Source organism: Halococcus salsus (assembly GCF_009900715.1).
GTDB classification, from domain to species: Archaea; Halobacteriota; Halobacteria; order Halobacteriales; family Halococcaceae; genus Halococcus; species Halococcus salsus.
In genome coordinates, this window is sequence record NZ_JAAAJC010000001.1 from 279466 (window position 1) to 333032 (window position 53567).

Below are 53567 nucleotides of genomic sequence, written 5' to 3' on the forward strand. Positions count from 1 at the left end.
ATGTAAAGCTGGTCGATGCTGAAGGGATCTATCGATTACTGAAAGAAGTCGATCGTTTCGATCTTGTAGCAGAGTACTCACCGGTCCAGATCGAATCCGTATCGGGGCCAGCGATCGGGCAAGAACAACAGACGTTCCAAGGAGAGAGGGATATAGAACGGAACATAACCGATGCGGAACCGTCTTCTGTTATTGTTGATTCGCATTCCGAAGCGGATTCCTTCTTAAAAGAATATACTGAATGTCCTAACTGTGGAGAATTTGTGCCCATGAAGCGAATTTGGCGTAAAGATTTGATTTTTCCGAAGCTGCAATGCACTCAGTGCCAGACCGTGTTCGCCGAGGATGATGATGTACTCATTCTGCTGAAGAATATCCGAACAGAGAGGACACAGAGCGCGAGTAAGTACGGTTACTACGGCGTTGCAGTTGGTGTCGTACTGGCAACTATTGGTGTCGTCACACCGACTCTTGCCATTCTGACATGGCTCGCTCTCCCGATCGCGATCAGCAGAGACACACGCTATGTTCGCGCTAACAGCAGCAGAAATCCCTCAACTGGATATTGGGTGTGGGGAGCTGTGGCTCTCCCACTCATTTCTGCAGTTGTTATCGGAGGTATCGGTATCGGGGCTGCATCACTCATTACGGGCGGGGCTTATCTCGTTCAGAGGCATCGAAACGATACTACGGAATCTGGAATTCATCAAAAAGGAATCAGATCCTATATCACTCAGAAGCGTAGTTAACTGTAGCCCCGCCAGCGATGCCCGCACTCGGTGCACTTGAAAAATCGCGTCGGAGGTTCGTCGGCCGATCCGGTTTGCTTGATGGTGTACCACGCCATGTCGTTGCCGCACTCCTCGCACTCGATCTCGACTGTCGGTTTCCCCTCGTCGGCGGCGTCCTCGGTGGTCTCGATCACGTCGTCGAAGGTCTGGTCCTCGGTGCTCACGAACGCCGCCGCGCGCTCCTCGTCTTTGGCCACTCGCGCGCCACAGCCCGCACACACCATCTCGTCGCCGTCGGCGTGCATCATCGACCCGCACTCGTCGCAGAATTGCATACTGGAACTCGTCCCTCCGGCGGCAAAAGCACCCGGTCGGCGGTCGAGCTATCGCGACTCGGCCTCGAACTCGTCGAATAGACTCGCCACGCGCTCGCGGACCTCCTCTCGGATCGATCGGACGGTCTCGACGTCTGCGCCGTGCGGGTCCGGCAGGTCCCAGTCGCGAACGTCGATCCCCGCGTCGAGGTCGAGCGTCGAACAGCCCATCGTCGCCACGTAGTCCGCCGAGTCGAGTTCCTCGTCGGTGATCTCGCGGGGGGTGCGGCCCGAGAGGTCGATCCCCGCCTCGTGCATGACCTCGACGACCTCGTCGTGGACGCCGTCGGCGGGGTGTGTGCCGCCGGTGAGGATAGTTATCTCGTCGAGCCCTCGCTGGTCGCGCTCGCGTTCGGCGAACGCGCTCGCCATCTGGGACCGCCCGGCGTTCTGGACACAGACGAACGCGACTCGGGGCCCGTCGCTTCTGTTGGACACGGCTGCTCGTCACGGGGTTGGGTCGCAGCGAGAATGAACGTTTGGGCCTTTGGCCCCTCCGGCTATCGCTCGCCGTACCACTCCGCCTCGAAACGTTCGACGAAGCGCTCGGTGAACGCGTGGCGTTCCTCGGCGAGCGCCCGCGCCGCCTCGGTGTTCATCTCGCCTGGGAGGTGCTGGAGTTTGTCGTAGTAGTGTTCGATCCCCGAGTACCCACCGTCGGGGTCCCAGAGCGGCGTGCCGTGGACCCCGCCGTAGGCGAAGTTCCGCGCGACCCCGACCGCGCCGATGGCGTCGAGGTTGTCGGCGTCCCGGAGGACCTCGGCCTCGACCGTCTCGGCGGATCGTTCGATCCCTCGAAATTCGTACTCGTCGTGGACCGCGACACAGTGACAGACCGCGGGGACCTTGCTCGGCGGGAACTCGGTCGCGCCGAGCACTTCCCGTACGTCCGGGAGGGTCTCCTCGGGATGGACGTCCTCGCCGTCGGTGCCTACCGTCCGGTGGATGTCGTGGGTCAGCGCGGCCGCGCCCACCACTTCGACGTCGGCCCCCTCCGCGTCCGCGAGGCGGGTCCCCAATCGAAACACCCGCCACGCGTGGTCGAGGTCGTGGCCCGATGAGTCCCCGTCGTACCACGCCACCATCTCGTCGGCGATGGCCCGAAACAGCGCCCGCTCCTCGTAGTTCTCGTCCGATTCGTCCCTCGAAAAGGCGTCGAGATTCGTCACGAAAGTTCCTCGGTCGGGACGAGGTAGCTACAACTCAAGTGGGTTTCGGCGGTCGGTCCCGCTCGACGTGTGCGCCCTCGTTGCGCGGCGCACACACGAGCACGTCGCCGTCGACGCCCGCCGCCGACAGCACCTCGTGGGCGACCGTCCGTGCTTCGTCGGCACGCGCCTCATCGGTGAGACCGTAGACGGCGGGGCCCCAGGACGACTGGCCCGCACCCGCGACCGCGGGCGAGGCCGACAGCGAGTCCACGATGTCGCCGAGCGGCGGCCGGTAGACCCCGCCCTGTTCGTCGGCGTACCAGGTGCCGTTGAGCCGGCTCACCGCGGCGACCGCCCCACCGAAACCCGCCCAGTCACCTTCGGCCGCGGCCGGAAGCAACCGCTGGGCGACGAGTCGGGCCACCTCGTCGGCGATGGCGGGGTCGGCGCGCTCGACCACCCGACCGATGCTCTCGGTCTCCTCGTCCCCGCATCGGCCCGACTCGATGTCGGGGATGACGACCACGAACCGCCACGAGCCGGGGAGCGCGTGACGTGCGACCGGTACGGGGACCGCCCACTCGCCCTCCGCCGGTGGCTCCGTGGTGAAGCGCTCGGCGTGGTGGCCGGCGTCGGCGACGAATCCCCCTTCCCGAAACGTCGCACAGCCGACCCCGCTCCGGCCGCCGCGGCCGAGCGCCGGCGCACGCTCCCTGACCCGTGGTTCGCGGTCGTGGGCGCGCGCGACGGCCGTCAGGACGGCGAGCGCGAACTGCGTGCCGCTCCCGAGCCCAACGTGGTGGGGGATGCGTTCCTCGACCGTGAGTTCGACCCCGGGAACGTTGAGGAGGTCGACGACGCGCTCGGCATACGTCGCTGCTCGCGCGTCGTCACAGCGGACCGTGTCGGCGGGTTCGGCCACGAGCACGACGCGCGGCGCGTCGAGCGCGACTCCGAGCCCGCCGTAGAGCCGCTCGCGAGCGAGCGAGAGGTTCTGGAACCCGAAGTGAACCCGCCCGCCGGCCGCGACCCTGACTCGCGTCATGTCGGGGACTCCGTGGGAAAGAGGGAAAGGTCGTCGTTACTCGATGCCGTCGAGGACCGCCGCCGCGGTTCGTGCTGCACCGTTCTCGTACTCGGGGGCGTCGAGCGGCTGGCCGACCGCGCGGACCACGTGGCGGATGGAGTGTTCGACCTGGAAGCCGTCCAGCCCCGTGCGCTCGATCACGCGCGAGACGCCGTGTTGTTCGTCCGTGAACGGGTAGACGACACAGGGCGTGCCCGCGACGGCGGCCTCCATCACGGTCGAGTAACCCGAACACACTACCTTGTCGGCGGCCCGGAGGTAGGGGAGGAGCGCCGGCACGCACTCCCAGTCGGGACCGCCGACGAGGGTGACGTCGTGCCCCGCCTCCCGAAGGCGTTCGGCGAGCTCGCCGAATCCGGTCGAGTAGGCGCTCGGGACCACCAGCACCTCGGACGGCTCCGGCGTGCCGGCGTCGTTCGGTACGGCGGCCGACCCGTCGGCGAGCACGCGCGTCGGCTCCCCCGTCGGCGACCGCACCCGGTCGTCAGACGAGAGGTCGAGCGCGATGGGCGGGACGTGGGTGATGCCGGGCGGGTCGCCGTGGTCGGGCGGCCAGATCGCGGGATAGAGGAACGCCTCGGCGGCGTGGATCTGGTGGCGGTGTAACAGCCAGGTGAACCCCTGTTCGATGACCGCGTCGTAGTACGACGAGGCGTTGTGCGAGCAGATGTAGAGCGGGATGTCGACGAACTCGCTGGCCATCGCGGCGAACATGTCGTCGGTGATCAGCGCGTCGGGGGACTCACGCCGGAGCCAGCCGACGTAGTCGGCGACGCGGCGGGCGCTGTTCGGGAGGCTGTGAACGAGGACATCGAGCAACGACCCGCCCTGGTAGTCGCCGATGAAGTCGACGCCCGCCGGCTCGAACTGGTCGTAGTCGTTGTGCTCGACGAAGCGTGCGCCCGGCCCGCCGCCGGCGAGCGTCACCTGCGCGCCGCGGGCTTCGAGCGCCGCTGCGACCGCCAGCATCCGGGTCGCGTGACCCGCCCCCTCGGGGTAGTATGCGACGGCCACCGTCGGAATCATCGTCCCTTTCTGTCACCGGAGGCCTCAAAACCTATTCGAATCGGCGGGAGAACCGCTTTCGGTCGGTCGCTCACACCTCGACGTACTGGGTCTCCCACTCGCGACGCGCCTCGATCTCGCGCTGGCCCCGCCGCGTGATGTTGTAGTAGTTGGTCCGTCGGTCGATCTGTCCCTTCTCGACCAGCCCCTTCTCGACCAGCGTGTCGAGGTTGGGATACAGCCGACCGTGATGGATCTCGGTCTCGTAGTAGTCCTCGAGCTCCTCCTTGATCGCCAACCCGTGTGGTTCGTCCTGACCCGCTATCGCGTACAACAAATCGCGCTGAAATCCCGTGAGGTCGTACATCGTCGTCCAACCCACGTATGTGTTTGAATATCATAAACATAACGGAGCTGTCGCTGTCGGATACTCGACTGGTTTCGGCGTCGTCCCGACGACGGTTCGTCTCACGGTGTCGCGCCCTCGAGATCGGGAGTTGGGATACTCACGTCTCGTTGAGATGTCGTGTTCGAAGGATGGAAAACGCCCGCGCGGGAGAAAAGCCCGCGGCGAGCGTTTGCCGCCCTGAATTGGTCCCCGCTGACGCTTCGGCCCTCCAAGCGAAGCGTCACTCGTATGCAACGGACAGTCACACTTAACCCTATCGACTGTGGGTTACATGTGCTCCTCTTCGAGCACCCAGCCGAGCGCCCGCCGGTAGTAGGTGAACATCCGCCGGACGCCCTCGTGGTTCATCGCCTCGTCGTCGAGCTCTTCGGCGAGGAACTCGTACTGCTCGCGGATCTCGGACTCGTCGCGCATACACTCGTTTCGTCGTCGGACGGGTATCAAACCGGCGGCCCACGACCCATCGCTCGGTAGGTCGTCGCCTAATGGCCCAGAGGTGGAGCTAAGCTCACTCGACGCGAACGAACGGTATGACCGACAGCGACCTACAGCGCGGTCTCGAGGGCGTCGCGGTCGCGGAGACGCGACTGAGCCGGGTCGACGGCGCGGCGGGGGAACTGGTGATCGGCGGTTTCCCGGTGGCGGAGCTGGCGACGCGCGCGACGTTCGAGGAGACGCTTCACCTCCTCTGGACCGGTGACCTCCCGGACGCGGACGAGCTCGACTCGGTGCGCTCGGCGCTCGCGGCCCACCGCGACCTCCCCGAGGAGACGTACGCGCTCCTCCGGGCCGCCGCCGAGGGTGGATCGACGGCGATGGACGCCGCCCGCATCGGAGCCGCCGCCGCCAGCGTCGCACGGACGGACGCGGCCGACCCCGAGCGTGACGCCCGGCTCGTCGTCGCGCAGCTCCCGACGGCGGTGGCCGCGTACTGGCGATACTGGAACGGCGAGGAACCGATCGCGCCCGATCCGAGCCTCGGTCACGCCGCCAACTATCTCTCCATGCTGACCGGCGAGGAGCCCGCCCCGGAGACGGTGCGGGGGCTGGAGACGTACCTCAACGCCGTCGTCGACCACGGATTAAACGCATCGACGTTCGCCGCGCGGGTCGTCGTCTCCACCGAATCGGACGTCGTCTCGGCGGTCACCGCCGCCGTGGGTGCGCTGAAGGGGCCGCTCCACGGCGGCGCGCCGGGGCCGGTGCTCGACATGCTCCGAGAGGTCGGCGAGTCGGGCGACCCGGCGGGATACGTCCGTGCGAAACTGGACGATGGCGAGCGGCTGATGGGGTTCGGTCACCGCGTCTACCGGGTTCGGGACCCGCGGGCGGCGGTGCTCCAGTCGGCGGCCGAGCGATTCTACCGCGACCGCGGCGACGAGGCGTTCCTCGACCGGGCGCAGGAGCTGGAGTCCGTCGCCGTCGACGCCCTCGCGGCACACAGGCCCGACCGCCGACTGGAGACGAACGTCGAGTTCTACACGGCCGTGCTCCTCAACGGACTCGGCGTCCCACAGGAGCTGTTCACCGCGACCTTCGGGGTCGCTCGCGTCGGCGGCTGGACGGCACACTGTCTCGAACAGTACGCCGACAACCGAATCGTCCGCCCACGGGCGGTCTACGTCGGCGACGAGGGACGGACGTGGACGCCGATCGAGCAACGCTGAGACGCACCCGCTCGATCGGCTGACGGTGCTCGCGAGCTCACTTCCGATCGAGTCGGGACAGCCCGTGCCAGACCGCGTTCACTAGACGGTCCTCACTGGTTCCGTCGGCATCGTCCCAGCCGCGCGCGAGCGCGTCCTCCAGCGCCCGAATCTCGTGGTTCTCGAAGTTGTTCGCGCCGCTGAAGGCCGCGAGCGCCGTGTCGCCCTCGCCGAGCGCTGTCGACGTACCCTCGCAGAAACCGGCCTCGTCGAGCGCCGCGGTGACTGCTTCGGCGGTCTCGTCGTCGAGTTCGTGGTACTCGTCGGGTGGTTCGCGTTCGAGCAGCGTGACGTCGTAGATCCGGAAGACGCGTTCGAGTTCGTCGATGGGGTGTTCGTGGTCGTCGACGCGGACGTCGATCCAGCGGTCGTTGCCGCCGTCGTAGCCGCCCTCGGGTTTGACGACGTAGAGCGCCGCGGCCTGCTCGCCACGCGCGTCGCCACCCGCCTCGTTACCGGCGTGGAGCGCCGCGAGGAGGCGGTCGGGGAGACCGCCGTCGGCCGATTCGTAGGTCTCGGCCATCGCCTCGATGGTCGCGCGGTTCTCGAGAATGTTGCCCTGCACGGTATAATTCTCGCCCTGAATGTCGCCCGCGAACTCGAAGCAGCCCGCGCCGGTGAAGCCCGCGACGGAGCCGTCCTGGCCGACGACCCCGACCTGGCGCTCGTCCGAGTCGTCGTCCGACTCGGTGAGTTCGGCGACGACCTCGTCGGCCGAGCGCCCCGCTCGGAGCAGGTCGAGACCGTCGGGGCCGTAGGCGACGTTCGCGAAGCTCTGGGTGGCGACCGCGCCCGCGTCGGCGCTCGCGAACGGGACGACCGAGCCGACGCTGACGAACTTCGACTGGACGGCGACCCCCACCGCGTCGGTCGCGGGGTCGCGCGCGACGATGGAGAACGTGCTCGTACGTGGTGGCCGGGCTGGCATACCGCCCGCTCCGCTCTCCCGACAAAAACCTGCTTCGCACGGCCGCGCACCGGGATCCTTTCGGGAAATCGCTTCGATGGCGTCTTCGGGGCGGTGCGGTTGCGGTGGGAGTGGTTGGCGCGCGCTCGCGGTCGTGCGCGAGTGAGACGAGCGCCGACCGCGGAAATTGTGCGAGGGATGAGCACCGCAGGGTGTGAGCGAACGCGAACGACCGAGGAGCGCAGTCGGCTGGGGAGGCGTGTGGCGCGTTGCGGGAGCGGGGCGGTGGCGGTCGCGGTGCGGTGGCGGTCTCTCGTTTGCACCGGGCTACTGGTGGTCATCGCTCGCTACAGCTACCCCCATTCCACCCGTTGTACCCCACATTCCAACACTCGTATCCGAAACGAAAGTCGAACTCGGACGCGAACCGGTCGGTCACTCACTACCCAACGAACCGACATCCCCAGCGTTATGGTCGTACCCCGCCACCACCGACCAATGGGCGTCCTCGAAAACAAGGCTCGGGCGCGGGTGTTCTACAAGTACCTCTCGCGGGTCTACGACGAGATCAACCCGTTCGTCTGGAACGAGGCGATGCGCGACGAGGCCCTCGATTGGTTCGACGTGCACGAGGACGACCGCGTGCTCGACGTGGGCTGTGGCACCGGCTTCGCCACCGAGGGGCTCCTCGAACACACCGACGACGTCCACGGGCTCGACCAGAGCCCCCACCAGCTCGAACGCGCCTTCGCGAAGTTCGGGAAGAACGACCGAGTCAAATTCTACCGCGGCGACGCCGAGCGGCTCCCGTTCGACGACGACGCCTTCGACGCCGTCTGGTCCTCGGGTTCGATCGAGTACTGGCCCGACCCCGTCGAAACGCTTCGGGAGTTCCGGCGCGTGGTGAAACCCGGTGGCCCAGTACTCGTCGTGGGTCCCGACGCACCCCACACCTCGGTGTTCGGCGCGCTGGCCGATTCGATCATGCTGTTCTACGACGAGGACGAGGCCGACCGGATGTTCGACGCCGCGGGCTACGAGACCTTCGAACACCGCATCCAGCAAGCCAAGCCGGGGAGCCCGCGCGCCATCACGACGCTCGCCCGCGCGCCGGAGTGAATCGCGACGAGTGTTCCTGATCCCGAGTTCGTGAGGTCTTCCGTCGTGCAGAGGACAGCGACCGTAGTGGTTCGTCACCGCCAAAAAATTCCGCCGAGAGGGTGGACGACCGCTGGAAGGGCGTGGTGACCGCCGAAGGGCATGGTGACCGCCGAAAGACTCCGAAGGCCATCTTGACCGCCAGTAGCCCGGTGCAAACGAGAGACCGCCACCGCCACCGCTCCCGCAACGCGCCACACACCTCCCCAACCGACTGCGCTCCTCGGTCGTTCGCGTTCGCTCACTCCCTGCGGTGCTCATCCCTCGCACGGTGTCCGCCGTCGGCGACTCGCGGTCGCTCGTCACCGACGACGAGCGCGCGCCACGGTGGATGGTTCGGATTCGTCGAGCGCGCTCGTCAGGTCCGTGCCGTCGCGACCGCCTCGCCGTCGACGGAGATCCGGACGGTCACCGTCGACCCGGCGGTGGGCTGTGGCGCGTTCGTGGTCGTCGCGATCGTCACCGACGCGACCTCGCCGGCGCTCCAGATGTCGTCGCTCCTGCTGTTGAACGGGCCGCTCGGCGCGCCCCTGAAACCCACCATCCCCGCCGCCGGAACCCGCGGCTGGTGGTCGAGCGCCCGTCCGTCGACGAAGAGTCGAACGGTGAGGTCGTTCACGTCGAGGCTGTCGCCGCCTACGTGGGTGAGGATGACCTCGTTGCCGTTCCGGTCGGCGGTGATGGCGGCCGTCGGTGTGTGGTCCGCGCCCCCGAGACCGATGACGAAGGCTCCGACGACCGCCGCGAGCACGAGGGTGACGACCACCAGTACTGCGACACCGACGACCGGGGCGACGCCACGCCGGGACACGCGACGGCATGGCTTCGTGTCCCTACTTCAACCTTCGGCGGGGCGGACGGCGGTGCTGGCGACCGCGGCCGTGGCCGTTCGCTCGGTCGTGCTGTTCCCACCGGTCGCGTTCGTCTCGGCGCTGGTGTCGGATCCGGCGGTTGCGTCGGTCCCGATGGTGCTGTCGGTCCCGACGGCGATGTCCCGTCCGACGGTCGCGTTGGTGGTCACGGTGACGGCTCCCTCGCCCGTTCTCGCGGTCACCGAGAGGTTCCCGTGGGGCGCGACCGTCCAGAGCCGGCCGTCGTCGCCGGTGGCACCGACCGACTGGTTGTCGATCGCTATTCGGCCGTCGGCTGGCTCACCGTCCGCGGTCGAGAGCGAGAGTTCGAGCGGGCCGGTGGGGTAGGTCCGGTTCACCTGCAACCGAAGGTCGTCGGTTCGGTTTCGCACCGGGCTCGCGGTCGGGACGCTCGATACGTCGATCCGCTGGTCCTCGGCGAACACCCGCCCGGAGGTTCGGTTGAGATAGGTCGTCAGCACGCCCTGGTCGTGATAGAGCGTGAACGCGTAGATCCCCGCGCGGCGGTCCCCAGTGGAGGTCGTCGAGGAGGAGTGGTTCCAGGCCCACGGGTAGCTCGCCTGGACCCGATCCAGCGCGTCCTGGATCCCGGTGAGTTCGCCGGCCGTGGTGTTGTTCCGCTCGCCGGGGAGGGAGGCCTCCCGGAGGTAGGTACCGTCGTCGACCGTCGCCAGCACGACCCCGACGTCGGTGGTCTCGACGTAGACCTGGAGGGGTTCGAGCCGCGTGGCGCGGGTCGCGTTGACGCCGTCGATCCCCACCGGCGCGTTCTCGATCCGGATCGTGTTCTCGCCGCGGAGCGCGCTCGCGATCCGCTCGCGGACGGGTCCTTCGAGCGCGCCGAGCTGGACCTGACGGTTCTGCGCCCAGTTGTCGACGGGTTGGCCGTCGATCTGGGCCCCGGCGAGCGAGTCCGCCCGGTCGGCCACCCGGTCCGCCGCGGTTCCGAGCCGTCCCGCCGCGGTGTCGATGTACGCGAGCTCGACGACGAACTCACGGTCGGTGAGCGTGCCGTTGTTGTAGCCACGAACCGCCGCGGCCTGGCGGGCTCGGAGCCGGGCGATGCCGGTCTCGACCCGGGCGGCGCTGCGGTCGAGCTGCGTGCGGCGGGCGCTCGCGGCGTCGAGTTCGTTGGCCCGTTCGTCGAGCACGCGCTGTTCGAACCGGCCGTCGAGGCTGCGTGTGGCGAGGGTGAGTGTGGCCGAGACGTCGAGGGTCGCCCGTCGGTACGACGCGGTTTCGAGCGCGTCGGGATTCACGGTGAGCGACCCCGTGGTGTTCGACGACGGTGTCACTCCCGCCACACTCGGTGACGCGGCTCCGTCGGCGACCGCGAACGCGGTTCCGGAGAGCAGACAGCAAACCAGCACCAGCGCGAGCGCGCGACGCATCCATCGGGACGGGTGCGCCGAACGCACAAAAACCATCGGGCCGGCGGTCGGCGGACACTTCAAGGATGGAAAACGTTTTCGCCGCGGCCCGAACAGACGGGGTATGCGCTCCCGGGCGGTGTTGGGGCTGGCGATCGCCGTCGTTGCCGTCGTCGCGCTCGCTGCACCTGTATCCGTCGCCGCGCAGTCCTCCGCGGACGAGCCGACGGCGACCAACGCCACGTCGACGACCACTATCGTCATCCAGCCCCAGCCCAACGGCGACGCACGGTTCAGCTTCGAAACCCGGTTCGTCCTCGACGACGCCAACGACACCGCGGCGTTTCGAACCCTGGGCGAGGCGTTCGAAGCCGGCGACGCCGGCATCTCCGCCTCGACGTTCCGGCGGGCCGCGAACACCTCCAGCGTCGCCACGGGTCGGTCGATGAACGTCACGAACGTGAGCCGAAACGCCACGATCGCCGCGAACGGGTCGGGCAGCGACGTCGGTCGCCTCACGCTCGGGTTCACCTGGGCCGAGTTCGCCCGGACCGACGACGGCCGAATCATGGTCGGCGACGCGTTCAACGGGACCCAGGGGACGTGGCTCCCAGGGCTGACCGAGCGCCAGACGCTGCTCGTCAAATCGCCGTCGGGCTACGGCGTCACCCGGTCGCCGACGGGGGCCGGGTTCGCGAACGGCACCGTGCGGTTCGAGGGCCCGGCATCGTTCTCCGAGGGGACCCCGGTCGTCTGGTTCGAGCGTCGTGGGAGCCAGCCCGCGACGTCGACACCGGGTTCCGACCCCGGCCTCTTCGGCTCGATCCCCCCGATCGCGGTTGGGAGTGCCCTGGTCGTGGTCGGTGCGGTGGTCGTCGGTGCCTACGCCATGACGCGACGCGACGATGACGAGCCGACTGGGTCGGATGACGGCACGGTGGAGGCAGCGCCGGCGGGGGCCGCCGACCCACCCGACCCGCCGGACGAGCCCGACGAGACGACCGTCCTGGCCGACGTGGACGAGGAGCTCCTCTCGGACGAGGAGCGCGTCGAGCGGCTGCTCGCGGCGAACGACGGCCGGATGAAGCAGGCCTCGATCGTCGACGCCACCGGCTGGTCGAACGCGAAGGTCTCACAGCTCCTCTCGGCGATGGACGAGGACGGCCGGGTGAACAAACTCCGGATCGGGCGCGAGAACCTCATCAGCCTCCCCGACGAGGAGTGAGGCTTTCGGAACGGTTAACATCCGCGCGGCGACTGGATTTTTCATGAAGATCCTCGTGACGGTGGCGGAGGTGGCGGAGGTCGAGGACGACTTCGAGGTCGACGGCCTCGCTGTCGACGACCGGTACTTGACCTACGACCTGAACGAGTGGGACGACTACGCCGTCGAGGCCGCAGTCCAGATACAGGAAGCCGGTGAGGACGTCGAGGTGGTCTCGGTGACCGTCGGCCCCGAGCGCGCCGACGAGACGATTCGGATGGCGCTCGCGAAGGGCGTCGACCGCGCGATCCGAGTCTGGGACGACGACCTCGCGGGGACCGAGTACCTCGACAGCGCGACCAAAGCCGAAATCCTCGCCGCGGTCGCCGAAGAGGAGGACCCGGATCTCGTACTGACTGGCGTCCAGTCGGGCGATTCGGCCTTCGGGGCTACGGGTGTGAGCCTCGCCGAGCGGATCGGCTTCGAGTGGGCCGCGGTCGTCAACGACCTCGACTACGCCGCGGGCGACGACGAGGCGTCGGTCCGCCGCGAGCTCGAAGGCGGCGTCGAGGAGCTCACCGACGTCGAGACCCCTGCGGTGCTCACGATCCAGACCGGGATCAACGACCCGCGCTACGCGAGCCTGCGAGGCATCCGCCAGGCCCAATCGAAGGAGATCGCGCCGAAGAAGCTCGCCGACCTCGGGCTCGATGCCGACGTGACCGAGGGCGCTGTCTCGTTGACCGAACTCTACGAACCGGAGACCGTGAGCGACGCCACGGTCTACGAGGGGAGCCCCGAGGAGACCGCCGGGCAGCTCGCCGACCTCCTCCGCGATAAGGGGGTGGTCGAGGGATGACAGTGCTTGGGATCGCCGAACACCGCCGGGGCGACCTCCGCGACGTGAGCTTCGAACTCGCCTCGGTCGGGCGCGAACTCGCCGACGCCACGGACAGCGAACTCCACTTGGCCGTCATCGGCGGCGAGGTCGAGGCTTTCGCCGATGACCTCGACCGCGAGGGCGTCGACGTGATTCACACGATCGACGAGGGCGAGGAGTTCAACCACGATATCTACGTCCAGGCGGTCGAGGCGCTCCACGACGACCTCAGTCCTGATGTACTCCTGATGCCCCACTCGGTGAACGGGCTGGACTACGCGCCGGCGGTCGCGAGCCGGCTCTCGCTTCCGCTCGTGACCGACGCGATCGGCGTCGAGCGGGACGACGGCCTCGCGGTCACCCGCGAGATGTACGGCTCGAAGGTCGAGACGGTCGTCGACGTCGACGCCGACCGGGTCGCGCTCACCGTCCGGCCGGGTGAGTGGCCACCCGTCGAGGGTACCGGCGATGCCGACGTCTCCGCGTTCGCGGTCGACATCGACGAGTCACAGGTTCGTTCGACGGTGACGGGCTTCGAGGAGGTCGGCGGCGGCGACGTCGACATCACCGACGCCGACGTGCTCGTCTCGGTGGGTCGGGGTATCGAGGAGGAGGAGAACCTCGCACTGGTCGAGGCGCTCGCCGACACGCTCGGCGCGACGCTTTCGTCCTCCCGCCCGATCGTCGACAACGGCTGGCTCCCGAAGAACCGGCAGGTCGGCCAGTCCGGGAAGGTCGTCACGCCGGACGTCTACATCGCGATCGGTATCTCGGGGGCGGTCCAACACGTCGCCGGGATGAAAGGAGCAGAGACCATCGTCGCGATCAACGACGACCCGAGCGCGCCGATCTACGACCTCGCGGACTACGGGATCGTCGACGACCTCTTCGACGTCGTCCCCGCACTGATCGAGGAGTTCGGCGGCGAGCCGCCCGAGATATAACTCAAAAGACAGTCGTTCTCTACATCTCAACCGTTCTTCTCTGAAAGGTACAGTTCGTTCGGAAGGTCGTTCTGTGACGGATAGTATTCTGTGAGTTCTGCAACCAGCGCCGCGAGTTCGTAGGCCGGGATCCGGTTGTTCGTATAGAAGCGTACCGTCCGATCGAGGTGCAATGACGGATCGAGGAAGTCGGTGTCGTTGGTGAGGACCACCATTTCATTCTCGTGAGCGTAGGCCGCGACTTCATGATCGTCGACACCCAGTGCAAGCGCCTGTCCAACGTGGATGGCTTCGTGGCCCTCGCGTTCGAGATACTGAACGGTATGTGGGTCGACGTTCTCGTCACGGAGTATTCGATAGGCCATTGTTCGACCGTCTCCCGATGGGATGTTTTGCGTGGCCCGAACGCGTGCCTGCGCTGGCGCGTGGATTCATTCGTCGGTTGCTCCAGCGTGCTCCTCGCGGAGCTCACTCAGCGTTTTCATGCCCCTCTCTCGTGCGGCACTGATTCGTTCTCGACGACGACGCCGTACTGCGGCCATCTCACCGGGGTGCTCGTGGTAGTACGTCAGCGCGCGGTAGACGTCCGCGATGTCGAGGTCGTAGCGGTCGGCGACGGTCTTGGCCGACAGGTCACCCTCCTCGACCCAGTCGGCGACCTGACGGACGCTGATGCGGCGACCCTCGATTCGGGGTTCACCACCCATCACGTCGTCGTCGCGGACGATGTGGGCGGTTCGCTGGGACATCTCGGTAGCTCTACCCTCCGCTTCGGATTTAAGCCTTCGGCGCAACGGGTCCATCGAGTTCGGTCGTCGAATCCGGGACCGTCACCTACTTTCACGCGCCGTTCGTACCCCAGCTATGGCGATGGAGTACCTCGAACACCGCCGAGGGATGGTCGAGGAGCGCCTCGAAGCGGTGTGCGAGGTGGTCGACCCGGACGAGCTGAGCGAGCGGATCGCTCACGTCGCGCTCTCTGACGGCAAACGGGTTCGGCCGACCGTCACCGTGCTCTCCTGTGAGACGGCCGGTGGCGAGGCGGCCGACGCGGTGGACTTCGCCGTGGGGATCGAACTCGTCCACAACGCCTCGTTGGTGGTCGACGACATCATCGACGACTCCGCCGTGCGGCGCGGGACCGACAGCGCGTGGGCCGCCTTCGGCTACGGTCCGGCGCTGATCACCTCCGACGGGTTGCTCGGCGAGGCGTTCGCGCTGTTCCTCGACGACGAGCGCGCGACGGAGGTCGTGAGCGAGGCGATGGTCGAGCTCGGCGAGGGCGAAGCCACCGAGCTCGTCGCCCGGCCCACGAACGAGGAGGAGTACCTCGCGCTCGCCCGCCGGAAGACGGGAGCGTTGTTCCGGGCCGCCGCCGAGCTCGGGGCGATCGCCGCCGACGCCGACGCCCGCACCGTCGAGGCCTTCGGCGAGTACGCCGAGGGCGTCGGGGTGGCCTTCCAGATCCGTGACGACGTGCTCGACGCCACCGCCGACGCCGACGACCTCGGGAAACCAACGGGCCAGGACAGCGCGATGGACCGGCCATCCCTCGTGGAAGTCACCGACCTCACGCCCGAGGAGGCCAACGCGTTGGCGCGCGAGACGGCGGACGGGGCGCTCTCGGCGCTGGAGTCGGTCGACGTGGCCGACGAGCGGGCCGCCGAATACCTCCGAGACCTCGCGGAGTTCGTGGTGGTTCGCGAGCGGTGAGCCGCCGCTTGCGGCGGCGGTGCGGATGCCGCCGCGGGTGCGGTCAGCGGTGCAGCTGCCGTCCGGCGGTTGTGGCGCGGGTTCGGTTTGGGCCTGGCGTCTCGGTGAGCGCCGCAGGCGCGAACCGAGGCTCAGGAGAGCTGTGCTCTCCTGGCGGATGAAGGGCGAGCGCCGCAGGCGCGAGGGCTTCGGCGGAGGCGGTGCGGTTGCGGTGCTGTGCGGCTGTGGGTAGTGGTTGTACTGCGAGCGCCAGAGGCGCGAGCAGCCCTTTTTAGTCCAGGTTTTTGGACGGGGGTTGAGCGAGCCGAAGGCGAGCGATTCCCCCGTCTAAAAAAGTGGTTGCTTAGAGCTCGACGCGCTCGACGAGGCGTTCCTCCGGGTCGCGGGTGGTGACCGCGACGATACGGACGTCGTCCTCGAGCCCCGACGCGTCGAGTTTGGACTTCAGGAGGGTGTCGACCTGGTAGACGCCGGCGGCGTCGGTCATCTCGATCTCGACCAGAACGGGAACACCGTCGCCTTTCTGGAGCGAGACCTTCCGGATGGCCTGGCTGGAAACGGTGTTGATGCCGCGGCCACCCTCCTCGTAGGGGCGTCGCGACCGGCCGTGTTCCATGTCGAGGGCGTCCGAGACCCGCACGATCCCGGCTTCGAGCGTCAGCGGCGTCTCGCTGGTGTCGTGGGCGACGATGGCGTGGAGCACCTCGCCCTTCATCCGGACGCGCTCGCCGACGTCGTACCACTCGAACTCGGGGAGGAGGCGGTCGAGGAGGTCGGCGGCGAGCGGGATCGAGTAGTAGGGGTGGTCGGTCCGGTGGACGACGTGGCCGATGTCGTGGAGCGTGGCGGCGAGCGCGATGATGACGGACTCGTCGGCCTCGTCGAGTCCTTGGTCGGCCGCACCGTTGAAGGCCACGTTGCCGGCCTTGAGGAGGTCGTAGAGACAGAGCGCGCGGTTCCTGACGATCGAGATGTGCTGGGAACCGTGGTCGTTGTAGCGCTTTCTCGCCACCGGGTTGACGTTCTGGGCGTCGAGGTAGGCTTGGATCTCCTCGTCGGATTCGATGACGTCGAGCACCCGATTCAGGCGTTCGTCGGGGAAGGCGTGGTCGGCCTCGGGGTCGTAGACCCGGCCGTTCGCGCCGGGATCCGCGTCGTCACTCATGGGATGGGGTTGGGTCCGCGTGGGAAAACCGATTCTGGTTCCTACGCGTCGCGCACGGCGTCCTCGATCGCGTCGTAGTCCGGCTCGACGCCCGGGTTCTCGCTCGTCCACGCGTAGGCCACCGTCCGCTCGCCGTCGACGACGAACACCGCGCGCTGGGCTACTTCGTCGATCCCGAGGTCCTCGAAGCCCATCGTGGCGTCGTAGGCCTCGACGACCTCGTGGTTCGGGTCGCTGATGAAGTCGAAGTCGAGCCCTTCCGCCTCGCGGAAGGCGTTGAGCGCGAACGGTGAGTCGACGCTCACACCGTAGACCGTCGCGCCCGCGTCCTCGAAGCCGTCGCGTCGTTCCTGGAAGGTGTTCATCTCGCCGGTACAGACCGACGAGAACGCGCCGGGGATGAACGCGAGCACCAGCGGAGCCTCGTCGAGGCGGTCGGTGAGCGTAAACCGCTCGCCGACGTCGCCGTTCGCGAGTGGGGCGGTGAACTCGGGGGCCGTGTCGTTCTCGGAAAGCATCGTCTGCGGGTCGTTCGCCGTAACGAAGACGCTTCTGCTCGCTGAGCAAAAAGCCTATAACTCACACATCGTAAGCTGGAGACACAATGGTTGGACTATCGCTGCTCCAGATCCCCGGTATCCCGGGTGGACCGGAGGTGTTGATCGTTCTCGTGATCATCGTCCTCCTGTTCGGTGCGAACAAGATCCCAGAACTCGCCGGCGCGCTTGGACAGGCCCGTGGTGAGTTCGACAAGGGCCGAAACGAAGTCGAGGACGAACTCGAGGAGATGCAGACCAGTAACGTCGACGCCGACTCGGGTGCGGCCGGCGACTCGACCGACGCCGCCTCGCAGGACAACGACGTCGATTACGACCCACCCGAGGTCAACGAGCGCAACACCGAAGTCGAGAGCAACCAGTAACGGAACGGTACGGTTTTTCACCTCGCGCCCACAGTTTCCGTCGGGGGCGTGTGGCCTAGCGGAGAGGGCGAGAGGTTCCTAACCTCTAGACCGCGGGTTCGAATCCCGTCACGCCCGCTGTCCACCCGAGCGCAGCGAACCGCGTCCGACCGCCGTCCGGATTCGCTTCACCTTCGACGGTCTTCAGTTGCCGTGTTCGTCCGGGTACGCGTTCGCGAGCAGCTCCGGCTCCGCCTCGAACCGCTCACGTACCGGCGCGATCACCGACGAGATGGCTTCCGCGGCGGCGTTCTTGAGGTCCTGTGGGTGGAGCTCCTCGCTCACGAAGTCGGCTTCGAGGTCGTCGTACGTCTCGTAGGTCAGGTCGCCGCCGTACTCCGCGGGTCGTTCGACGACGAACGACTCGCCACGCTCGTCGAGCACCGGGAAGACGAGGTACTCGAGGTATTCGAGCACGCCGTTGCCCGTGACCTCGCCCTGCGGGCAGTAGGCACCCTGAAGCTTCTCGGCCACAGTGCTGGAATCGTCGGAGAGGTTCACCTTCGAACTCGCGTCGGAGGCACTCATCTTCCCGCCCGCGAGCCCCGAGAGCAGCGGCGCGAACACGCACACAGGAGGGGTCTCGCCGCGGTCGGCGAACAGCTCGCGGCTCAGCATGTAGATCCCACGCTGGTCGATCCCCCCGTACGCGATGTCGGCGTCGAGCGCCTCGATGTCGAGGGTCTGCATCAGTGGGTAGATCAAGCCACCGAGTTTGGGGTTGTCCGACTGGCGGACGACCTCGCTGCCGGCGCGCTGGACGCGGGAGATTGTGGTGTCGGCGGCGGTTCTGAGCAGGTCGAGCGAGTAGTCGGGGTCGAGTTCGAAGTCGCGGCCCTGCGAGAACTCGATCTCCTCGGGGTCGGCCCCCGCCGCCTCGACCATCGCCTCGATGGCCTCGCGGTAGTAGGTCGCGCGCGCGTCGAGCAGGTCGAACGGGCTCTTCTCGTCGTCGAGGTGGGCGTGGAGGTCCGCGATCAGGACCTTGACCTCGAGCCCCGCCTGCAGGAAGTCGGCGAGCTTTCGGATCGTGGTGAAGTGGCCGATGTGCATCTCGCCGGTGGGCGCGTAGCCGATGTACACGGTCGGATCGTCGCCCAGGAGTTCGTCGAGTTCGTCGTCGGTGACGACCTCGGCGGTGTTGCGCCGTACGAGGTCCGCGCGCTCGGCGTCGTTCATACCCCTCCTGTCCCGTGCGCGCTGTTAAGCGATTCCCTTCGGGCCACGACGGCTGCCGCAACGAACAGCTCCATGCGGGTTCGACACGTAGTCAGAACGTGTACACCGGCAAGACCGAACAGCCGTGCTGTCTCTGTGCGAACCCCGAGACCACGTCCCGGCTCGACCTCCCGCCGCGAGCGGTGCGGGAGATGAAGCACGCCGGGTCGATCGCGTGGCGCGACATCGTGGGCGAGGTCTCGATCCACTTCTGTGCGAACGACTGGGCGCTCGTGCGGGACCTCGTCGTGGACCTCGACCAGAACCCGCTCTCGCGGTGTAACGTCGCCTACGCCTCCTTCGACATCCGCGAGGACTTCGAGGCGCTGTTGAACGACGTTCGCGACGAACCCGACCACACCGAGGCGGACGCCGAGATGATCGCCGAGAGCCGGCGGGTCGTCGAGGCGTTCGACGAGGACGACCTCATCGAGACCCGCGACCTCGTGGAGGCGAAGATCACCCTCTGGACGCTGCTCGACCTCGACGCGCCCGCATACGAAGAAATCTCCCGATAGTACCTCCGCCTCACGCCAACTGCTCGGCGACGAGCGCGTCGGCGCGCTCGACGAACGCCGCCTTCGAGTCGGTTGGGATCGTGGCCCCCGCAGCGACGTCGTGGCCACCGCCGTCGCCGTCGAGCGCCCGCGCGGCCTCGCCCACCACCGCCGAGAGGTCGAGCCCGGACCGGACTAATCTGTGGGTGCCGCGGGCCGAGACCTTCGTTTCGGTCTCGTTCTTCGTCGCGAACGCGATCACGGGTCGATCGCCACGAACCCCGTCGGTGCCCATCGCCATCCCGGCGACGATGCCGACGATGGTATCTCGAATGGTGTCGCCCGCGTCGAACCACTGGAGGTGGTCGGCCTGGGTCACGCCCTCGCGTTTCACCCAGTCGATACCGGTCGCGAGGTTCCGGCGGTGGTTCGAGAGCAGCGTCTCGGCCTCCGCCAGCGCCTCGTCGCGGTCGCCACAGCAGACCGCGAGACCGACGTCGGCACGCTCGTAGCGCGCGGTGGCGTTGAGGAGGGTCGAGAACTCACTCGCGTCCCGGAGCTGGCTGCCCGCGGGTTCGTCCGTGAGGAGGTAGGTCGTCCCGACGAGGTCGTCGATCCGGTCGGCGGGCACCCCGCGGGCGACCGCACGCTGGAGCAGTCCGCTCGCCACCCGCTGGCGCTCCTCACTACTGAGGTCGACCCACCGCCGCCAGCCGTTCTCCCCTTCGAGATCGATCTCGAGCTCCGAGAGGAACGCGGTCGCGCCGCGCTGGCTCCCCGAGATCCCCGGGATCCGCACGTCGTTCGCGTATTCGAGGAGTTTCGGGAGCGGACGGGTCTGCTTGCCGTAGAGCGTGAGGTCGGTGGTCTCTTCGAGCACGCCCGCCGCGACGCCCTCCGCGACGATGCCGCGGTTCGCGCCGACGAGTTCCCCCGTCGAGTTCTGCATGTCGCCGACCGCGCCGACCACGGCGAGGGCCGCGAGGTCGCGGTTGTCCGCCCCCATCTCGTCACCCTGTGTTTCGCCGAGCGCCCGCGCGAGGACGTAGGTCGTGCCGGCTCCCGAGATCTCGGTGGAGCCGTCGAGGTCGAACAGCAGCGGGTTCAGGTGAAACTCGGTCTCCGCCTCGGCTGGTCGGTGGTGGTCGGCGACCACGGGCGTGAAATCGCCGTCGGCTTCGTGTTCCGTGATGACGTCGAGCTGGCCGCTCCCGAAGTCGGTGAACAGGACCGTCTCGAACTCCCGTGCCGCCATCCCCGCTATCGCGTCGGCGTCGAGCTGTTTCTCGAACACTACCTCGTGGTCGATCCCGGCGCGCGAGAGCGCCGTCGTCGCCACCGCGGCGCTCGTGAGACCGTCGGCGTCGATGTGGGAGGCGAGGAGGACCGACTCCGCCGTGCGGAGCGCCTCCGCACACGCCGTCGCGCGCGTCGTGAGTTCGGGGACCGGACCAGCCATTCGTCGTCGGGTACGACGGGATCGGATTTAAGCTTCCGGACGGCGGCCCGACCGCCGACGGACTTCCGCCGTCGCTCGGTCCGAACCGTGATGCCGAAAGCGTTTAAGCTACTGGACGGCTACTCACGCCAACCACTGACTGTACAGTCAGTATCGAACGAACACGATGAATCACGAACTCACCTACACCCAGACATCGCTCGCATCGGTTCCGACGAGGAACGGCGGGCGGCGGACCGAATCGACCACGAACCACGACCGCCCGTCGGACGATGAGGTCCGGTTACGGTCCCGTCCGGGAGGCTTCGCGGAGTGAGCCGCAGGGGCAGCCTGCGGGGACTGTTCAAGACCCGTGACGAGTTCGACCTGACGTCCGGTGGCATCGGCCGACCGCTGTTCTATCTCGCGCTGCCGATCGTCATCACCAACCTCTTCCAGACCGCCTACAACCTCGCGGACACCTTCTGGCTCGGCCAGTACAACACGAACGCGCTCGCGGCGATCAGCTTCGCGTTCCCGATGGTCTTCCTCGTGATCTCGCTCGCGATCGGGCTCTCGGTCGCGGGCAGCGTGCTGGTGGCGCAGTACGTCGGTGCGGGCAAGGAGCGCCGCGCCGAGTACGCCGCCTCGCAGACGATCGCCTTCTCGATACTCGTCTCGTTGGTCCTCGGTGTAGTCGGCTACTTCTCCGTTGACGTGCTCGTCGACCTCCTGGGCGCGAACGACGCGATCGCCCCGCTCGCGGCGGGCTACATGCGGGTGTTCATGGTCGGCCTCGTCTTCGTCTTCGGCTTCGCGATGTTCATCTCGCTGATGCGTGGCTACGGCGACACGGTGACGCCGATGGTCGTGATGTTCGTCTCGGTCGTGATCAACATCGTGCTCGACCCGTTCCTGATCTTCGGCTTCGAGTCGAACCCGCTGTTCGGCTTCTTCGGGCTCGGCGGGCTCGAAGCCAGCCTCTACGCCGCGACCGGCTACGCGGGGAGCGGTATCCAGGGCGCGGCGGTCGCCACGATCGGTTCGCGCGCCATCGCGTTCGTGATCGGGCTCTGGATCATGTTTCGTGGGGATCAGGGCGTGCGGATCCGGCTCTCCCAGATGGTGCCGGACCTCGACTACGCCCGGAAGATGCTCGCGCTTGGCGTACCGGCCTCGGTCGAGGGGACCGTTCGGGCGGTCTCGATCAACCTCCTGCTGGTGGTCGTGGCCTCCTTCTCGACCACGGTGGTCGCCTCCTACGGGATCGGCACCCGCATCTTCTCGGTCGTGTTCCTCCCGGCGATCGCGCTCTCACAGGGCGTCGAGACCATGACCGGCCAGAACATCGGGGCCGGGAAGGCCGACCGCGCGGACCGAACGAACCACGTCGCCGCGGCGGTGCTGTTCGTGATCCTCTCGGCCGTGGGCGTCGTCGCGTGGCTCTTCGCCCGGCCGATCGCCGCGGTGTTCACGACCGATCCCGCCGTCGTGGCGACCAGCGCGACGTTCATCCGCTACGCCGCGCCGACGTTCGGCTTCATCGGGATCATGCGGGTCTACACCGGCGGCTTCCGCGGTGCGGGGCTGACGATGGTCGCCGCGGTCATCGCGGTCGGTACCCTCGGACTGATCCGGCTCCCGGTCGCCTGGTTCGGCGCGGGCCTCCTCGGCGTGAGCGGGCTCTGGCTCTCCTTCCCGGTCTCGAACGTCCTCGGCGCGCTCGCCTCGTACCTCTGGTTCCGCCGCGGGACGTGGCGCGACCGCAACCTCGCCGCCGACGACCAGGCCCCCCACCAACGCACCACGAGTTCGACGACCGACGACTGAGGGCCGAACCGAACCCGACGGAACGTTCAAACCGATTCGCGGCCGCCGTTCGCTATGGAGAAGACGCCCGCCGGCACGTCGGTCGGCGTCGCCGACCCGTACGCGTTCGTCGAGCGGTGTGACCACCTGACCGACGACGGCCGGTGTCGATACGCGCTCGAACACGGCTCCCACGACCCCGGGTTCGCCCGCGAGCGCGAGGCCGACGACTTCGCCTGTCCGGTCGTGACGGAGGCGGGCCCCGACTGGGATTGGCGGGACTGCCTGCAGTTCCGCGCCCGAAACCGCTCGCGCGAGTGTGTCCGGTGTGGCCTCGACGAGCGCCGGATGGCACATAGTACGGATCGCCCGCTGCTCGAAGAACACCACCTCTCCTACGCCGACGACGACTCGCGCGAGGTGAGCCACGAGATCACGGTCTATCTCTGCCGGTGGTGTCACGCCAAGATCCACTCGTCGTGGGCGCGGATCGACGACGACGCCACTCCCGATCCCGAGGCGCTCGCCGCCCGCGAGGGCCGCCGAAGCCAGGAACAGGCGGAGTTCGGGTTCGCCTCGGCCGCCGAGCGCCGCGAGTCCTCGGGTGACGAGACGTGACGGAGCCGCACACGTTTCGGGGGATTTTAGCCGGCGCGTCGCCAGCCTCAAGGCATGACCCGGATCGTCGTCGTCGACAACCACGGCCAGTTCACCCACCTCGAAGGCCGGGCGCTCCGCGACATCGGCGTCGAGACCGAGATCGTCGACAACACAACGCCCCCCGAGGAGATCGAGGCCGACGGGATCGTGCTCTCCGGCGGTCCCGACTCGGCCGACGACCCCGACGCGGGCGGGCGGTGTGACGAGTACCTCGACATGGGGATCCCAGTGTTGGGGATCTGTCTCGGGATGCAGATGATGGCGGTCGAGCGCGGCGGTCGCGTCGAACCCGGCGAATATGGGGGGTACGCCGACGTCACCGTCGAGATCGACAGTCCGGAGGACCCGCTGGTCGGTTCGCTCGCGCCCGAGACACGGGTGTGGGCGAGCCACGCCGACCAGGTGGTCGAACTCCCGCCGGGCTTCGAACGAACGGGGAAGAGCGACATCTGCGGGATCGAGTCGATGAGCGACACCAGCGAGGACCTCTTCGGCGTCCAGTGGCACCCCGAGGTGGCCCACACCGAGGAGGGTGAGGCGGTGTTCGAGAACTTTCGGGCGGTCTGTGACGCCACCGAAAGAGGGATTTAGCCGCCACTGGGTGGTTCTCCCGAATGACCGAGACCCAGGGCGACCTCGCGGCGCTCTCGCGGTTCATCTTTCGCGCCCCGAAGTGGTACGCGAGCCTCGGCTTCGCCCTCGTGGTCGCGGCGCTCGCGGGTGCGGCGGCGTTCGACTCGCAGTTCGTTCTCGAGGACGCCTGGCAGGGTGTCTTCTTCATCGGCGTGCCGACGGTCGTCGCGGCGGTCGCCACCCCCCCGATAGACCGACGGCTCGGCGGCCAGCTCACGCCGAACCGCGCCTCCCTGCTCGCGCTGGTCTGTGAGGTCTTCCTGGTCGCGGTCCTCGTGGTCGCGGGGACGATCGCCGTCCTCACGCCGCTCGGCCAGCGGTTCGTCTTCGACGCGCTCACCGTCGGGCTGGCTGCGGTCGGCGGCATTCGATTGGCGGTCCTGCTCGCGGTCTCGCGGAAGTCGCTCGTCGTCACGGCGATCCCGGCGGGGATCCAGACCGCGACGGCGGCGTTCCTCGTCTTCGTCTACAGCGGCACCGCGCGCTACGTCGAGGTCGGTGGCCCGCTCGTTCAGTCCTTCCTCTCGCGGCCGAGCCGCGGCCCCGCCGAACTCGGGGCGGTCAAACCGCTCGACTTCGCCGTGCTCGCGCTGCTCTGTGCGCTCTACGCACTCGCCGTCGTGGTGTTCGTCCGCGTCATCGACCGGCCGTGGCGACGGAGCCTCGGCGTGAGCGTCCTCGACTTCGGTCGGGGGTTCGTCGGCCACATCGCGGAGGGCTCCGACGAACTCGAGGAGTTCTTCGCGGCGCTCGGCGAGGAGGCGGTGGTGCCGGTGAGTGTGCTCTCGGCCCGCCGTCCCGACGGCTCCGAGAAGGCGCGGTTCGTACTTCCCATGATCCACCCGGGCCCGATGGGCGAGATCGGCGGCGGCAACCTCCCGAAGCGCGTCGCCAGGAGCGCCGACGGGCTCGGCTTCCCGCCCCACGCGACCGCGGGTCACGACTTCAACCTCGTCTCCGAGCGCGAGGTCGACACCCTCCTCGACGCGGTCTCGCGTGCCCACGACCGGATCGAGTACTCGAAAACGGGGACACCGCCGGTCCGACGCCGCGTCGGCGAGGCTACCGTCACGGGGCAGGCGATGGGCGACGGTGCGATGGTGGTCGCGACCTACGCGCCGGGGCTCGCCGACGACATCGACTACTCGGTGGGGCTGTCGGCGGTCGCCGAGGCGCGGTCCCACGGCGTCGACGCGATGGTGGTCGACGCCCACAACGCGAACGACGGGCTCGCGGGCGACGACCTCGGCCACGTGGTCCCCGGCAGCCAGCGTTCGTTCGACCTCATCGAGGGCGTCGGCGAGGTCTCGGCGGCGCTCGCGAACGCGCCGCACGGTCGGCTCGAACTCGGGGTGGCGTGGGACGAGACGCCGTGGACGGCGAGCGAGGGTATCGGCCCGCTCGGGGTCCGGGTCGCGGCGTTCACGGTCGCGGGCGAGACCGGGGTCTCCGTACTGATCGACGGCAACAACATGGAACCGGGGCTCCGGGAGGCGATCCTCGACCACATCGACGCGGACCCGGCGGAGGTGATGACGACCGACACCCACGTCGTCAACACCGTCGAGTCGGCGAATCAGGTCGGCGGGGCCATCCCACACGATGAGCTCATCGCGCTCGTCGCGTCGCTCGTCGAGGAGGCCCTCGCCGACCGCGAGCCGGTCGAGGCGGGGATGGCGACCGAACGCGCCCGCGTCACCGTGTTCGGCAACGACAGAACCGAGACCCTCGCGAGCCACGCCAACGCGATGCTCGGGATGGGGAGCGCGCTCGCGGGTGCGTTCGCCGTCGCGCTGCTCGCGGTGAGTATCGTTGTCTTCCTGTTCACCTAGCTCGCGGCCTGCTCCTCGTCCCCATCGAGTTCGACGGTCTCGACCACCGAGAGCGGGACGTCCCGGAGCGCGCCGCCGACCTCGCTCTTGGCGATCCGCTCGGCGTGCTGTTGGCCGTCGGCGTTGAACACGTCGATCTCGAGGACCAGTCCCACGAGTGCCGTGCCGGCGGCGACGTAGGCCGAGTCGAACGGCTCGCCACAGGCCGGACAGCCCGTCGCGCCGACGTTGACCTCGACGTAGGACTTGTCCTGGTCGTTGAGTCGTTTGCCCGCTTCGCTCACCGCGACGCCGATCGCGTCGTCGATGTTGTCGACGTCGCGAACCAGCCACGCGGCCTCCATCGCAACGAGGTAGTCAGTCATAGCTGGTCGTCGTTGTGTAGAGGGTCGAACCTTGTGGTTTCGAGTGACGCACGGAAGGACTGGTCTTTTAAGCGTCGGGCCGGTAACGGTGGTATGCAAGACTTCCCGAACAGCCCGGATCTCGGCCGGCCGGGACAGGCGGAGACGGAGGGTCTCTACGGTCCGGAACTCGGCGACCTGCCGACGCACGACATGTCGGACGAGCAGATCACCAAGACCGGTACCACGACCGTGGGCCTCACCACGACCGACGGCGTCGTGCTCGCCACCGACCGCCGCGCGAGCGCGGGCAACCTCGTCGCGAGCAAGCGCGCCGAGAAGATCGCGGAGATCCACCCCCGCGGCGCGCTCACCATCTCCGGGGCCGTGAGCGCGGCCCAGGCGCTGATCAACAACCTCCAGGCCGAGGTCCGCCTCTACGAGGCCCGCCGCGGCGAGGAGATGTCGATCAAGGCGCTCGCCACGCTGACCTCCAACTTCCTCCGGAGCGGCGCGTTCTACATCGTCCACCCCATCCTCGGTGGCGTCGACGACGAGGGCAGCCACATCTACAGCATCGACCCCGCGGGCAGTATCATGGAAGAGCCCTACAACGCGACCGGCTCGGGCTCCCCGTTCGCCTACGGTGTGCTCGAACAGCGCTTCGAGGAGGGCCTCTCGAACGAGGAGGCCAAGACCGTCGCCACCGACGCCGTCAAGAGCGCCGTCGAGCGCGACACCGCGAGCGGTAACGGCATCATCATCTCCGAGATCACCGACGCGGGGGTCGACATCGACGTCCACGACGATTTCGACGACCTGCTCTGAGTCAGGCCGACCACTATCTCTTCCTCGCCACACCCCGTAGCCGCACGGCCGTCGTCCGGCGACCCCGTCACTCGGGCTGTTCGCTCGGCTCGTCGGCGATCCCGGTGCCGATGCGGGCGGCGACGCCGACGCCGACGAACGTGACCAGCACCCCGGCGAGCACGAACCCGAGGAGTCGGGTGTCGGCGGTGACCGCGAAGCCCCGAACCGAGATCACCCCGAGCGAGAGCGCCGGCACCTGGAGCGGGGCGGTCACGCCGGCGCGTTCGAGGAAGTAGGCCGCGAAGCCACGGACGACGAGTGCGACGGCGACCGCGACGAACGGCAGGTTAAGCGCCGAGGTCCGAACGCGGTCGTTGGCGAGCCACTCGTCGGCGGCGAGGCCGATGCTCGCGGTCAGCGCCGCGGTCGCGAGCCACGGCACGCTCGCGAACAGGAAGGCCATGACCGTGACGAGCGGGCTGGCGGTTCGCGCGAGCGGCGAGGCGTTGATCCCGCCCGCGACGACCCCGACGAGCGCGAGCCCCACGGCGATGACACCCGTCACCACCGACACCCGACCGGTGTAGAACCCGCCGCGGAGCCCGCGGGCGATCGCGCCGAACGCGTCGTCGACCCCGAAGCCCTTATAGAGCAAGAACAGCCCGGTGACGGCGGCGACGACCGCGACCGCGACCGCCGCGCTCCGGGCGAGCACCACCAGCACCGGGGCCACGAGCAACGCGATCCCGATCGGCACGAGCACCGTCTGCCGGAGCTCCTCGTCGTCGAGGAACTGCTTGAGGTAGTGGTAGGTGGATTCGAGGTCGCGCGACTGGCGGACGACGACCCGCGAGACGCCGTCGACGCGAACCCGGCTCTCGACGACGTGGACCAGGCCCTCGTCGGCGCTGTCGGTCACCACGACCGACGAGTCGATGTCGTGGGCCGCGAGGAGTTCGTCGACCTGGCGGGCGACCGCCCGGTCGGCGTCGACCGAGTCGTCGGCCCCCGAGACCACCGCGACCACCGGGTCCTCGCCCGTCTCCCGGAGGTCGCGCGCCACCCGCAACCCTTCGAGGAAACAGTTGGTCCGGCTGCTCTCCGGATCGTGTAGGCCGGCCTCGGTCACGAGCGACCGGACCGCGCGCTCGCCGACCACCGGCACCTCGTCGGCGACCGCCGCGACGGTCTCGCCGCGGTCGAGACAGACCACGAGCGTACTCACGTCCCGATGCACGCCACGATGGAATAAAAACGCTCGTCATGGCCGCCGTTCGGTCTTACAGTCGGAGCTGGAACTCCTCGTCGACGTCGAACGCGCTCGCCGCGCCCGCGCCGACCGCGTAGGCCATCCCCTGGGAGCTGTTCCGGAGGCGCTCCATCAGACTGCGTTCGGGCTCGAACTCCTCGACCTCGACCTCGTGGCCGAGGCGGTCTTCCAGTCGGTCCTCGACGTCTTCGCGGGTGCCGAGTTCGTCGACCAGCCCGTTCTCGGCCGCGTCGGTCCCAAGGTAGACGCGCGCCTCGGTCTCCCTGATGGTGGCCTCGTCGAGGTCGCGGCCCGCCGCCACCCGCTCGACGAAGGTCTCGTAGTAGTCGTCGACGATCCCCTGGAGGTAGGCCTCGTCCTCGGCTTCCGGCTCCTTCAGCGGGTAGCCCGCGTCCTTGAACTCGCCCGCCGTCATCGGGCGGTAGTCGAGCCCGAGCTTGTCGGCCAACCCCTTGGCGTTGACTTGGGAGCCGCGGACGCCGATGGAGCCGACGATGCTCGCCTCACGCGCCCAGAGCTCGTCACAGCCGCTCGCGATCCAGTAGCCGCCGCTCGCGCAGGTGTCGGTCGCGTAGGCGACGGTCGGCCCGTCGAAGCGCTCGGCCGCGATCCGGATGTCCTCGCTCGGGAGCACCTCCCCGCCGGGGGTGTTGAGCTTCACGATCAGTGCCTCGACGTTCGGGTCGTCGTCGGCGTCCTCGATCTGTTCGACGACCTTGTCGGCGGGTATCGACCCCCGACCCGCGCCCGGGACGCGGCTCCCGTCGCGCGTGATCGGCCCTTCGACGGCGACCTCGGCGACGTTGTAGCCGTTCGTCGCCTGAGCTCGGAATCGTTTGACGGTACCCCAGAGGCTCGCCCCCGCCGTCGCTCCGACGACCGCACCCGCGAGTCTGTCTGCGTTGGTCGGCATGGGCGCTCTCGGTGCGGAACGCGGATTAAGGGTTCGCTCGCGGAGCGCTGCCGGAACGATGTCGCTTGCGGTTTAGAGCTTGCCGGCCTTCTGGAGCTTCATCAGGTCCTCGGTGTCGAGGGTCTCGCCGTCGAGGAACTGCTGGTAGATCTCGTCGGCCTCCTCCTCGGCGGCCTCGCGGCGCTCGTCGCGCTCGGACTTGCGCTCCTGTTCTTCCTCCTTGTCCATCTCGCGGAGGCGCTTCTGGACCCGGACGAAGTCCTCGTGGTGGCGGTCGGCGGCCTCCTGGGCCTCGACGAACTTCTCGTGCCACTCGTCGGCGTCGTCGCGGACGTCGTCGGCCTCGCGGTAGGCCGAAATCATCTCGTTGTGGTGCTCCTGGGCCTCGTCGGCGAGCTCGGTGACCTTCTCGTGGTGCTCGGAGGCTTCGGCGCGGACCTCCTCGGCTTCGGCCTTGACCTCTTCGAGCCCCTCGGTGTCCTCGAGGGCGTCCTGGCGCTTGCGATACTGCTCGCGCTTGTCCTCGATCTTCTCGATGAGCTCGCGCTCGTCCTCGGCCGAGAGGACCTCGGTCTGCTGGCGGAACTCGAGGTCCTCGATCTCGGATTCGAGCGTGTCGAGGTCCTTGCCCTCGTCGAGGTCGAGGTCGCCCTTCATGTCGTCGACCTCGTCGAAGAGCTCGTTGGCCTTCGCGTTGAGCTCGTTTCGTTGCTGTTTGTGTTCTTGGACCTTCTCGTTCAGCTCGTCGCGTTTCTCGCGGTGCTCCTGTGCGAGATCGACCTGCTCTCGCGTCTTCGCGTTGAGCTCGTCGCGTCGCGAGGCGCGCTCGGAGGCCGCCTGGTTCAGCTCGTTCCGGCGGTCGCGGAGCTTGCCGGCGAGCTTGATGAGCTTGCCTTTCGAGTCGCTTTCGAGGTCGTTATCGGTGAGTTCGACGTTCGCTGATTGGTCTATTGTGCTTGCCATGGTTCGGTTGCGATCCCAGTCGCGCCGGATGGTCGCCGCTCCTCGTCGGTCGCTGACTGCTCGGAGGAGAGGCCCGTATCATTCGTTTGCGATACCACAGTGATGCCGGCGGCTTCTGGCATCTGCGCATAGTGGCAGAACCACTTTAAACGTTGCGATGGTGAGAGGTCGTCACACGGTCTCTCGGCCCGGTCTACCGGGGATAGCTGGTTTCGACCGTCCGCTCCCCGACCGAGAGCACGAGGTCGACGCTATCGGCCTCCGCGGGCGGGTCGACCGTCCCGACCGTCGCCCGCGCGGCGGGTCCGAGGTCGACCGCGACCGTTCCCGACCGCTCACCCGCTTCCCACTCGACCTCGCCCGCGACGGGGTCGGCGGTGTCGTTGCTCACCACGACCGCGGGTTCGGGTCCGGTCGGGTCGTCGAGGAACACGGTCACCGGCTCGAACCCGGTCGCGAGCGTGGCGTCGACCGACGCGGCGTTCGGCGGCGCGAATACGGTGAGGAACGGTATCCCCGACCGGCGGAGCGCCGCGACCGTCCGTTCCGCGTTCGTCGCCGCCGCCGCGTCGGTTCCGGCCACCGCGTAGCGGGTGTGGGTGCCCGGGTCGAGGTCGCCGGCCGCCCCCGTGTAGCCGTCGACCACCCAGCACTCGGTCCCGTCCTCGACACCGGCATCGAGGCCGGGAACGGCGAGCGCGGGGATGGAACCCGGCAGCGCACCCGCGGCCGCCGTCGCGGTCGCCGCGTGCTCGCGCCCACCCACCGCGCGAAGCACCCGCCACGAACCCCGGTCGGTGGCCGTCTCGAACTCGTAGGCGTCGTCGTGGACCCCGAAACACGTGAGGCTCGCGTGGTGGCCGTAGGCCCCCGAGAGCCGGCGTGCAAGCGACCGGGCGCGTTCGGCGTCGAGCGCGCCCGGACTCATCGGCAGGTCCTGCACGAGGAGCACGCCCGCCTCGTCGGCGGCGTCGTAGGCCGACTCGGGCGGGACGTGGCCGTACCATCGGACGAGGGTCGCGTTCGTCTCGGCCGCGTGTTCGACGGCCTCGACCGCGTCCTCGGGGTCGGTCGTCGGAAGCACGACCCGGCCGCGAACCGGGATCCGGGTTCCGTTGACGACCAACCCGTCGGAGCCGTACTCGACGGTCCGAAAGCCGGTCGTCGCGGTGCGTTCGTGGTCGCCGAGGGCGGCCCGCACCGTATAGCGCCGTTGCGAGCCGAACCCGCGCGGCCACCACCGGTCGGGGTCGCGAACCGAGAGCCGCCCCTGCACGGTGACGCGCCCACCCGCCTCCGCCGCGACCCCGACGGAGGTCATCGCGCTCGTGGCCTCGCCGTCCGCGGGGTGGAGCGTGAGCCGGACCCGGCCCGAGAGCTCCGTCCCGGCGTCGACGGTGACGATAGCGTTGATCCCCGTCTCGTCGCCCTCGGCCGGTCGAACCGTGAGGTCGGTGAGCGCGATCTCGGGGACGGGTTCGACGGTGGCGTCCCACCGGATCCCCGGGACGCGGTCCCGCGGCGGGAGGCGATCCGTCTCGAAGACACCGCCGAAGCGGTCGTCGGACGCCCGACAGACCACGACGAGTTCGTTCTCGTCCGCCGGGTCGACGACGGCGCTGAACGGTGTGAAGTAAGCGTCGTGCTCCCCGAGGAACTCGCCGTTGAGCCAGACGCGCGCGTGGGCGTAGAGCCCACCGAGGCGGAGTTCGGCGCGCTCCCCACCGGGGTCGGCGAAGTGGGTTCGGTAGGCGACCGTTCGCTCACCGGTGAAGCGCGCCGGGCTTTCGGGCCCCTCGACGGCGACCCACTCGTCGGGCGTCGGTGGATCGCGCCCGTCCGGGTCGACCGCGGCCGCGCTCCACTCGCGGAGGTTCATGTCGACCGAAGTGGGCGCGCCGGGCATAGCCCTTCCGTGTGTTTCTTTCAGTTTCACTCCGAGGTTGCCGCCGGTTCATAGTCCCTGCGGGCGTTCTCCCGGTATGTTCGAAGAACTCACGCTGACCTGCGAGGCCGAGGGGTGTGGCCGCGACCTCGACCCGGAGCCCGCGTTGGTCTTCCGGGACGCCGGCGGCGAGCGCCGGGCCTACGAGTGCGTCTGCGGTGCCGTCACGGTGACCGTCGCGAAGACGTAGCCCTAAGTGCGGCTCCCGCCGACGACCGGCGTGGAAGAAATCGTCCGCGCACGCGGCCACGAAAACGTCACCGCCCGCCACGCGAGCACGCTCGAACTCACCGCCGACGACTACCTCACGCCCGCCGGCGACTGTATCCTCGGGATCGAGGCCGACCGGACACCCGCCGACTTCGACCCCGCGTTCGTCGACGCCTGCCGCGACGCCGACGCGACCATTAGCCTCGAACTCGCCGTTGACGGGCTGACCCGAACCGTCCGTGGACGCGGCCATCCCGACCTCGACTGTACGAACGATCGGAGCCTCGTCTGTCGGACCAGCGACTACGTCGACGATCGGACGGTGATGGTGGGTGCGGACCGGGCGGCCGGCGATCTCGACCGGGAGCTCGTGACGGCGCTCGCCGACGGCGGCTCGCTCACCGCGACGCTCCGGGTCGAGTGACCGCCGAAACGACCGCTTCCTCGACGATCTAGGTCGATCGATCTTCGTGGATACTTCGCCGATACGCCACGTTTAGGTGTGTTTGTCACCGACCACCACCCGAGGCGATACTCGCCGAATGTCACCCGAGACGGAGGGAAGTTGGTCGTCGGTCGCCACGGTCGCGGGCTGGCAGGTGGCGGCGAGTCTCTGCTATTATAGTATCTTCGCCGCCACGGGAGTCGTCAGGGACGCCTTCTCGCTGTCGGCGACCGAGGTCGGGCTGTTCACGACCGCGGCGCTGCTCGGCTACACGGTCGCGCTGGTGCCGAGCGGTGCGGCGGTCGACGGCTACGGCGAGAAACGTGTGATGGTCTTCGGGCTGGTCGGGCTCGCGGTCGCGACCGTTGGGGTCTCGCTCGCGCCGAGCTACGGCCTCCTGCTTGTCGCGGGTGCGGTGCTCGGGGGCGCGTACTCCTCGGCGATGCCCGCCTCGAACCGGGGGATCCTCGCGAGCGCGCCCGCCGGCCGGGGCAACTTCGCTATGGGACTGAAGCAGGTCGGGGTCACGGCGGGCAGCGCGATCGCCTCGCTGGTCATCACGGGACTGGCAGCGGTGGTCGCGTGGCAGGCCGGCTTCTGGGTGATCGCCGCGCTCGCGGGCGGCTACGTCGTCGGCTTCGTCGCGCTCTACGACGGGACCCGCGGCGAGGGGACCCTCTCGGTACCCGACTTCTCGGTGCTGCGCTCGAATCGGGCCTATCTCGTGCTCATCGGCGTCGGGTTCTTCATGGGGGCGTCGATCTTCGCGATGCTCGGTTACATCGTGCTCTACGTCGTCGACGACCTCGGCCACACCACCCTCGTCGGCGGCGTCGTGCTGGCGCTCACCCAGGTCATGGGGAGCGCCGCACGAATCGGCGCGGGGGGCGTCGCCGACCGCCTCGGCGGCGCGCGCGGGGCGGCCACCGTCGCGTTGGTCCAGATGGCCGGCGCGGTGGTCCTGTTCGCGCTACTCGCGACGGGCCTCCCCTCGTTCCCGGTAGCGCTCGTCGTCTTCGCGGGCCTCGGACTCACGGTCTACGGATCCACCGGGGTGTTCTACTCCTGTCTCGGGACCATCGTCGACGACGACGACATTGGGGCGGCGACCGCCGGCGGCCAGACCGCGATCAACGTCGGCGGCCTCCTCGCACCGCCGACCTTCGGTCTGCTCGTCGAGCATGCGGGCTACTCCGTGAGCTGGGCGTTCCTCGGGGCGCTCTCGGTCGCCGGTACCGTGCTGCTCGTCGTGGTTCGACGACGGCTCGGCTCGCCCACCGGGTGACCCGTTCCGCGAACGACGTTTTGTAGTGTTCCGCAGCCGACGACCCAGTATGAGCGAGGACCCGGAGCCCACCGAGAACATCAGTGGCGGGCCCGACGGTGGCGGACTCGCGAGCGAGTTCGACGAGCGGACGGCCGAGACGCGTGCCGAGCAGGTCGTCGACCGCCTCGGCGAGCGCTACTGGCGCAAGACCTACGGCGGCCAGGACGCCTTCGAGTGTCTCGTCCGCACGATCCTGAGCCAGAACACGTCCGACAAAGCAAGCCAGCCGGCCCACGACGCGCTGATGGCGCGCTACGGCGAGAGCGAGGACCTCGCGGTGGCGCTCGCGGAGGTGGATCAGGACGACCTCGCCGAGACCATCCAGCCCGCGGGGCTCTACAACCAGAAGTCCGAAACACTGGGTCGGATCGCTGGCCGTGTGGTCGAGGAGTACGGCGGCGCGGCGGGATTCGACGAGTACGTTACGGGCGAGGAACCCGACGAGGTCCGCGACACCCTGCTTGACTTCTCGGGGGTCGGTCCCAAGACCGCCGACTGCGTGCTCCTCTTCTCCGGTGGCCGCGCAGGCGTCTTCCCCGTGGACACCCACGTCCATCGGATCTATCGGCGGCTCGGGGTCGCACCGCCCGATGCCGACCACGAGAAGGTCAGGGAAGTCCTCGAAGACCAGATCCCTGCCGAGAAGTGTGGGTTCGGCCACACTGCGACGATCCAGTTCGGGCGGGAGTTCTGCAAAGCCCGCAAGCCGGCGTGTCTCGACGACCCCGACGCGTGCCCGATGGCCGACCTCTGCGACCAGGTGGGTGTCTATCCCGCGACGGACGAGGTGGTCGACCCCGCCGACGCGCCGGCCGAGTGAACCGAACTACTGGCTCCGGACCGTGACGACCAGTATGACGGTGATCAGCACGAACGCGATCAGCGAGAGGTTCGGAATCGAGAGACCGACTATCTGATACTGGATCGCGCTACAGCCGCCGCCGACCGAGCAGGTGCCGGTAGTGTCGCTGACCTGGAGCCACGAGTGGTAGGCCGCGACGACGGTCCCGAGAGCCGACAACGGGAGCGCGGTGAGGAAGACCCGCCGCCGGTTTTCGAGGGCCGCGACACCGAGCACGAGAACGAGGGGGTACATCAAGATTCGCTGATACCAGCAGAGTTCGCAGGGGACGAGACCGAGGCCGAGGCTGAAGTAGAGGCTCCCGGCAGTGGCGACGAGCGCGACGAGCGTCCCGAAGGCGAGCGGGAGCCGGGCCTCGAAGCGGCGCATACGTGATCCCCGGGAGAAGAGCTATGTAGCGGTTGCGGTCCTGCGGTGGGCACGGCGGACATCGAGAACGATCCGGTTCGCACGATCATCACCAGATTTAATAGTGTAATCTCTCTGAGGAATCCTGTGAGCATATCAGCGCTCGCTCGACGAAGTGTTGAGATCGCTCTCGACGAAGGATTGCACGGACTCGTCGCTCGGACGACCACTTACGCGAAGATGCGGCTGTTGTCGCTTTTCGAACGGACTGAGCCGACACGACCCCTCTACTATCGGCTGTTCGATTCGACGCAGTACTGGGAACAGCGCTACTCTGATGGTCGGGACTCCGGGCCAGGCTCGCGAGGTGGGCACAGACGGTTCAAAGCGGATTTCCTGAACGCGTTCGTCAACGAACACGATATCGACTCCGTTCTCGAATTCGGCTGCGGGGACGGTGACCAAGTAGCACTCGCGGAGTACCCGGCGTATCGCGGGCTCGAAATATCCGAATCCGCCGTCGAAGCGTGTTCGCGACGGTTCGCCGACGACGAAACCAAGACGTTCGCACACTACGACCCGGGCGAATACCACGGCGAGCAGCGAGAACGGTTCGAGGCCGAACTGGTGCTCTCCCTGGAGGTCGTCTTCCACCTCGTCGACGACGAGACGTTCGAGAAGACGATGCACGATATGTTCGCGTCGGCGACTCGGTACGTGATAGTCTTCTCGAGCAATCACGACGAAACGACCCCCGAACTCCACGTCAGACACCGGCGTTTCACCGACTACGTCGAAGCGGCGTTCCCGAACTTCGAACTGATCGAGACGGTCGAAAACGAGTACGAGTCCCGTCACGCCGATTTCTACGTCTACGAAAAGCGCTGAACCAGCACCACGGAGAACGGCCCCGAGTCGGCCACTCGCCAGCGAGAACGACCGTCGCCGCTACTCGTTCCTCTCGACCGTTCAGTTCGGGTCGGCGTCCTGCACCCAGACGGTCTTCCGGTTCACGAACTCGTGGGCCCCGTGCCGACCGAGCTCGCGGCCGTAGCCCGAGTCCTTGACCCCGCCGAACGGCAGTCTGGGGTCGGATTTCGAGAGCTGGTTGACGTAGCTCATCCCGGCCTCGATCTCGCGGGCGACGCGCTCGCCGCGCGCGAGGTCGTCGGTCCAGACCGAGGAGCTCAGCCCGTAGTCGGAGTCGTTGGCGAGTTCGATGGCCGCTTCTTCACTACCGACCTCGAACACCGCCGCCGACGGCCCGAAGACCTCCTCGCAGGCCGAGGCGGCGTCGGTGGGCACGTCCGTGAGCACCGTCGGCGGGTAGAAGAACCCGTCACGATCGAGCGGTTCGCCACCGACCTCGACCGTCGCACCGTCTTCCACTGTACGCTCGACCTGGTCGTGGAGTTCCTCCATCAGGTCCTCGCGGGCCTGCGGGCCGACGTCGGTTTCTTCCTCCGTTGGGTCTCCGATGGTCAGTGAATCCATTTCGTCGACGAACTTCGAGACGAACTCGTCGTAGACGTCCTCGTGGACGATGAAGCGCTTGCTCGCGATGCACGACTGTCCGGAGTTGAGGGTGCGCCCCTGTGCGCCGACTTCGGCGGCGGCGTCGAGGTCGGCGTCGTCAAGGACGATGAAGGGGTCGTTGCCGCCGAGTTCGAGCACCGTCTTCTTGAGCTCGGCCCCGGCGGTCTCGGCCACCGCGCGACCCGCGGGTTCGCTTCCGGTGAGTGTGGCGGCCACGATCCGGTCGTCTTCGAGCATCCCCTCGATCGGGTCGGAGTGGATCATCAGCGACTGGAAGACCCCCTCCGGGTAGCCCGCTTCGAGCAGGATATCCTCGATGGCCTGGGCACAGCCCGGCACGTTCGAGGCGTGTTTCAGGATCCCGACGTTGCCGGCGGTGACGTGCGGCGCGATGAACCGGAAGACCTGCCAGAAGGGGTAGTTCCACGGCATGATCACCAGCACCGGCCCGAGGGGTTCGTAGGAGACCAGGGTCTTCGTCTCGGGGTCGCTGCCGATCACCTCGTCCTGGAAGAACTCGTCGGCGCGCTCTGCGTAGTGCTCACAGACCCACGCGCACTTCTCGACTTCCGCGACCGCCCCCGAGATGGGTTTGCCCATCTCGCGGGTCATCAGCTCGGCGTACTCCCGTTTGTTCTCGCGGAGTACCTCGGCCGCGTTGGTGAGGAGCTGCTGGCGCTCGTTGATGGGTACCTCGCGCCACTCCTCGAAGGTCTCGTCGGCCGTCGCGAGCGCGTTCTCGATGTCCGCCTCGGTGTCGTCCTCGATGGGGTCGAGCGCCTCGCCGGTGGCCGGGTTGGTTCTATCCATGCGCCCCGTACGGGCGGGATGTCAGTTGTAGCTTTGGCTTGCCCGAGAGGGAGGGGAGTTCCTCTCACCGAAATCGATCGACCGTGGCTTTCCGGCCGACGACTTCCCTACTTGTCTTCCCTCACGCTCGTCCAGAGTCCGAGGCCGACAATTATCGGGAAGAATCCAAGGAACCCGAACAGAAACATACTGATCCCTCAGTTGAGGGGATGCTCGTTGCCGCGGCGTTTGGCATCCCTGTAGGTCCAATACGCCACGACCAGCGGGATAATGAGGGTGAACAGCACGGCGACTCCCTCACTCCCACCCGGGATACCGGGTAGCTGTAGCGGCAACATATTTCGAGTGTCACAGGTGCCGAGAAATAACCACTCATGTCGGTCGATACGAGAATCGACCCGGAGCGAACGTATCCGTTCGAGCCGCGACGCAGCGCTCAGTCCGCGAGTTCGAACCCGCGTTCTTCGAGGAGGTCGGGCAGGCGGTTGCGGTGGTCGCCCTGGAGTTCGATCCGACCGTCCGAAACCGTGCCGCCGGTCGCGAGTTTGCTCTTGAGGTCGGAAGCGAGGTCGGAGACGTCCGTCGTGGAGTCGTCGAACCCCTCGACGATGGTCATCGCCTTGCCGTAGCGGCGCTCGTCGACGCGGATCGAGACCCGCTGGTCGGCGCGCGCGAGGTCGCCGTCGATGTCGAGTTCGTCGGGCAGTCCCGTGATCGAGTTGAAGTCGCCTGACACGGGGTCTAATAGGCGCTCCCGACGGATAAGGGGTCCGGCGCGAACGGATTTATCCCCCGATACCGAACCCCTACCATGACCGAATTCGACCTGATCGTGTTCGGCGGTGGGACGGGCAATCGGGTGGCCTCGGCAGCGGCCGAAGCGGGCATGGAAACGGCGCTCATCGAGAAGGGACCGATCGGCGGGCTCTGTCTGAACCGGGGCTGCAACCCCTCGAAGATGCTGATACAGCACGCGACCGTCGCGAATCGGGTCCGGGAGGCGAGCCGGTTCGGCATCGACGCCTCGATCGACGACGTTCACTTTCGGGGATTCGTTCGCGAGGTCAACGACGAACTCGCCGCGGTCGCGGACCGGAAGGCGCAGGACAAACGCGACCAGGTAAACCTCACGCTGTTTCAGGAGGAAGCCCGATTCGTCGACGACAGGACGATCGAACTCGTCGAGTCGGGCGAGACACACACGGGAGAGGAAGTCGTCGTCGCGTCGGGGAGTACACCCGTGGTACCCGATTCGATCGACGGGATCGACGAGGTCGACTTCCTCACCAGCGCCGACGCGCTCCGGCTCGAAACATCCCCTGAGCGACTCGTCGTGCTCGGCGGGGGCTACATCGCCGCCGAGCTCGGCTACTACTTCGACGCGTTCGGCACCGACGTCGCGCTGATCGACCGCAACGAGACCCTCCTCCATCGCGAGGACGCGGACGTCGCGCGAGCGTTCACCGAGGTCGCCGAAGAACGCCACGACGTCTACACGGGCCACAGCGCCACGGCCGTCGACGAATCGAACGGTGAGTTCGTTGTGACCGCCGAGACCGAAGAGGGTGGATCGGTCGAGGTGACGGGCGACGAACTGCTGGTGGTGCTGGGTCGACGGCCGAACACCGACGGGGTCGGGCTCGACGCGACGAACATCGAGACGGACGACCGGGGGTTCGTCGCGACCGACGACCGGTTGCGGACCTCCGTCGATGGTGTCTGGGCGATGGGCGACGTCGCGGGCAACGCGATGTTCAAACACACTGGGGACTACGAGGGCGAGATCGTCGTCGACAACGTGGTTCACGACGCCGGTCGCGAGGTGGACTTCACCGCGCTGCCGCACGCCGTCTTCACCGAGCCGCAGGTCGCGGCGGTCGGGCGGACGGAAGCCGAACTCGACAAGAGCGGGACCGAGTACGTCGTCGGTCGCGCCGCGTTCACCGACACCGCGATGAGCCGGGCACTGAAGCTCGATCGTGGGTTCGTGAAGGTGCTCTGTGACCTCGAGAGCCGGGCGGTCGTCGGTTGTCACGTCTTCGGTCACGAGGCATCGATCCTCGTTCACGAGGCGGTGCCCGCCGTCCGGTACGGACTGACGGTCGACGACCTCGCGAACACCCTGCTCCACGCCCACCCGGCGCTCAGCAAGCTGGTCCAGAAGGCGTGTGCGGACGCCGTCGATGCCGCGGACCGGACCACCGAGTGAGGTGCGCCGGACGGCCCTCGCCGACGGGTACAAATACGCCTTGCACAGTCCGGTATGAACTATTCTTCGGCGGCGATACCACCTCCTCCTACTTCCAATGCCTAACTGCCTGAACTGCGAGTCGTTCGTGACCGAACAGTACGTCCGGGTGTTCGCCCCGACCGGGATGGAGACCGTCCGGGTCTGCCCCCGATGCGAGGACAAACTCCGCGACGGGGCCGAGGTCCGCGAGGCCCACTCGCCCCGACACACCAACCGATAAACGTCCGTTTCGAGCGACGATGTACCGAACCGACGTGCGAGCGGTGCCCTCCGAGGAGTATTTGACGGCCACGGCGGTAGTCGACCCATGATCGACCTCCGGAGCGACACCGTCACGCGACCGAGCGACGCGATGCGCGAGGCCGCCCGTACCGCCGAGGTGGGCGACGACGTCTACGGCGAGGATCCCACCGTCAACGAGCTCGAAACCCGTGCGGCCGAAGCGGTCGGCATGGAGGCGGCGCTCTACGTTCCCACCGGGACGATGGGCAACCAGATCGCCGCGCGTACCCACACCGACCGTGGCGAGGAGGTCCTCTGCGAACGCGAGAGCCACATCTACAAGTGGGAACTCGCCGGCCTCGCCCAGCACTCGGCGCTCCAGGCGCGGACGATCGACGGCGGTCCCCGTGGAACCATCACCCCCGAAGACATCGACGCGAACTACGTCCCGGCCGACGGCCACCGGGCGGGCACCGGGCTCCTCGCGCTCGAGAACACCCACAACAGCAAGGGTGGGGTCGCGATCCCGGCCGAGGCGCTCGACGCCGCGGCCGAGGCCGCCCACGACCTCGAAATCCCCGTGCACGTCGACGGCGCGCGGGTGTTCAACGCCAGCGTCGCGCTCGATACGCCCGCGCCGCGACTGCTCGAAAGCGTGGACTCGGTGCTGTTCTGTCTCTCGAAGGGGCTCGGCGCGCCCGTCGGGTCGATGCTCGCCGGGAGCGCGGACTTCATCGAACGTGCACGTCGGAACCGAAAACTGCTCGGCGGCGGGATGCGCCAGGCGGGGATCATCGCCGCGCCGGGGATCGAGGCGCTCTCGAACGTCGACCGGCTCGAGACGGACCACGCGAACGCGAAGACGCTCGCGGCGGGCCTCGACGAAGTCGACGGCGTGACCGCGGCCGAGCCCGACACGAACATCGTGGTTGCGGAGACCGACGTGCCCGCCGAGGAATTCATCGACGCGGTCGACGAGGAGGGGATCCGGGCGTCGGCGTTCGGGGACTATCGGGTTCGGTTCTGTACCCACTGGGACGTCGACGAGGACGACGTCGAGGAAGCCGTTGCGGGCGTGCGGCGGGCGGTCGCGTAGTCGCTATCGGCGGCCGCGCTCCGCGCCCTCGCGGAACGCCATCGCGGTCCGTCGAAAGAGGAGGAAGAACGCGAAGATCACGAGGAGGAGCACGATGATGACCGCGAACAGCGCCGGACTGATGCCGAAGGGCATGGGTGGCGTATCCGGCGGTGGAGTATAGTCGTTTCGGGGCTACCGTTCGAGCCGGAACGTCTCGAAGACCTCGCCGTCTGGTTCGCGGAGTTCGCCCTCGATACCGGTCTCGTCGACGTCGAGTTCGGCGTGTCCCGGTCGGTACCAGCGCGGGTCGGCGTGGCTGCCAGGGTTGAGGAGTCCGATTTTGCCGGCTTCGACGAAGTCGGGGTCGTGGGAGTGCCCGAAGACCACGAGGTCCGCGTCGGCCTCGCGACCGAACAGGGAGAGGGTGGTCTCGTCGTGGCGGTCGCCGTGGGTCATCGCGATCCGGATCCCGTCGTGCTCGACGACGCGCTCGGTGGGGAGGCGGTCGCGGACCCCGCGCGTCGCGTTGTTGCCGTGAACGGCCCGGAGGTCGCGAGCTTCGTCTTCGAACGCATCGAGCACCACCTCGGCGGTGAAATCCCCGGCGTGAAGCGTCAGGTCGGCCTCGCGGACGGCATCGAGGGTCCGGCCGGTGAGCCGATGGCCGTCGGTGCCGTGGGTATCGGAGACGACGCAGATCATGGTGCGGGTTGCGGGCCGGGGCTGAAAACGCCGCCGACTGCGGCGGTCGCGGCCGCGGTGCGGTTGCGGTGCTGTCGGTGCGGTCGTCGGGCGGTCGCGATGCGGTTCGGTGTGATCCCTGGAGGATGAAGGGCGACGGCGCGAGCGAAGCGAGCGCCGGAGGGCTTCGGCGGTGCTGTGCGGTGGCGGTTGCTGAATTCGGTAGTGGTCCCACCGCGAGCGAACAAAGTGAGCGAGCGGGCGCGAGGGTGACCAACGGGAACCCGACGCGCTTTTGATCCACATTTTGCCAGCGAACGAAGTGAGCGCAGCAAAAGGTGGGTGTTTCAGATGAAGTCGCGAACCTCGGAGTACCACATCTCGTGGTGGTCGAGGGCGTCGACCCGGCGGGCGATCTCGGTCGCGAGGACGTGCCAGCATAGTTGGTCGGGGTCGTCCGGCGCGAGGTTGTAGGCCGAGTCCTTGCAGGTACAGCTGCCGTCCTCGACGACGTACTCGTCGGAGTGGCCCACGACGACGGTGAAGTCGAGGTACTCCTTGACGCGACGTTCGGCGACGGCCTCCATGGCGCGTACCCCACGGTCGCCGTGGACCTCGATGATCCGCCCGGCGATCTCGGAGTCGAGTTCGCCGCGCTCGTCGAGCGCGCGCTGCCAGGACGTCGCCGTCACGACGGGGGGTTCGGACCGACCGATGAAAACCCGTTCGGTAGCCGGTCCGACGACTCCGCTGGTGTGGGAATCGGCCGATGCCATCGGACGCGGTGCACTCGTTCCGTCGTCGGCCGGTTCGCGCCGTCCCGGTTCGGGTCGAGCGAGCCCGAACCACACGAACGTTTTTGTCGTCGTACCGCCGACTGAGCGGCGTGAGTACCGTTCGCGAACGGGCCGTCGAGAACGTCACCGGCATCGTTTCGATGCTGGTCCTCGGGCTCGGGTTCGTCGCGCTGTTCGCGGGAGTCGAGTATTTCTTCCTGGTCTGGGTCTTCGGCTTCGCCGTCGTGGTGCCGATCGTCGCGATGCTGTTCGAGGAATCGGGGACCGAATCGGCTACCGTGCGTACGGCCCCCGCAACCCACCGTTCGAGCGACGACACGAGCGATGCGCTCACCACGCTTCGCGAACGCTACGCCCGCGGCGACCTCACCGACGAACAGTTCGAACGCAAACTCGACCGACTGTTCGAGACCGACAGCCCCGAAAACGCTGCCGACTGGCATGCCAGCGACGACGACCGCGAACGGCTCGACGAACGGACCTGAGCCGGCCGACGTGGGGTTGCCGGCGCTACCGTCCGTCGAGGATCTCGGCGAACCAGCCCGCCCGCTGGGCCACCCGGCGGGCGGTTTCGAGCCGACTCTCCCCCCGGATCGGCGTGTTGAACCACTGGCGAACCAGCCAGTAGCGTGACTTGCCGTCGAGCCGCCACCACTGGACGTCCGCGCGGCCGAGGAGGTAGGACTTCCGCAGGAAGTGGCGAAACGACTCGACGTAGGTGTGTTCGACGACGAGTTCGGGGACGTACTGGATCGTGTAGGCCTCGGCGATCCGCTCGGCGAGTTCGGATTCCTCGTGGCCCCAGCCGAAGGTCTCCGCGTCGAATCCTCCCACCTCATCGAGCACCTCGCGTCGGATCGCCATGTTGCAGCCCGGCAGCATGTCGGTGGGTTTCGACTCGTCGCCCTGGTCGTACCACGGGAGGTCGAGGTCGGCGAACGGGGCGTCGTCGGGCTGGAAGACCCGACCGGCGACGGCGGGGTAGGCGTCGAGCGCGACGCTCGCGACCCGGAGGTAGCCAGCACAGGGGATCGAGTCGTCGTCGAGGAAGACGAGCTTGTCGCCGCGCGCCCGCTCGATACCGACGTTGCGGGCATGGGCCGCGCCGCCCTCGCGCTGGATCAGGACCTCGTAGTCCTCGAAGTCGTCGCTGGCGAGCCGCGCGGCCGATAGCACGTCGGCGTCGTCCGGAAGCGTCGTCGGGACGATGACGCTTATCTCGACCATGGAGCGGGTTCCGCGAGCCATCGGAAAGTCCTTCCGACGCGGCGGTGTCGGTCCGTTATGGCTGCGAACCGAACCGCTGATACGCGATACCGTCCCGAAGAGGGCGCGGTCAGCAACACTTAATGTTCCCGCTGGCGTCGCCGGTTTCAATGGCCGGACCGGTCGCCGCAGCGGTGCCTGTGGTGCTCTCAATCATCCTTTGGAGTATTGCCCTGCTTTCGGTCTGCTCCATCGCCTACTGGACGTACCTCGTTCTCTTCGTCGTTCGGGGCTCCGAGTATCCCGAACCCGAGCACGACCCGAGCGAGGTCCAAGTCAGGATCCTGACCGTCGACTCGCCCCAGATCATCCAGAAGAGCGTCAGCGCCATCCCCGATACCGTCACCGACCGCCACGTGATCGCCGAGGAGCCGATGGACATCCAGGGGGCGACGGTCCACGTGGTGCCCGACAGCTTCGACTCCGAGGCGATCCGGAAGGGGCGGGCGCTCGAGTGGGCTCGGCAGAACGTCCCCTGTGAGAAGGAGTTCGTGCTCTACCTCGACGAGGACAGCCTCATGTCCGACTTCGAGGGGGTTCCCGACGCGGACGTGGTCCAGTTCCGCGAGCGCCCCCGCCGGAGCCGGTCGTGGCTCTCCTACCTCGCCGAGGTCTTCCGGATGGGCTTCCAGATCGAACAGCGCGCGTTCCCCTCGCTCTCGGTGCCGCTCTACGCCTGGGGTGGCGGGATCGCGATCCGATCCGACCTCGAGAACCGCGTCACGTGGGAACACCACACCATGATCGAGGACACCGCGTTCGTCTGGAACGCGGTGGCGATGGACGGCGCGGTCGACTTCGACATGGCGCGCACCAAGTTCGACACCCAGGCCCCGCCGACGATCCGCGCGATGGTGAGCCAGCGAAGCCGGTGGCTCGCGGGCTCGCAGTCCGAGAGCGACCTGCTCCCGCTCCCCTATCACCTCCTCACGACCGTCCGCAACCTCGCGTGGGCGCTCTCGCCCGCGGTGCCGTTCCTGACGCTCGTCCCGCTGCTCGTCCCCGGCACCATCTTCTTCGAGACCGCCTTCCAGATCCTCTCGGTTCTGGTCTTCAGCTTCGTCGTGGTCTGGTCGGTCATGGGGGCCGTCTACTACGACAAGTCGATCCTCCTCGGACTGGCCGTGGTGGTGTTGTCGCCGCTCGTCAGCCTGCTCCACTCCTTCGGTGCGTTCGTGGGGCTGGTCGCCCCGCCGAACGACTTCTCGGTCACCCGGAAGATCAGCCCCGAACACGTCGAGACACCCGAACGCGAGATCGAGGGCGACTGACGCCCGCGACCCTCGTCACGTCCCGACCGTCGGCGGTCCCGCCGCGCACATCACAATGTTTAACCGGAAATCACGGTAAGGACCGACCGATAGATGGATCGTCGGACCTTTCTTCGCACGACAGGGGTGGCCGGCGTCGCCGGGCTGGCGGGCTGTTCGACCCCGTTCGACCCCGTATCGACCCCGGAGTCGTCGAACGGTAGCGGGAGCGCGCCGACCGACGGGTCGGGTGCCGGGAACGAGAGCACGGGCGAGCTCACCGAAACCCCCGAAGCACCTCAGACCCGCTCCGGCGCGGCGCTCACGGGCGTCTATCCCGGAAGCGAGGAGCTCGACGCGACCCTCTCGGCGTACTCGAACTGGATATCGAAGAAGCCCGCCGTCGTCGTGCTGTTCGTCGACGCGCTCGCCGAGCCGAGCGCGACACGGGGGTTCGTCAACGACGCACTGACACAGGTCTGGAACGCGGGCCACGTCCCCCTGATATCCTGGCAGCCGCTCGTCAACAACGGACAGACCCCGGAAGCGGTCGAGCGCCGGATCGCCGACGGCGACTACGACGACCAGATTCAAGCGTGGGCGACGGCCCTCGACGACTGGGCACATCCGCGGGGCGGACAGACGCGGGGCCGGCGGTTCTACTTCCGGCCGGCCCACGAGATGAACGGCAACTGGTTCCCCTGGAGCGCGGTGGATTCGACCCGCGTCTCCGCCAGCACGGACAGTCCGGGCACCGCCGAGGACTACGTCTCGATGTGGCGACACGTTCACCGGATGTTCGGAAACACCGACCTCGACGAGACGAACGTCCAGTGGATGTGGTCGCCGAACGCCGACGAGCCGAGCAACAGCGTCCGCGCCGAGCAGTACTACCCCGGCGACGAGTTCGTCGACTGGGTCGGCCTCGACGGCTTCAACTTCGGCGGGAGTCAGGAGTACGACAACGACAGCCGGTCCAACTGGCGCTCCCCGAGGGGGATATTCGGGTCGATGCTCCAGCGAGTGCGCGACCTCACCGACAAACCGGTGGCGCTTGCCGAGTTCGCCTCCTCGTCGGTGCCCGAGTCCGGCGACGGCCACCAGCCCCAACAGAAGGCCCAGTGGATCCAGGACGTCTTCGACTACGTCGCCGAGAACGACATCAAGATGGCGTGCTGGTTCAACGTCGACCAGGAGGGCCAGGACGAGTCCGACTGGGCGGTCTTCGGCGGCGCACGCGGGACCTCCCAGGTCACGATCGACGGGACGCAGTACCCCGTCTACGAGGCCTACAACCGGTCGGTCTCGGGCTCGGACTACCTCGGCGCGCTGCCGAACTACCCGCCGCTGCTGACCGACGACGAGTTCGCCGGGGACTTCTGACTCCCCGAACTGCCTCACGGCTGCCGGTTCGGCCCGTCAGTCGCCACGAAACGTCGCATCGGTCACGACCCCCGACTCGGGCGATCCGGTCCCTTCTCCATCCCCCGTCATCGCGTCGCGGTAGGCGGCGTATCGCCAGTGTGGAACCGTCCCGTCGGGTGAGTCCGTCCCGCGCATCCCGTCGAAGACCGCCCAGTCGGTCTCCTTGTCCTCGTTGAACCAGCAGTGGAGCGCCACACGGTCGTCGAGATAGTCGAACGCCTCGCGTATCCACGCTGCCTTCCTCGACGGGTCGTGGCCCGATGCCGTGACCGACGAACTCGCGACCTCCGGCACGCAGACCGGGTTCTCCGCGAGCGCGTCGAGCCGGTCGAGCATCTCGTCGAAGACCGCCGACGGGGAGGTCCACGACGACCACTCCTGACTCGCCCCCCAGTTGAAGCCGTCGACGCCGACCCAGTCGACGAACTCGTCGCCCGGATAGCACGTCTCGGCCGCGTGGGGGCCGACGTCGACGTGGTTGACACACCAGACCCACTGGAGGCGCTCGGGCGGGAGGTCGTCCATCCGGTCGTGGACGCGTCGCCACATCGCGACGTACCCCTCCGGGGTCGCGTCCCCACCCGCCGGGGCCCACGGATACCAGTCACCGTTCATCTCGTGCCCGAGCCGGAGGAAGCACCGGCGGTCGTCGGCGGTCCCGAGCTCCCCGTCGGGCCCCGCGAGCCACCCGCGAAGCCGGTCCGCCCACGCGTCGAGGTAGTCGTCGTACGCCCCCTCGGCGATCCGCGTCGCGATGTCCGGTGGGGTCGCGTCCGGGGTCGGGGTGTAAGGCTCCCAGGTGAGCAGCGGGACGCGACCCGCCGCCCATATCTCGGGAAGCAGCTGGTCGAAGACGTGGTCGAGTCCATCGGGGTCCCACGGCACGAAGACGACGTGGACCGAGTGGCGTGCACCCAGCCACTCGTCCATCGCGTCGAGAACGGCGGTCCGGTCGGGACGAACGTAGGCTCCGTGGAGTGGCGGTGTCATCGTGGTCGCGTCGGACAGGATGGCGGTCGTGGTGGCGGGGCGTGCTCGGGGGACACGATTCGAACCTCGCAGGGCGGAGGATTGTAGTTGGTGGTCGGCCCCGACCGACCGATTCTTTTCCGTGGCGCGCCGAGGGCTGATAATGGACGGGCCGCTCTGGACCGACGACCACGCGCCGGCGCTCGCCGACCTCCCGCAGGCGGATGTGCGAAACTCGCTTTCGCGCGCGGTCGCGGAGCCGCTGAACCTCGTGCTGCACGGTCCGCCGGGCGCGGGCAAGACCGCCGCCGTCCGCGCGCTCGCCGACGAGACCCACACGCACGCCGACGACCTCGTGGAGCTCAACGTCGCCGACTTCTTCGGCCGAACCAAGAAGGAGGTGAGCGAGGACCCGCGGTTCTCGTCGTTCATCACCCCGAAGCGCCGTCGGAACTCCTCGAAAGCGGATCTGATCAAACACGTCCTCACCGAGTCGGCGAGCTACGCGCCCGTCGACGGCACCTACAAGACCATCCTCCTCGACAACGCCGAAGCCATTCGCGAGGACTTCCAGCAGGCGCTCCGCCGGGTGATGGAACGCAACTACAAGACCACGCAGTTCGTCATCACCACGCGCCAACCCTCGAAGCTCATCCCCCCCATCTCCTCGCGGTGTTTCTCGATCCCGGTGCGCGCGCCGACCACCGACGAGACCGTGGCGGTGCTCGAATCGATCGTCGAGGCAGAGGGTGTCGAGTACGACCACGACGGTCTCGAGTACGTCGCGGGCTACGCCGACGGCGACCTCAGAAACGCGATCCTGGGTGCCCAGACGGCCGCCGAGGACGCGGGCGCGGTCACGATGGAGACCGCCTACGACGCGCTCGGGTCGGTCGGCAACGACGACCGGATCGAGGGGATGGTGACGGCGGCCGTGGCGGGCGAGTTCACGGACGCGAGAGGCACGCTCGACGACCTCCTCGTCGACGACGGACTAGACGGCGGTGAGGTCCTCGAAGACGTCCTCCGGGTGGCGCGCTCGCGGTCGGTCGGGCCGTCCGCCCCCGAACTCCACCGGCTCGCCGGCGAGGTCGACATGGACCTCGCGGAGGGCACCAACGACCGCCTCCACCTCTCGCACCTCCTCGCCGAGCTCGGTCGATAACGCGACACGGTTGTCGTGCGCCAAGGTTGGCGTGCGACAACCGAACCCGTATGCCCGTCCCCCGCCGATTCACGGTCGGATGAACGATGGGTCCCGAGCGGTCGCGAGCGTGGCGCGGTGGTGGAGCGACCTCGACGGTGGGTGGCGAGCGGTGCTCCTCGGAACCGTCCTCGTCGCGGTCGTCCTGACCGGGATCCGGATACCGTGGTGAGGCGGTTCCTGCCCGGACTCGCGGCGCTCGCGGCGATCGGACTCCTCGCACGCGGCGTGTCGCGAGTCGTTCCCGAGGCCAACCACCTGATCGTGGCGATCGTTCTCGGCGTCGTGGTCGCCAACACCTACGGGATCCCCGACCGGGCCGAACCGGGCGTCGGCACCCACACCCTCTGGCTCGAAACCGGGATCGTGGTGATGGGCGCGAGCGTCGCGCTCGACCGGGTGGTCGCCGCCGGACCCAGGATCCTCGCCCTCGTCGTGGGGACGGTCCTCGCGACGGTCGTGGTGGTCGAACTGCTCGCGCGCGGGCTGTTCGCGATCGACGAGGAGACCGGGTCGCTGCTCGCCGCTGGTTCCGGGATCTGCGGGGTCTCGGCGGTGGTGGCGATCGCCGAGTCGATCCACGCCGACGAGACCCGGATCGCCTACGCCGCCGCCACGGTCCTGCTGTTCGACGCCGTCACCCTCCTCGTCTACCCCGTGGTCGGTCACCTGCTGGGGCTCTCGGACGCCGTCTTCGGGGTCTGGGCGGGGCTCACGATGTTCAGCACCGGGCCGGTGACCGCCGCCGGCTTCGCGTTCTCGCCCGCGGCGGGCCAGTGGGCGCTCCTGGTCAAACTCGCCCGGAACGCGCTGATCGGGCTGGCCGCGGTGGCCTACGCGATCTACTACGCCCGGCAGTCGGGTCGCACCGCCGAGGGCATCGGGCTCGGCCACCTCTGGCGGACGTTTCCGAAGTTCGTCCTCGGCTTCCTCGGCGTGATGGTGCTCGCCAACGTCGGCGTGCTCGGGACGCAAGCACTAGATTCGCTCTCGCACGCCTCCGACTGGCTGTTCCTGTTCGCCTTCGCGGGGCTCGGCCTCACGATCGACGTCGACGAGCTCCGCTCGACCGGCTACGAACCCGTCCTCGTCGTCTTCCTCGGTCTCCTCACGGTGAGCACGACCGCGCTGGTCGTCGTGACCGCGCTGTTCTGACCCGCACGCTTTTCGTCGTGCGCCAACTCGTCCCACCGATGCGGGAGTTCACGTTCGTCATCGAGTACGACGCGGGGACCGACCCCATCATGGACGTCTGTATCGAGCATCCCTCGGTTCTCGCCCACTCGCTCGACGGGTTCGTGACCGGCGACCGGTTCTGGCGGATCGAACGGATCTCGGGGCCCGAACCCGCGCTCGAAGCGATCGAGACCGTCCGGTTCGATGGGACGAGCTGCGGCGAGTCGATCACCGACCACGACTGTGAGGCCGCGCGCTACCACGACGTGCTCGAACGCGACGAGGGTGAACTCGTGCTCTACACCTACCTCGAGGACATCACGCGGTGTGAGTCGATCCACACTCTCGCGGGCAAACACCTCCCCTCGGGGTTGGTCTTCGAGACGCGTCGAGAGGGCTCGCGCCACCACTGGCGGGTGCTGATGCGGTCGGACGCCAACGTCGGGGTGCTCTACGACGAGATCGGCGCGCGGCTCCGGGACGGGCTCACCTTCCGGATGGGCCACCTCCGGGACGCCGACGGCTGGCGGCGGGACGCGTTCGCCACGCTCTCGATGCCCGACGAACAGCGGACCGCGCTCGAAGCCGCCGTCGCGGGCGGCTACTACGAGACGCCCCGCGAGACGACGCTCGACGCGATCGCCGACGACCTCTCCATCCCGCGCTCGACGCTCTCCTACCGGCTCCGTCGGGCCGAGGCCACGCTCGCGCGGCGGTTCGTCGGCGAGGGCGGGGACCGGTGGCTCCGGTGACCCTCCCCGTCGCTCGCCCGCGGTCCGCCCCGGGGTTAATACCGCTCGCGGCGAAAGGGAGAACACTGGATGAGTGATCCGACGTCCGACGCGCTGGTGTCCGCCGAGTGGGTCGCCGAGCGTCTCGACGCGTTCGGGCGCGACGACCCGTCGCTCCGGCTGCTCGAAGTCGACATCGAACCGGAGAACTACGACGCGGGCCACGTGCCGGGCGCGACCAAACTCGACTGGAAGCGCGACCTCCAGGACGCCACGACGTTCGACGTGCCGACGAGGACGGCCTTCGAGCGGCTGCTCGGCGACGTCGGCATCACGGCCGATTCCACGGTCGTCGTCTACGGCGACATGATGAACTGGTTCGCGGCCTACGCCTACTGGCTGCTGACCTACTACGGCCACGACGACGTCAGACTCCTCGACGGCGGCCGGGACGTCTGGACCGCCCACGACCGACCGACCACGACCGAGACCCCCCGGTTCACGTCGCGGTCGTACGCGGTCGACTCGCTCGACGGAACCGTGCGCGCCGACCGGCCCGACGTCGAGGACGCCATGCGCCGTGGTGTGCCGCTCGTGGACGTCCGCACGCCCGAGGAGTACCGTGGCGAGATCCTCGCGCCGCCGGGCTGGAACGAGGGCGTCCAGCGCGGCGGCCACATCCCCGGCGCGGTGAACGTGCCCTGGAGCCAGGTGGTCGACGACGAGGGCCGTTTCAAACCCCGCGAGGAGCTCGCGGCGATCTACCGCGAGGCCGGCCTCGACCCCGGGACCGAGGTGATCACCTACTGTCGGATCGGCGAACGATCGGCGTTGACGTGGTTCGTGCTCTCGGAGCTCCTCGGCTACGCCGACGTCAGGAACTACTACGGCTCGTGGGTCGAGTGGGGGAACTCGGTCGGCGCCTCGATCGAGAAGGGCCAGCGCGCCGGCGTCCGCCGGGACTGATCACCCCAACACCGCGATGTAGCGGGTGAGCGAAGCGTGTACCCGCCGCTCGAAGACGTCCTCGACGCTCCAGCCCACCTCGCACGCCGCGTCGGTCCACGGTCGGTCGCTGACGAGTACCGCCCGCGGCGCGACCCGCCGGGCCTCGGCGAGCGCGCCGGTCACGAGGGCTTCGAGGTCGCCCTCGATCCTCGACTGGCGACCGTAGGGCGCGTCGAACACCACCGCGTCGGCCGCACCGTCTTCGAGGGGAAGGTGGGTCGCGTCGCCGCGCGCGGTGGCCCACCCGTTTTCGAGGTAGTGCGCGAGGTTCTCATGCGCCCCGCGGGCCATCTTCGCCTGGGCGTCGAGGCCCAGCACGTCGGCTCCGACTAGCCCGGCCTCGACCAGCACCCCGCCGGTACCGCACATCGGGTCCACCACGAACGAGTCGGGCTCCGCGCCGGCGATGGTGACGAGCGCCCGCGCGAGCAGCGGACTCATCGACCCCGGCTGGAAGAAGGGCTTCTTCGTCGGCGCGCGCGCCCCGAACCCCCGGTCGGTCTCGATGTCGAGCCAGCCGAGGACACAGCGTTCGTCCGAGAACAGCGCCCGAAGCTCGTGGTCGGGGTCGTCGAGGTCGACCGGGAGTCCTGCTTCCGTCAGCACCCCGCCGAGTTCCCGTTCGGCGTGTCGGGTGTCGACGGTCGCCGTGGAGCGGACGTCGCGCGCCCGGACCGCGACGGTTCCATCGAGGTCGAGCGGGGCGACCGCGAGGGACGCGACGGCGGCCTCGACGGTCGCCGCGGATCGACCGACGACACGACTTACCCGGTGGGTGTACGCGAGGCTCCGCACCGCTCGACCGTCGACCGCTTCGGCGACCCCGAGCCCGGGGGCGACGACCTCGACCCCCGCCATCGCGGTCGCGGCCTCGCGGGCGGCGAACGCGTCGTCCTCGCCGGCGAACTCGACGACGTACACGGCTTCACTCCGGGCGGGCCGTCCTATGACGATATCGGTCCGGACGCCGAGACGTCCATGGTCGACCCGCGTCGGGCAACACCACCAACTTTTATAAGTCTTAAATACGATTTTTAAGACGACTCATGTCCGCTCAGGACCCAAAGGAAACCATCAACATCGAGAACGTCGTGGCGTCGACGGGTATCGGGCAGGAACTCGACCTCCAGAGCGTAGCGATGGACCTCGAAGGTGCGGACTACGACCCCGAGCAGTTCCCGGGGCTGGTCTACCGAACCCAGAACCCGAAGTCCGCGGCCCTGATCTTCCGGTCGGGGAAGATCGTCTGTACCGGCGCGAAGAGCACCGCCGACGTCCACGAGAGCCTCGAGATCGTCTTCGACAAGCTCCGGGACCTCGAGATCAAGGTCGAGGACGAACCCGAGATCGTCGTCCAGAACATCGTCACGAGCGCCGACCTCCAGAAGACCCTGAACCTCAACGCGATCGCCATCGGGCTGGGGCTCGAGAACATCGAGTACGAGCCCGAACAGTTCCCGGGGCTGGTCTACCGGCTCGACGACCCCGAGGTCGTCGCGCTGCTGTTCGGCTCGGGCAAGCTCGTCATCACCGGCGGCAAGGAGCCCGCCGACGCCGAACACGCCGTCGACAAGATCACCGACCGGCTCGACGACCTCGGGCTCCTCGACGGCTGACGTTTCGGCCTCTCCCACTTCAGGACGTGACCGAACCATGAACCGCGAGGGAATCCCGTGACGAACCCGAGAGGACGATACAGGCGATGATCGAGAACGGCCTCGTGCAGACCGCCCCGACCACCGGCGGCCTGCTCGCCTACCTCGGGACGTTCGTGCTCGCGGCGGCGGTCTACTCGCTCACCGCGCACATCGCTGCCCGGAACGTCCTCGGCGACGTGCCGGCCCGGCGAGCGCTGCTGGTCGGCCCCGGCCCCGCCGCGGTCTCGGTGCTCCTCCAGCAGTACGGCGTCCTCGCGTTCGTCGTCGCGCTCGCGCTGGATTTCGTGTTGATCCGGTACGTCTACCGCCTCCGCTTGCGGACCACGAGCCTCGTGGCGGTCATC

At 68.1% G+C, this 53567-nt stretch carries 63 protein-coding genes and 1 tRNA gene (2 of these 64 only partly in view); 33 read left to right on the forward strand and 31 right to left on the reverse strand.

The annotated features are described in order from the left end of the window. Positions 1–749 carry the 3' portion of a restriction endonuclease gene (locus GT355_RS01430; protein ID WP_160132852.1) on the forward strand. Its footprint begins 889 nt before the window's first position, so 749 of the gene's 1638 nt are visible here — the last part of the coding sequence; its start codon lies beyond the left edge, outside the window; it ends in the stop codon at positions 747–749. On the opposite strand, the gene GT355_RS01435 is transcribed toward GT355_RS01430, so the two are convergent. From GT355_RS01435 to GT355_RS17900, 7 genes are all read right to left on the reverse strand, one after another. After that, positions 746–1066 carry a transcription factor S gene (locus tag GT355_RS01435; RefSeq protein ID WP_160132854.1) on the reverse strand — a complete coding sequence of 107 codons (321 nt, stop codon included), beginning with the start codon at positions 1064–1066 and terminating at the stop codon, positions 746–748. The genes GT355_RS01430 and GT355_RS01435 overlap by 4 nt on opposite strands. Positions 1067–1114: 48 nt before the next feature. After that, positions 1115–1543, reverse strand: a complete 429-nt coding sequence (locus GT355_RS01440) for an arsenate-mycothiol transferase ArsC (protein ID WP_160132856.1) — start codon at positions 1541–1543, stop codon at positions 1115–1117. Positions 1544–1605: 62 nt separating this feature from the next. Then, a complete protein-coding gene (locus GT355_RS01445; RefSeq protein WP_160132858.1) occupies positions 1606–2274 on the reverse strand; it encodes an HD domain-containing protein in 669 nt (222 codons plus the stop codon). Between the two features lie 34 nt (positions 2275–2308). Further along, a complete protein-coding gene (locus GT355_RS01450; RefSeq protein ID WP_160132860.1) occupies positions 2309–3301 on the reverse strand; it encodes a beta-ribofuranosylaminobenzene 5'-phosphate synthase family protein in 993 nt (330 codons plus the stop codon). Between the two features lie 36 nt (positions 3302–3337). Then, positions 3338–4369: a glycosyltransferase gene (locus tag GT355_RS01455; protein ID WP_160132862.1), complete on the reverse strand. Its 1032-nt coding sequence runs from the start codon at positions 4367–4369 to the stop codon at positions 3338–3340. 70 nt (positions 4370–4439) lie between these two features. After that, the gene (locus GT355_RS01460) at positions 4440–4715 is read right to left on the reverse strand and encodes a PadR family transcriptional regulator (protein WP_007691952.1); all 276 of its coding nucleotides are present in this window, start codon (positions 4713–4715) and stop codon (positions 4440–4442) included. 309 nt (positions 4716–5024) lie between these two features. Then, positions 5025–5171: a hypothetical protein gene (locus GT355_RS17900; RefSeq protein ID WP_192927943.1), complete on the reverse strand. Its 147-nt coding sequence runs from the start codon at positions 5169–5171 to the stop codon at positions 5025–5027. Between the two features lie 116 nt (positions 5172–5287). On the opposite strand from GT355_RS17900, the gene GT355_RS01465 reads away from it, so the two are divergent. After that, complete coding sequence (locus GT355_RS01465) at positions 5288–6424, forward strand: citrate synthase (RefSeq protein WP_160132864.1); 1137 nt, start codon at positions 5288–5290, stop codon at positions 6422–6424. Between the two features lie 37 nt (positions 6425–6461). Here GT355_RS01465 and GT355_RS01470 read toward each other — a convergent pair whose 3' ends face one another. Continuing rightward, entirely contained in the window at positions 6462–7391 is a 930-nt protein-coding gene (locus GT355_RS01470) for a DUF1028 domain-containing protein (RefSeq protein ID WP_160132865.1), read from the reverse strand. Between the two features lie 477 nt (positions 7392–7868). On the opposite strand from GT355_RS01470, the gene GT355_RS01475 reads away from it, so the two are divergent. Then, the gene (locus tag GT355_RS01475; protein ID WP_120073750.1) at positions 7869–8489 is read left to right on the forward strand and encodes a methyltransferase domain-containing protein; all 621 of its coding nucleotides are present in this window, start codon (positions 7869–7871) and stop codon (positions 8487–8489) included. A 397-nt stretch (positions 8490–8886) separates the two neighbouring features. On the opposite strand, the gene GT355_RS01480 is transcribed toward GT355_RS01475, so the two are convergent. Next, complete coding sequence (locus GT355_RS01480) at positions 8887–9339, reverse strand: type IV pilin N-terminal domain-containing protein (RefSeq protein ID WP_160132867.1); 453 nt, start codon at positions 9337–9339, stop codon at positions 8887–8889. A gap of 27 nt (positions 9340–9366) precedes the next feature. Continuing rightward, entirely contained in the window at positions 9367–10791 is a 1425-nt protein-coding gene (locus tag GT355_RS01485) for a DUF7096 domain-containing protein (RefSeq protein WP_160132869.1), read from the reverse strand. Positions 10792–10894: 103 nt separating this feature from the next. On the opposite strand from GT355_RS01485, the gene GT355_RS01490 reads away from it, so the two are divergent. Genes GT355_RS01490 through GT355_RS01500 form a run of 3 tightly spaced genes read left to right on the forward strand, consistent with a single transcriptional unit; the run spans position 10895 to position 13798 of the window. Continuing rightward, positions 10895–11995, forward strand: a complete 1101-nt coding sequence (locus GT355_RS01490) for a helix-turn-helix transcriptional regulator (RefSeq protein WP_160132871.1) — start codon at positions 10895–10897, stop codon at positions 11993–11995. Between the two features lie 43 nt (positions 11996–12038). Continuing rightward, a complete protein-coding gene (locus tag GT355_RS01495) occupies positions 12039–12833 on the forward strand; it encodes an electron transfer flavoprotein subunit beta/FixA family protein (protein ID WP_160132873.1) in 795 nt (264 codons plus the stop codon). Next, complete coding sequence (locus tag GT355_RS01500) at positions 12830–13798, forward strand: electron transfer flavoprotein subunit alpha/FixB family protein (protein WP_160132875.1); 969 nt, start codon at positions 12830–12832, stop codon at positions 13796–13798. The genes GT355_RS01495 and GT355_RS01500 overlap by 4 nt, the downstream gene beginning before the upstream one ends. A gap of 26 nt (positions 13799–13824) precedes the next feature. On the opposite strand, the gene GT355_RS01505 is transcribed toward GT355_RS01500, so the two are convergent. Then, positions 13825–14163, reverse strand: a complete 339-nt coding sequence (locus GT355_RS01505; RefSeq protein ID WP_160132877.1) for a DUF5615 family PIN-like protein — start codon at positions 14161–14163, stop codon at positions 13825–13827. A 66-nt stretch (positions 14164–14229) separates the two neighbouring features. Next, on the reverse strand, positions 14230–14547 hold the full coding sequence (locus tag GT355_RS01510; RefSeq protein ID WP_160132879.1) for a DUF433 domain-containing protein: 318 nt from the start codon (positions 14545–14547) through the stop codon (positions 14230–14232). Positions 14548–14668: 121 nt separating this feature from the next. Between GT355_RS01510 and GT355_RS01515 the strand changes: the two genes are divergently transcribed. Further along, entirely contained in the window at positions 14669–15511 is an 843-nt protein-coding gene (locus GT355_RS01515; RefSeq protein ID WP_160133973.1) for a polyprenyl synthetase family protein, read from the forward strand. Between the two features lie 343 nt (positions 15512–15854). On the opposite strand, the gene GT355_RS01520 is transcribed toward GT355_RS01515, so the two are convergent. Together GT355_RS01520 and GT355_RS01525 are read right to left on the reverse strand one after the other, a co-directional pair. Continuing rightward, positions 15855–16676: an HD domain-containing protein gene (locus GT355_RS01520; protein WP_160132881.1), complete on the reverse strand. Its 822-nt coding sequence runs from the start codon at positions 16674–16676 to the stop codon at positions 15855–15857. Positions 16677–16717: 41 nt separating this feature from the next. After that, positions 16718–17194, reverse strand: coding sequence for a redoxin domain-containing protein (locus GT355_RS01525; protein WP_160132883.1), 477 nt, complete (start codon positions 17192–17194; stop codon positions 16718–16720). An 86-nt stretch (positions 17195–17280) separates the two neighbouring features. Between GT355_RS01525 and tatA the strand changes: the two genes are divergently transcribed. Further along, positions 17281–17598, forward strand: a complete 318-nt coding sequence (gene tatA / locus GT355_RS01530) for a twin-arginine translocase TatA/TatE family subunit (RefSeq protein WP_160132885.1) — start codon at positions 17281–17283, stop codon at positions 17596–17598. 44 nt (positions 17599–17642) lie between these two features. Continuing rightward, positions 17643–17715: transfer RNA gene (locus tag GT355_RS01535), tRNA-Arg, on the forward strand. A 66-nt stretch (positions 17716–17781) separates the two neighbouring features. Here the strand turns inward: GT355_RS01535 and GT355_RS01540 are convergent. Beyond that, positions 17782–18816 (reverse strand): tyrosine--tRNA ligase, encoded by a 1035-nt coding sequence (locus GT355_RS01540; RefSeq protein WP_160132887.1) that lies wholly within the window; start codon positions 18814–18816, stop codon positions 17782–17784. Between the two features lie 98 nt (positions 18817–18914). Here GT355_RS01540 and GT355_RS01545 point away from each other — a divergent pair, with 98 nt between their 5' ends. After that, the gene (locus tag GT355_RS01545; protein WP_160132890.1) at positions 18915–19373 is read left to right on the forward strand and encodes a DUF7960 family protein; all 459 of its coding nucleotides are present in this window, start codon (positions 18915–18917) and stop codon (positions 19371–19373) included. 10 nt (positions 19374–19383) lie between these two features. Here the strand turns inward: GT355_RS01545 and recJ are convergent, their stop codons facing one another. Beyond that, positions 19384–20811 (reverse strand): RecJ family nuclease, encoded by a 1428-nt coding sequence (gene recJ, locus GT355_RS01550; RefSeq protein WP_160132892.1) that lies wholly within the window; start codon positions 20809–20811, stop codon positions 19384–19386. 312 nt (positions 20812–21123) lie between these two features. Between recJ and GT355_RS01555 the strand changes: the two genes are divergently transcribed. The 4 genes from GT355_RS01555 to GT355_RS01570 are packed head-to-tail and all read left to right on the forward strand — an operon-like array spanning position 21124 to position 25724. Beyond that, the gene (locus tag GT355_RS01555; RefSeq protein WP_160132894.1) at positions 21124–22620 is read left to right on the forward strand and encodes an MATE family efflux transporter; all 1497 of its coding nucleotides are present in this window, start codon (positions 21124–21126) and stop codon (positions 22618–22620) included. A gap of 54 nt (positions 22621–22674) precedes the next feature. Further along, positions 22675–23217, forward strand: coding sequence for a DUF7097 family protein (locus GT355_RS01560; protein WP_160132896.1), 543 nt, complete (start codon positions 22675–22677; stop codon positions 23215–23217). A 54-nt stretch (positions 23218–23271) separates the two neighbouring features. Beyond that, complete coding sequence (locus GT355_RS01565; protein WP_160132898.1) at positions 23272–23850, forward strand: GMP synthase subunit A; 579 nt, start codon at positions 23272–23274, stop codon at positions 23848–23850. Positions 23851–23873: 23 nt separating this feature from the next. Next, positions 23874–25724, forward strand: coding sequence for a DUF2070 family protein (locus tag GT355_RS01570; RefSeq protein ID WP_160132900.1), 1851 nt, complete (start codon positions 23874–23876; stop codon positions 25722–25724). Here GT355_RS01570 and GT355_RS01575 read toward each other — a convergent pair. Continuing rightward, positions 25721–26089: a DUF555 domain-containing protein gene (locus tag GT355_RS01575; protein WP_160132902.1), complete on the reverse strand. Its 369-nt coding sequence runs from the start codon at positions 26087–26089 to the stop codon at positions 25721–25723. The two genes, GT355_RS01570 and GT355_RS01575, sit on opposite strands and share 4 nt — an antisense overlap. A gap of 93 nt (positions 26090–26182) precedes the next feature. On the opposite strand from GT355_RS01575, the gene psmB reads away from it, so the two are divergent. Beyond that, a complete protein-coding gene (gene psmB / locus GT355_RS01580) occupies positions 26183–26896 on the forward strand; it encodes an archaeal proteasome endopeptidase complex subunit beta (RefSeq protein WP_120073714.1) in 714 nt (237 codons plus the stop codon). 67 nt (positions 26897–26963) lie between these two features. Here the strand turns inward: psmB and GT355_RS01585 are convergent, their stop codons facing one another. The 4 genes from GT355_RS01585 to GT355_RS01600 all read right to left on the reverse strand — a co-directional run bounded on the left by GT355_RS01585 (position 26964) and on the right by GT355_RS01600 (position 31903). Then, positions 26964–28103, reverse strand: a complete 1140-nt coding sequence (locus GT355_RS01585; protein ID WP_160132904.1) for a DUF373 family protein — start codon at positions 28101–28103, stop codon at positions 26964–26966. A 55-nt stretch (positions 28104–28158) separates the two neighbouring features. Continuing rightward, complete coding sequence (gene sppA / locus GT355_RS01590; protein ID WP_160132906.1) at positions 28159–29061, reverse strand: signal peptide peptidase SppA; 903 nt, start codon at positions 29059–29061, stop codon at positions 28159–28161. 72 nt (positions 29062–29133) lie between these two features. Beyond that, entirely contained in the window at positions 29134–30024 is an 891-nt protein-coding gene (locus tag GT355_RS01595) for a coiled-coil protein (RefSeq protein WP_120073710.1), read from the reverse strand. Between the two features lie 193 nt (positions 30025–30217). Then, the gene (locus GT355_RS01600; protein WP_160132908.1) at positions 30218–31903 is read right to left on the reverse strand and encodes a glycoside hydrolase family 2 protein; all 1686 of its coding nucleotides are present in this window, start codon (positions 31901–31903) and stop codon (positions 30218–30220) included. A 103-nt stretch (positions 31904–32006) separates the two neighbouring features. Between GT355_RS01600 and GT355_RS17905 the strand changes: the two genes are divergently transcribed. From GT355_RS17905 to GT355_RS01615, 4 genes are all read left to right on the forward strand, one after another. Further along, the gene (locus GT355_RS17905; protein WP_192927944.1) at positions 32007–32159 is read left to right on the forward strand and encodes a hypothetical protein; all 153 of its coding nucleotides are present in this window, start codon (positions 32007–32009) and stop codon (positions 32157–32159) included. Positions 32160–32189: 30 nt separating this feature from the next. Then, positions 32190–32603, forward strand: a complete 414-nt coding sequence (locus GT355_RS01605; RefSeq protein ID WP_160132910.1) for a DUF371 domain-containing protein — start codon at positions 32190–32192, stop codon at positions 32601–32603. A 118-nt stretch (positions 32604–32721) separates the two neighbouring features. After that, entirely contained in the window at positions 32722–33909 is a 1188-nt protein-coding gene (locus GT355_RS01610) for an MFS transporter (RefSeq protein WP_160132912.1), read from the forward strand. A gap of 49 nt (positions 33910–33958) precedes the next feature. Beyond that, positions 33959–34771 (forward strand): endonuclease III domain-containing protein, encoded by an 813-nt coding sequence (locus tag GT355_RS01615; RefSeq protein WP_160132914.1) that lies wholly within the window; start codon positions 33959–33961, stop codon positions 34769–34771. A 6-nt stretch (positions 34772–34777) separates the two neighbouring features. Here GT355_RS01615 and GT355_RS01620 read toward each other — a convergent pair whose 3' ends face one another. Then, positions 34778–35182, reverse strand: a complete 405-nt coding sequence (locus tag GT355_RS01620) for a disulfide bond formation protein B (RefSeq protein ID WP_160132916.1) — start codon at positions 35180–35182, stop codon at positions 34778–34780. 219 nt (positions 35183–35401) lie between these two features. Between GT355_RS01620 and GT355_RS01625 the strand changes: the two genes are divergently transcribed. Beyond that, positions 35402–36049 carry a class I SAM-dependent methyltransferase gene (locus tag GT355_RS01625; protein ID WP_240145686.1) on the forward strand — a complete coding sequence of 216 codons (648 nt, stop codon included), beginning with the start codon at positions 35402–35404 and terminating at the stop codon, positions 36047–36049. Between the two features lie 81 nt (positions 36050–36130). On the opposite strand, the gene GT355_RS01630 is transcribed toward GT355_RS01625, so the two are convergent. The 3 genes from GT355_RS01630 to yciH form a co-directional block, all read right to left on the reverse strand. Continuing rightward, entirely contained in the window at positions 36131–37507 is a 1377-nt protein-coding gene (locus GT355_RS01630) for an NAD-dependent succinate-semialdehyde dehydrogenase (protein WP_160132918.1), read from the reverse strand. 197 nt (positions 37508–37704) lie between these two features. Next, positions 37705–37845 (reverse strand): hypothetical protein, encoded by a 141-nt coding sequence (locus GT355_RS18170; protein WP_240145687.1) that lies wholly within the window; start codon positions 37843–37845, stop codon positions 37705–37707. A 98-nt stretch (positions 37846–37943) separates the two neighbouring features. After that, positions 37944–38243, reverse strand: a complete 300-nt coding sequence (gene yciH, locus GT355_RS01640; protein ID WP_160132920.1) for a translation initiation factor — start codon at positions 38241–38243, stop codon at positions 37944–37946. Positions 38244–38318: 75 nt separating this feature from the next. On the opposite strand from yciH, the gene GT355_RS01645 reads away from it, so the two are divergent. The 3 genes from GT355_RS01645 to GT355_RS01650 all read left to right on the forward strand — a co-directional run bounded on the left by GT355_RS01645 (position 38319) and on the right by GT355_RS01650 (position 41076). Beyond that, positions 38319–39716: a dihydrolipoyl dehydrogenase family protein gene (locus tag GT355_RS01645; RefSeq protein WP_160132922.1), complete on the forward strand. Its 1398-nt coding sequence runs from the start codon at positions 38319–38321 to the stop codon at positions 39714–39716. Between the two features lie 97 nt (positions 39717–39813). Beyond that, a complete protein-coding gene (locus GT355_RS17910) occupies positions 39814–39978 on the forward strand; it encodes a DUF7563 family protein (protein WP_007691858.1) in 165 nt (54 codons plus the stop codon). Positions 39979–40065: 87 nt separating this feature from the next. Continuing rightward, a complete protein-coding gene (locus tag GT355_RS01650) occupies positions 40066–41076 on the forward strand; it encodes a threonine aldolase family protein (protein WP_160132924.1) in 1011 nt (336 codons plus the stop codon). 3 nt (positions 41077–41079) lie between these two features. Here the strand turns inward: GT355_RS01650 and GT355_RS18435 are convergent, their stop codons facing one another. The 3 genes from GT355_RS18435 to GT355_RS01660 all read right to left on the reverse strand — a co-directional run bounded on the left by GT355_RS18435 (position 41080) and on the right by GT355_RS01660 (position 42515). After that, complete coding sequence (locus tag GT355_RS18435) at positions 41080–41211, reverse strand: DUF7859 family protein (protein WP_007691855.1); 132 nt, start codon at positions 41209–41211, stop codon at positions 41080–41082. A 39-nt stretch (positions 41212–41250) separates the two neighbouring features. After that, on the reverse strand, positions 41251–41760 hold the full coding sequence (locus GT355_RS01655; protein WP_160132926.1) for a metallophosphoesterase: 510 nt from the start codon (positions 41758–41760) through the stop codon (positions 41251–41253). 326 nt (positions 41761–42086) lie between these two features. Further along, complete coding sequence (locus tag GT355_RS01660; RefSeq protein ID WP_160132928.1) at positions 42087–42515, reverse strand: hypothetical protein; 429 nt, start codon at positions 42513–42515, stop codon at positions 42087–42089. A gap of 110 nt (positions 42516–42625) precedes the next feature. On the opposite strand from GT355_RS01660, the gene GT355_RS01665 reads away from it, so the two are divergent. Next, positions 42626–43021: an SHOCT domain-containing protein gene (locus tag GT355_RS01665; protein WP_160132930.1), complete on the forward strand. Its 396-nt coding sequence runs from the start codon at positions 42626–42628 to the stop codon at positions 43019–43021. A 25-nt stretch (positions 43022–43046) separates the two neighbouring features. Here the strand turns inward: GT355_RS01665 and GT355_RS01670 are convergent, their stop codons facing one another. Continuing rightward, positions 43047–43763 (reverse strand): glycosyltransferase family 2 protein, encoded by a 717-nt coding sequence (locus GT355_RS01670; RefSeq protein ID WP_160132932.1) that lies wholly within the window; start codon positions 43761–43763, stop codon positions 43047–43049. Between the two features lie 149 nt (positions 43764–43912). Here GT355_RS01670 and GT355_RS01675 point away from each other — a divergent pair, with 149 nt between their 5' ends. Both GT355_RS01675 and GT355_RS01680 read left to right on the forward strand, forming a co-directional pair. Then, positions 43913–45073 carry a glycosyltransferase family 2 protein gene (locus tag GT355_RS01675; RefSeq protein ID WP_192927945.1) on the forward strand — a complete coding sequence of 387 codons (1161 nt, stop codon included), beginning with the start codon at positions 43913–43915 and terminating at the stop codon, positions 45071–45073. A 93-nt stretch (positions 45074–45166) separates the two neighbouring features. Beyond that, positions 45167–46435, forward strand: a complete 1269-nt coding sequence (locus GT355_RS01680; RefSeq protein ID WP_160132934.1) for a glycoside hydrolase family 26 protein — start codon at positions 45167–45169, stop codon at positions 46433–46435. Positions 46436–46471: 36 nt separating this feature from the next. Here GT355_RS01680 and GT355_RS01685 read toward each other — a convergent pair whose 3' ends face one another. After that, positions 46472–47467: a glycoside hydrolase family 26 protein gene (locus GT355_RS01685; RefSeq protein WP_160132936.1), complete on the reverse strand. Its 996-nt coding sequence runs from the start codon at positions 47465–47467 to the stop codon at positions 46472–46474. A gap of 142 nt (positions 47468–47609) precedes the next feature. Here GT355_RS01685 and GT355_RS01690 point away from each other — a divergent pair, with 142 nt between their 5' ends. The 5 genes from GT355_RS01690 (at position 47610) to GT355_RS01705 (ending at position 51523) form a co-directional block, all read left to right on the forward strand. Then, positions 47610–48611, forward strand: coding sequence for an AAA family ATPase (locus tag GT355_RS01690; RefSeq protein ID WP_160132938.1), 1002 nt, complete (start codon positions 47610–47612; stop codon positions 48609–48611). A 79-nt stretch (positions 48612–48690) separates the two neighbouring features. After that, positions 48691–48822 (forward strand): hypothetical protein, encoded by a 132-nt coding sequence (locus tag GT355_RS18440; protein ID WP_255409229.1) that lies wholly within the window; start codon positions 48691–48693, stop codon positions 48820–48822. Next, positions 48816–49805: a YeiH family protein gene (locus GT355_RS01695; protein ID WP_160132940.1), complete on the forward strand. Its 990-nt coding sequence runs from the start codon at positions 48816–48818 to the stop codon at positions 49803–49805. The genes GT355_RS18440 and GT355_RS01695 overlap by 7 nt, the downstream gene beginning before the upstream one ends. Positions 49806–49843: 38 nt before the next feature. After that, a complete protein-coding gene (locus GT355_RS01700) occupies positions 49844–50578 on the forward strand; it encodes a helix-turn-helix domain-containing protein (protein ID WP_160132942.1) in 735 nt (244 codons plus the stop codon). A gap of 69 nt (positions 50579–50647) precedes the next feature. Then, the gene (locus GT355_RS01705) at positions 50648–51523 is read left to right on the forward strand and encodes a sulfurtransferase (RefSeq protein WP_160132944.1); all 876 of its coding nucleotides are present in this window, start codon (positions 50648–50650) and stop codon (positions 51521–51523) included. Here the strand turns inward: GT355_RS01705 and GT355_RS01710 are convergent, their stop codons facing one another. Continuing rightward, positions 51524–52486 carry a methyltransferase domain-containing protein gene (locus GT355_RS01710; protein WP_160132946.1) on the reverse strand — a complete coding sequence of 321 codons (963 nt, stop codon included), beginning with the start codon at positions 52484–52486 and terminating at the stop codon, positions 51524–51526. A 125-nt stretch (positions 52487–52611) separates the two neighbouring features. On the opposite strand from GT355_RS01710, the gene GT355_RS01715 reads away from it, so the two are divergent. Beyond that, a complete protein-coding gene (locus tag GT355_RS01715; RefSeq protein WP_120073673.1) occupies positions 52612–53181 on the forward strand; it encodes a TATA-box-binding protein in 570 nt (189 codons plus the stop codon). A gap of 86 nt (positions 53182–53267) precedes the next feature. Then, on the forward strand, positions 53268–53567 hold the 5' portion of the coding sequence (locus GT355_RS01720) for a DUF7473 family protein (RefSeq protein ID WP_160132948.1). The gene runs 75 nt beyond the window's last position; only the first 300 of its 375 coding nucleotides appear in the window; the start codon lies at positions 53268–53270; the stop codon falls past the right edge of the window.

Excerpts from the sequence above, each read along its gene's own strand:
- GT355_RS17900 (WP_192927943.1), bottom strand. The coding sequence starts at position 5,171 with ATGCGCGACGAGTCCGAGATCCGCGAGCAGTACGAGTTCCTCGCCGAA.
- GT355_RS01460 (WP_007691952.1), bottom strand. The coding sequence starts at position 4,715 with ATGTACGACCTCACGGGATTTCAGCGCGATTTGTTGTACGCGATAGCG.
- GT355_RS01560 (WP_160132896.1), top strand. The coding sequence starts at position 22,675 with ATGGAGAAGACGCCCGCCGGCACGTCGGTCGGCGTCGCCGACCCGTAC.
- GT355_RS01525 (WP_160132883.1), bottom strand. The coding sequence starts at position 17,194 with ATGCTTTCCGAGAACGACACGGCCCCCGAGTTCACCGCCCCACTCGCG.
- GT355_RS01505 (WP_160132877.1), bottom strand. The coding sequence starts at position 14,163 with ATGGCCTATCGAATACTCCGTGACGAGAACGTCGACCCACATACCGTT.
- GT355_RS18170 (WP_240145687.1), bottom strand. The coding sequence starts at position 37,845 with ATGTTGCCGCTACAGCTACCCGGTATCCCGGGTGGGAGTGAGGGAGTC.
- GT355_RS17905 (WP_192927944.1), top strand. The coding sequence starts at position 32,007 with ATGTTCGAAGAACTCACGCTGACCTGCGAGGCCGAGGGGTGTGGCCGC.
- GT355_RS18440 (WP_255409229.1), top strand. The coding sequence starts at position 48,691 with ATGAACGATGGGTCCCGAGCGGTCGCGAGCGTGGCGCGGTGGTGGAGC.
- GT355_RS01650 (WP_160132924.1), top strand. The coding sequence starts at position 40,066 with ATGATCGACCTCCGGAGCGACACCGTCACGCGACCGAGCGACGCGATG.
- GT355_RS01625 (WP_240145686.1), top strand. The coding sequence starts at position 35,402 with ATGCGGCTGTTGTCGCTTTTCGAACGGACTGAGCCGACACGACCCCTC.
- GT355_RS01615 (WP_160132914.1), top strand. The coding sequence starts at position 33,959 with ATGAGCGAGGACCCGGAGCCCACCGAGAACATCAGTGGCGGGCCCGAC.
- GT355_RS01700 (WP_160132942.1), top strand. The coding sequence starts at position 49,844 with ATGCGGGAGTTCACGTTCGTCATCGAGTACGACGCGGGGACCGACCCC.
- GT355_RS01490 (WP_160132871.1), top strand. The coding sequence starts at position 10,895 with ATGCGCTCCCGGGCGGTGTTGGGGCTGGCGATCGCCGTCGTTGCCGTC.
- GT355_RS01675 (WP_192927945.1), top strand. The coding sequence starts at position 43,913 with ATGGCCGGACCGGTCGCCGCAGCGGTGCCTGTGGTGCTCTCAATCATC.
- GT355_RS01510 (WP_160132879.1), bottom strand. The coding sequence starts at position 14,547 with ATGTCCCAGCGAACCGCCCACATCGTCCGCGACGACGACGTGATGGGT.
- GT355_RS01495 (WP_160132873.1), top strand. The coding sequence starts at position 12,039 with ATGAAGATCCTCGTGACGGTGGCGGAGGTGGCGGAGGTCGAGGACGAC.
- GT355_RS01570 (WP_160132900.1), top strand. The coding sequence starts at position 23,874 with ATGACCGAGACCCAGGGCGACCTCGCGGCGCTCTCGCGGTTCATCTTT.
- GT355_RS01705 (WP_160132944.1), top strand. The coding sequence starts at position 50,648 with ATGAGTGATCCGACGTCCGACGCGCTGGTGTCCGCCGAGTGGGTCGCC.
- GT355_RS01475 (WP_120073750.1), top strand. The coding sequence starts at position 7,869 with ATGGGCGTCCTCGAAAACAAGGCTCGGGCGCGGGTGTTCTACAAGTAC.
- GT355_RS01465 (WP_160132864.1), top strand. The coding sequence starts at position 5,288 with ATGACCGACAGCGACCTACAGCGCGGTCTCGAGGGCGTCGCGGTCGCG.
- GT355_RS18435 (WP_007691855.1), bottom strand. The coding sequence starts at position 41,211 with ATGCCCTTCGGCATCAGTCCGGCGCTGTTCGCGGTCATCATCGTGCTC.
- GT355_RS01645 (WP_160132922.1), top strand. The coding sequence starts at position 38,319 with ATGACCGAATTCGACCTGATCGTGTTCGGCGGTGGGACGGGCAATCGG.
- GT355_RS01500 (WP_160132875.1), top strand. The coding sequence starts at position 12,830 with ATGACAGTGCTTGGGATCGCCGAACACCGCCGGGGCGACCTCCGCGAC.
- GT355_RS01450 (WP_160132860.1), bottom strand. The coding sequence starts at position 3,301 with ATGACGCGAGTCAGGGTCGCGGCCGGCGGGCGGGTTCACTTCGGGTTC.
- GT355_RS01685 (WP_160132936.1), bottom strand. The coding sequence starts at position 47,467 with ATGACACCGCCACTCCACGGAGCCTACGTTCGTCCCGACCGGACCGCC.
- GT355_RS01485 (WP_160132869.1), bottom strand. The coding sequence starts at position 10,791 with ATGCGTCGCGCGCTCGCGCTGGTGCTGGTTTGCTGTCTGCTCTCCGGA.
- GT355_RS01610 (WP_160132912.1), top strand. The coding sequence starts at position 32,722 with ATGTCACCCGAGACGGAGGGAAGTTGGTCGTCGGTCGCCACGGTCGCG.
- GT355_RS01670 (WP_160132932.1), bottom strand. The coding sequence starts at position 43,763 with ATGGTCGAGATAAGCGTCATCGTCCCGACGACGCTTCCGGACGACGCC.
- GT355_RS01515 (WP_160133973.1), top strand. The coding sequence starts at position 14,669 with ATGGAGTACCTCGAACACCGCCGAGGGATGGTCGAGGAGCGCCTCGAA.
- GT355_RS01565 (WP_160132898.1), top strand. The coding sequence starts at position 23,272 with ATGACCCGGATCGTCGTCGTCGACAACCACGGCCAGTTCACCCACCTC.
- GT355_RS01595 (WP_120073710.1), bottom strand. The coding sequence starts at position 30,024 with ATGGCAAGCACAATAGACCAATCAGCGAACGTCGAACTCACCGATAAC.
- GT355_RS01455 (WP_160132862.1), bottom strand. The coding sequence starts at position 4,369 with ATGATTCCGACGGTGGCCGTCGCATACTACCCCGAGGGGGCGGGTCAC.
- GT355_RS01660 (WP_160132928.1), bottom strand. The coding sequence starts at position 42,515 with ATGGCATCGGCCGATTCCCACACCAGCGGAGTCGTCGGACCGGCTACC.
- GT355_RS01540 (WP_160132887.1), bottom strand. The coding sequence starts at position 18,816 with ATGAACGACGCCGAGCGCGCGGACCTCGTACGGCGCAACACCGCCGAG.
- GT355_RS01715 (WP_120073673.1), top strand. The coding sequence starts at position 52,612 with ATGTCCGCTCAGGACCCAAAGGAAACCATCAACATCGAGAACGTCGTG.
- GT355_RS01600 (WP_160132908.1), bottom strand. The coding sequence starts at position 31,903 with ATGAACCTCCGCGAGTGGAGCGCGGCCGCGGTCGACCCGGACGGGCGC.
- GT355_RS01680 (WP_160132934.1), top strand. The coding sequence starts at position 45,167 with ATGGATCGTCGGACCTTTCTTCGCACGACAGGGGTGGCCGGCGTCGCC.
- GT355_RS01470 (WP_160132865.1), bottom strand. The coding sequence starts at position 7,391 with ATGCCAGCCCGGCCACCACGTACGAGCACGTTCTCCATCGTCGCGCGC.
- psmB (WP_120073714.1), top strand. The coding sequence starts at position 26,183 with ATGCAAGACTTCCCGAACAGCCCGGATCTCGGCCGGCCGGGACAGGCG.
- sppA (WP_160132906.1), bottom strand. The coding sequence starts at position 29,061 with ATGCCGACCAACGCAGACAGACTCGCGGGTGCGGTCGTCGGAGCGACG.
- GT355_RS01630 (WP_160132918.1), bottom strand. The coding sequence starts at position 37,507 with ATGGATAGAACCAACCCGGCCACCGGCGAGGCGCTCGACCCCATCGAG.
- tatA (WP_160132885.1), top strand. The coding sequence starts at position 17,281 with ATGGTTGGACTATCGCTGCTCCAGATCCCCGGTATCCCGGGTGGACCG.
- GT355_RS01690 (WP_160132938.1), top strand. The coding sequence starts at position 47,610 with ATGGACGGGCCGCTCTGGACCGACGACCACGCGCCGGCGCTCGCCGAC.
- GT355_RS01620 (WP_160132916.1), bottom strand. The coding sequence starts at position 35,182 with ATGCGCCGCTTCGAGGCCCGGCTCCCGCTCGCCTTCGGGACGCTCGTC.
- recJ (WP_160132892.1), bottom strand. The coding sequence starts at position 20,811 with ATGGCTGGTCCGGTCCCCGAACTCACGACGCGCGCGACGGCGTGTGCG.
- GT355_RS01655 (WP_160132926.1), bottom strand. The coding sequence starts at position 41,760 with ATGATCTGCGTCGTCTCCGATACCCACGGCACCGACGGCCATCGGCTC.
- GT355_RS01520 (WP_160132881.1), bottom strand. The coding sequence starts at position 16,676 with ATGAGTGACGACGCGGATCCCGGCGCGAACGGCCGGGTCTACGACCCC.
- GT355_RS01575 (WP_160132902.1), bottom strand. The coding sequence starts at position 26,089 with ATGACTGACTACCTCGTTGCGATGGAGGCCGCGTGGCTGGTTCGCGAC.
- GT355_RS01435 (WP_160132854.1), bottom strand. The coding sequence starts at position 1,066 with ATGCAATTCTGCGACGAGTGCGGGTCGATGATGCACGCCGACGGCGAC.
- GT355_RS17910 (WP_007691858.1), top strand. The coding sequence starts at position 39,814 with ATGCCTAACTGCCTGAACTGCGAGTCGTTCGTGACCGAACAGTACGTC.